This is a genomic window from Pandoraea terrigena (assembly GCF_902459705.1).
Classification (GTDB): domain Bacteria; phylum Pseudomonadota; class Gammaproteobacteria; order Burkholderiales; family Burkholderiaceae; genus Pandoraea; species Pandoraea terrigena.
Window position 1 is genome coordinate 284571 of the sequence record NZ_CABPRU010000004.1, and the last position, 57671, is coordinate 342241.

General features: G+C 63.2%; 48 protein-coding genes, 1 tRNA gene and 2 pseudogenes (1 of these 51 only partly in view). 23 read left to right on the forward strand and 28 right to left on the reverse strand.

What is annotated here, in order from left to right; translation table 11 throughout:
* From glpK to PTE31013_RS11410, 4 genes are all read right to left on the reverse strand, one after another.
* Nucleotides 1-1388: the 5' portion of a glycerol kinase GlpK gene (gene glpK, locus PTE31013_RS11395; protein WP_150612906.1), read on the reverse strand. The gene continues 124 nt to the left of window position 1, outside the view; the window shows 1388 of its 1512 coding nt (coding positions 1-1388); its start codon is at nucleotides 1386-1388; its stop codon lies off the left edge, out of view.
* A gap of 29 nt (nucleotides 1389-1417) precedes the next feature.
* Entirely contained in the window at nucleotides 1418-2956 is a 1539-nt protein-coding gene (gene glpD, locus PTE31013_RS11400) for a glycerol-3-phosphate dehydrogenase (protein WP_150612907.1), read from the reverse strand.
* A gap of 179 nt (nucleotides 2957-3135) precedes the next feature.
* The gene (locus PTE31013_RS11405; protein ID WP_150612908.1) at nucleotides 3136-3960 is read right to left on the reverse strand and encodes a DeoR/GlpR family DNA-binding transcription regulator; all 825 of its coding nucleotides are present in this window, start codon (nucleotides 3958-3960) and stop codon (nucleotides 3136-3138) included.
* A 130-nt stretch (nucleotides 3961-4090) separates the two neighbouring features.
* Nucleotides 4091-4594: a hypothetical protein gene (locus PTE31013_RS11410; protein ID WP_150612909.1), complete on the reverse strand. Its 504-nt coding sequence runs from the start codon at nucleotides 4592-4594 to the stop codon at nucleotides 4091-4093.
* Nucleotides 4595-5118: 524 nt separating this feature from the next.
* Between PTE31013_RS11410 and PTE31013_RS11415 the strand changes: the two genes are divergently transcribed.
* Nucleotides 5119-6270, forward strand: a complete 1152-nt coding sequence (locus PTE31013_RS11415; protein ID WP_150612910.1) for a glycerate kinase — start codon at nucleotides 5119-5121, stop codon at nucleotides 6268-6270.
* Between the two features lie 114 nt (nucleotides 6271-6384).
* Here PTE31013_RS11415 and PTE31013_RS11420 read toward each other — a convergent pair whose 3' ends face one another.
* The 5 genes from PTE31013_RS11420 to prpB all read right to left on the reverse strand — a co-directional run bounded on the left by PTE31013_RS11420 (nucleotide 6385) and on the right by prpB (nucleotide 14028).
* A complete protein-coding gene (locus PTE31013_RS11420; protein WP_150612911.1) occupies nucleotides 6385-7833 on the reverse strand; it encodes a bifunctional 2-methylcitrate dehydratase/aconitate hydratase in 1449 nt (482 codons plus the stop codon).
* Between the two features lie 164 nt (nucleotides 7834-7997).
* Nucleotides 7998-9188 carry a 2-methylaconitate cis-trans isomerase PrpF gene (gene prpF / locus PTE31013_RS11425; RefSeq protein ID WP_150612912.1) on the reverse strand — a complete coding sequence of 397 codons (1191 nt, stop codon included), beginning with the start codon at nucleotides 9186-9188 and terminating at the stop codon, nucleotides 7998-8000.
* A 20-nt stretch (nucleotides 9189-9208) separates the two neighbouring features.
* Nucleotides 9209-11806, reverse strand: coding sequence for a Fe/S-dependent 2-methylisocitrate dehydratase AcnD (gene acnD, locus PTE31013_RS11430; RefSeq protein ID WP_150613052.1), 2598 nt, complete (start codon nucleotides 11804-11806; stop codon nucleotides 9209-9211).
* A gap of 151 nt (nucleotides 11807-11957) precedes the next feature.
* A complete protein-coding gene (prpC, locus tag PTE31013_RS11435) occupies nucleotides 11958-13109 on the reverse strand; it encodes a bifunctional 2-methylcitrate synthase/citrate synthase (RefSeq protein WP_150612913.1) in 1152 nt (383 codons plus the stop codon).
* 28 nt (nucleotides 13110-13137) lie between these two features.
* The gene (gene prpB, locus PTE31013_RS11440) at nucleotides 13138-14028 is read right to left on the reverse strand and encodes a methylisocitrate lyase (protein ID WP_150612914.1); all 891 of its coding nucleotides are present in this window, start codon (nucleotides 14026-14028) and stop codon (nucleotides 13138-13140) included.
* A gap of 369 nt (nucleotides 14029-14397) precedes the next feature.
* Between prpB and prpR the strand changes: the two genes are divergently transcribed.
* Nucleotides 14398-16527 carry a propionate catabolism operon regulatory protein PrpR gene (gene prpR, locus PTE31013_RS11445; RefSeq protein ID WP_246174291.1) on the forward strand — a complete coding sequence of 710 codons (2130 nt, stop codon included), beginning with the start codon at nucleotides 14398-14400 and terminating at the stop codon, nucleotides 16525-16527.
* 29 nt (nucleotides 16528-16556) lie between these two features.
* Here the strand turns inward: prpR and PTE31013_RS24805 are convergent, their stop codons facing one another.
* The 5 genes from PTE31013_RS24805 to PTE31013_RS11470 all read right to left on the reverse strand — a co-directional run bounded on the left by PTE31013_RS24805 (nucleotide 16557) and on the right by PTE31013_RS11470 (nucleotide 22081).
* Nucleotides 16557-16718 (reverse strand): hypothetical protein, encoded by a 162-nt coding sequence (locus PTE31013_RS24805; RefSeq protein ID WP_174978523.1) that lies wholly within the window; start codon nucleotides 16716-16718, stop codon nucleotides 16557-16559.
* 176 nt (nucleotides 16719-16894) lie between these two features.
* Nucleotides 16895-17704 carry a MetQ/NlpA family ABC transporter substrate-binding protein gene (locus PTE31013_RS11450; RefSeq protein ID WP_150612915.1) on the reverse strand — a complete coding sequence of 270 codons (810 nt, stop codon included), beginning with the start codon at nucleotides 17702-17704 and terminating at the stop codon, nucleotides 16895-16897.
* Between the two features lie 419 nt (nucleotides 17705-18123).
* On the reverse strand, nucleotides 18124-18687 hold the full coding sequence (locus PTE31013_RS25000; RefSeq protein ID WP_217426226.1) for a hypothetical protein: 564 nt from the start codon (nucleotides 18685-18687) through the stop codon (nucleotides 18124-18126).
* Between the two features lie 571 nt (nucleotides 18688-19258).
* Nucleotides 19259-20863, reverse strand: coding sequence for an ABC transporter substrate-binding protein (locus PTE31013_RS11465; protein WP_150612917.1), 1605 nt, complete (start codon nucleotides 20861-20863; stop codon nucleotides 19259-19261).
* A gap of 294 nt (nucleotides 20864-21157) precedes the next feature.
* Nucleotides 21158-22081 (reverse strand): IclR family transcriptional regulator, encoded by a 924-nt coding sequence (locus tag PTE31013_RS11470; protein ID WP_246174292.1) that lies wholly within the window; start codon nucleotides 22079-22081, stop codon nucleotides 21158-21160.
* 229 nt (nucleotides 22082-22310) lie between these two features.
* Between PTE31013_RS11470 and PTE31013_RS11475 the strand changes: the two genes are divergently transcribed.
* Nucleotides 22311-24671 carry a cytochrome P450/oxidoreductase gene (locus tag PTE31013_RS11475; protein WP_174978524.1) on the forward strand — a complete coding sequence of 787 codons (2361 nt, stop codon included), beginning with the start codon at nucleotides 22311-22313 and terminating at the stop codon, nucleotides 24669-24671.
* Nucleotides 24672-24696: 25 nt separating this feature from the next.
* On the opposite strand, the gene PTE31013_RS11480 is transcribed toward PTE31013_RS11475, so the two are convergent.
* From PTE31013_RS11480 to PTE31013_RS11490, 3 genes are all read right to left on the reverse strand, one after another.
* Nucleotides 24697-25911: a multidrug effflux MFS transporter gene (locus PTE31013_RS11480; protein WP_174978525.1), complete on the reverse strand. Its 1215-nt coding sequence runs from the start codon at nucleotides 25909-25911 to the stop codon at nucleotides 24697-24699.
* Nucleotides 25912-26148: 237 nt separating this feature from the next.
* Complete coding sequence (locus PTE31013_RS11485) at nucleotides 26149-27504, reverse strand: MFS transporter (protein ID WP_150612919.1); 1356 nt, start codon at nucleotides 27502-27504, stop codon at nucleotides 26149-26151.
* Between the two features lie 711 nt (nucleotides 27505-28215).
* Nucleotides 28216-28479 carry a hypothetical protein gene (locus tag PTE31013_RS11490; RefSeq protein WP_150612920.1) on the reverse strand — a complete coding sequence of 88 codons (264 nt, stop codon included), beginning with the start codon at nucleotides 28477-28479 and terminating at the stop codon, nucleotides 28216-28218.
* Between the two features lie 350 nt (nucleotides 28480-28829).
* Here PTE31013_RS11490 and PTE31013_RS11495 point away from each other — a divergent pair, with 350 nt between their 5' ends.
* Nucleotides 28830-29243 (forward strand): hypothetical protein, encoded by a 414-nt coding sequence (locus tag PTE31013_RS11495; protein ID WP_150612921.1) that lies wholly within the window; start codon nucleotides 28830-28832, stop codon nucleotides 29241-29243.
* 36 nt (nucleotides 29244-29279) lie between these two features.
* Here the strand turns inward: PTE31013_RS11495 and PTE31013_RS11500 are convergent, their stop codons facing one another.
* A complete protein-coding gene (locus PTE31013_RS11500) occupies nucleotides 29280-30197 on the reverse strand; it encodes a LysR substrate-binding domain-containing protein (protein ID WP_150612922.1) in 918 nt (305 codons plus the stop codon).
* Between the two features lie 199 nt (nucleotides 30198-30396).
* Between PTE31013_RS11500 and scpC the strand changes: the two genes are divergently transcribed.
* Nucleotides 30397-31893 carry a succinyl-CoA:acetate CoA-transferase ScpC gene (scpC, locus tag PTE31013_RS11505; RefSeq protein ID WP_150612923.1) on the forward strand — a complete coding sequence of 499 codons (1497 nt, stop codon included), beginning with the start codon at nucleotides 30397-30399 and terminating at the stop codon, nucleotides 31891-31893.
* 314 nt (nucleotides 31894-32207) lie between these two features.
* Here scpC and PTE31013_RS11510 read toward each other — a convergent pair whose 3' ends face one another.
* The 3 genes from PTE31013_RS11510 to PTE31013_RS24810 all read right to left on the reverse strand — a co-directional run bounded on the left by PTE31013_RS11510 (nucleotide 32208) and on the right by PTE31013_RS24810 (nucleotide 34841).
* Nucleotides 32208-32912 carry a GntR family transcriptional regulator gene (locus PTE31013_RS11510; RefSeq protein WP_150612924.1) on the reverse strand — a complete coding sequence of 235 codons (705 nt, stop codon included), beginning with the start codon at nucleotides 32910-32912 and terminating at the stop codon, nucleotides 32208-32210.
* Nucleotides 32913-32939: 27 nt separating this feature from the next.
* Complete coding sequence (locus tag PTE31013_RS11515; protein ID WP_150612925.1) at nucleotides 32940-33950, reverse strand: asparaginase; 1011 nt, start codon at nucleotides 33948-33950, stop codon at nucleotides 32940-32942.
* Nucleotides 33951-34691: 741 nt separating this feature from the next.
* Nucleotides 34692-34841, reverse strand: a complete 150-nt coding sequence (locus PTE31013_RS24810) for a hypothetical protein (protein WP_174978526.1) — start codon at nucleotides 34839-34841, stop codon at nucleotides 34692-34694.
* A gap of 375 nt (nucleotides 34842-35216) precedes the next feature.
* Between PTE31013_RS24810 and PTE31013_RS11525 the strand changes: the two genes are divergently transcribed.
* From PTE31013_RS11525 to PTE31013_RS11540, 4 genes are all read left to right on the forward strand, one after another.
* A complete protein-coding gene (locus PTE31013_RS11525; RefSeq protein ID WP_017231945.1) occupies nucleotides 35217-35420 on the forward strand; it encodes a cold-shock protein in 204 nt (67 codons plus the stop codon).
* Between the two features lie 196 nt (nucleotides 35421-35616).
* Complete coding sequence (locus tag PTE31013_RS11530) at nucleotides 35617-35847, forward strand: hypothetical protein (RefSeq protein WP_150612926.1); 231 nt, start codon at nucleotides 35617-35619, stop codon at nucleotides 35845-35847.
* Between the two features lie 729 nt (nucleotides 35848-36576).
* Nucleotides 36577-36813 carry a hypothetical protein gene (locus PTE31013_RS11535; protein WP_150612927.1) on the forward strand — a complete coding sequence of 79 codons (237 nt, stop codon included), beginning with the start codon at nucleotides 36577-36579 and terminating at the stop codon, nucleotides 36811-36813.
* A 184-nt stretch (nucleotides 36814-36997) separates the two neighbouring features.
* The gene (locus PTE31013_RS11540) at nucleotides 36998-37213 is read left to right on the forward strand and encodes a hypothetical protein (protein WP_150612928.1); all 216 of its coding nucleotides are present in this window, start codon (nucleotides 36998-37000) and stop codon (nucleotides 37211-37213) included.
* 902 nt (nucleotides 37214-38115) lie between these two features.
* Here PTE31013_RS11540 and PTE31013_RS11550 read toward each other — a convergent pair.
* Nucleotides 38116-39300 (reverse strand): thiolase family protein, encoded by a 1185-nt coding sequence (locus tag PTE31013_RS11550; protein WP_150612929.1) that lies wholly within the window; start codon nucleotides 39298-39300, stop codon nucleotides 38116-38118.
* A 302-nt stretch (nucleotides 39301-39602) separates the two neighbouring features.
* Between PTE31013_RS11550 and PTE31013_RS11555 the strand changes: the two genes are divergently transcribed.
* The 8 genes and pseudogenes from PTE31013_RS11555 (at nucleotide 39603) to PTE31013_RS11595 (ending at nucleotide 45549) form a co-directional block, all read left to right on the forward strand.
* Nucleotides 39603-39893: a hypothetical protein gene (locus PTE31013_RS11555; RefSeq protein WP_150612930.1), complete on the forward strand. Its 291-nt coding sequence runs from the start codon at nucleotides 39603-39605 to the stop codon at nucleotides 39891-39893.
* A gap of 165 nt (nucleotides 39894-40058) precedes the next feature.
* Nucleotides 40059-40382, forward strand: coding sequence for an ArsR/SmtB family transcription factor (locus tag PTE31013_RS11560; RefSeq protein WP_150612931.1), 324 nt, complete (start codon nucleotides 40059-40061; stop codon nucleotides 40380-40382).
* 12 nt (nucleotides 40383-40394) lie between these two features.
* A complete protein-coding gene (locus PTE31013_RS11565) occupies nucleotides 40395-40871 on the forward strand; it encodes an ArsI/CadI family heavy metal resistance metalloenzyme (protein WP_150612932.1) in 477 nt (158 codons plus the stop codon).
* Nucleotides 40872-40880: 9 nt separating this feature from the next.
* Nucleotides 40881-41375, forward strand: a complete 495-nt coding sequence (locus tag PTE31013_RS11570) for an arsenate reductase ArsC (protein ID WP_150612933.1) — start codon at nucleotides 40881-40883, stop codon at nucleotides 41373-41375.
* 13 nt (nucleotides 41376-41388) lie between these two features.
* Nucleotides 41389-41667: pseudogene (locus tag PTE31013_RS11575) on the forward strand (arsenate reductase/protein-tyrosine-phosphatase family protein); the annotation flags it as partial.
* Between the two features lie 104 nt (nucleotides 41668-41771).
* The gene (arsD, locus tag PTE31013_RS25300; RefSeq protein ID WP_150612934.1) at nucleotides 41772-42617 is read left to right on the forward strand and encodes an arsenite efflux transporter metallochaperone ArsD; all 846 of its coding nucleotides are present in this window, start codon (nucleotides 41772-41774) and stop codon (nucleotides 42615-42617) included.
* A 9-nt stretch (nucleotides 42618-42626) separates the two neighbouring features.
* Nucleotides 42627-44390: an arsenical pump-driving ATPase gene (gene arsA, locus PTE31013_RS11590; RefSeq protein WP_150612935.1), complete on the forward strand. Its 1764-nt coding sequence runs from the start codon at nucleotides 42627-42629 to the stop codon at nucleotides 44388-44390.
* Nucleotides 44391-44466: 76 nt separating this feature from the next.
* A complete protein-coding gene (locus PTE31013_RS11595) occupies nucleotides 44467-45549 on the forward strand; it encodes an ArsO family NAD(P)H-dependent flavin-containing monooxygenase (RefSeq protein ID WP_150612936.1) in 1083 nt (360 codons plus the stop codon).
* Between the two features lie 785 nt (nucleotides 45550-46334).
* Here PTE31013_RS11595 and PTE31013_RS11600 read toward each other — a convergent pair.
* Complete coding sequence (locus tag PTE31013_RS11600; RefSeq protein WP_150612937.1) at nucleotides 46335-47063, reverse strand: SDR family oxidoreductase; 729 nt, start codon at nucleotides 47061-47063, stop codon at nucleotides 46335-46337.
* Between the two features lie 88 nt (nucleotides 47064-47151).
* Between PTE31013_RS11600 and PTE31013_RS11605 the strand changes: the two genes are divergently transcribed.
* Entirely contained in the window at nucleotides 47152-48111 is a 960-nt protein-coding gene (locus tag PTE31013_RS11605; protein ID WP_150612938.1) for a LysR family transcriptional regulator, read from the forward strand.
* A gap of 541 nt (nucleotides 48112-48652) precedes the next feature.
* On the opposite strand, the gene PTE31013_RS11615 is transcribed toward PTE31013_RS11605, so the two are convergent.
* Entirely contained in the window at nucleotides 48653-49285 is a 633-nt protein-coding gene (locus PTE31013_RS11615; protein WP_150612939.1) for a TetR/AcrR family transcriptional regulator, read from the reverse strand.
* Between the two features lie 144 nt (nucleotides 49286-49429).
* Between PTE31013_RS11615 and PTE31013_RS11620 the strand changes: the two genes are divergently transcribed.
* Nucleotides 49430-50323: an NAD(P)/FAD-dependent oxidoreductase gene (locus tag PTE31013_RS11620; RefSeq protein WP_150612940.1), complete on the forward strand. Its 894-nt coding sequence runs from the start codon at nucleotides 49430-49432 to the stop codon at nucleotides 50321-50323.
* A 96-nt stretch (nucleotides 50324-50419) separates the two neighbouring features.
* On the forward strand, nucleotides 50420-51283 hold the full coding sequence (locus PTE31013_RS11630) for a class I SAM-dependent methyltransferase (RefSeq protein ID WP_150612941.1): 864 nt from the start codon (nucleotides 50420-50422) through the stop codon (nucleotides 51281-51283).
* A 157-nt stretch (nucleotides 51284-51440) separates the two neighbouring features.
* Here the strand turns inward: PTE31013_RS11630 and PTE31013_RS11635 are convergent.
* A pseudogene (locus tag PTE31013_RS11635) lies at nucleotides 51441-51836 on the reverse strand (DDE-type integrase/transposase/recombinase); the annotation flags it as partial.
* On the opposite strand from PTE31013_RS11635, the gene PTE31013_RS11640 reads away from it, so the two are divergent.
* Complete coding sequence (locus tag PTE31013_RS11640; RefSeq protein ID WP_150612942.1) at nucleotides 51787-52149, forward strand: hypothetical protein; 363 nt, start codon at nucleotides 51787-51789, stop codon at nucleotides 52147-52149. The pseudogene PTE31013_RS11635 and the gene PTE31013_RS11640 overlap by 50 nt on opposite strands.
* A 102-nt stretch (nucleotides 52150-52251) precedes the next feature.
* Nucleotides 52252-52902 (forward strand): tyrosine-type recombinase/integrase, encoded by a 651-nt coding sequence (locus tag PTE31013_RS11645; RefSeq protein WP_150612943.1) that lies wholly within the window; start codon nucleotides 52252-52254, stop codon nucleotides 52900-52902.
* Between the two features lie 60 nt (nucleotides 52903-52962).
* On the opposite strand, the gene PTE31013_RS11650 is transcribed toward PTE31013_RS11645, so the two are convergent.
* Both PTE31013_RS11650 and rpoD read right to left on the reverse strand, forming a co-directional pair.
* Nucleotides 52963-53038: transfer RNA gene (locus PTE31013_RS11650), tRNA-Ile, on the reverse strand.
* 28 nt (nucleotides 53039-53066) lie between these two features.
* Complete coding sequence (gene rpoD, locus PTE31013_RS11655) at nucleotides 53067-55163, reverse strand: RNA polymerase sigma factor RpoD (RefSeq protein ID WP_150612944.1); 2097 nt, start codon at nucleotides 55161-55163, stop codon at nucleotides 53067-53069.
* Nucleotides 55164-55242: 79 nt separating this feature from the next.
* Here rpoD and PTE31013_RS11660 point away from each other — a divergent pair, with 79 nt between their 5' ends.
* Nucleotides 55243-55740 (forward strand): hypothetical protein, encoded by a 498-nt coding sequence (locus tag PTE31013_RS11660; RefSeq protein WP_150612945.1) that lies wholly within the window; start codon nucleotides 55243-55245, stop codon nucleotides 55738-55740.
* A gap of 14 nt (nucleotides 55741-55754) precedes the next feature.
* Here PTE31013_RS11660 and dnaG read toward each other — a convergent pair whose 3' ends face one another.
* Nucleotides 55755-57638, reverse strand: coding sequence for a DNA primase (gene dnaG / locus PTE31013_RS11665; protein ID WP_150612946.1), 1884 nt, complete (start codon nucleotides 57636-57638; stop codon nucleotides 55755-55757).
* Nucleotides 57639-57671 lie beyond the last annotated feature (33 nt).

The following is a 57671-nucleotide window of genomic DNA, read 5'->3' on the forward strand; positions in this document are numbered from 1 at the left end:
TGGCGCGCCAACGTGTCGATGTTCGGCCAGAAGCCGACGGCCAGACCCGCGAGATAGGCGGCGCCGGCCGCCGTCGTCTCGATGACCTTCGGGCGCACCACATCCGCGCCCAGCAAATCCGCTTGCCATTGCATCAACAGATCGTTGGCCGCGGCGCCGCCGTCGACACGCAACTCCGACACCCGTAGCCCCGCGTCGGCCTCCATGGCACGCAGCACATCGAGCGTCTGGAACCCGATGCTGTCGAGCGCGGCGCGGGCCACGTGCGCTGCCGTCGTGCCACGCGTCACGCCGAACAGCGTGCCGCGCGCACGCGGTTGCCAGTGCGGTGCGCCCAGCCCGGCGAACGCGGGAACGAGCACGACGCCGTCGGCGTCGGGTACGCGGGTCGCGAGCGCCTCGATGTCACGTGAATGGCGAATGATGCCGAGCCCGTCGCGCAACCACTGCACGACCGCACCGCCGATGAAGATGCTGCCCTCGAGCGCATAGTCGACCCGGTCGCCGATCTTCCAGGCCACGGTCGTGAGCAGGTTGTGACGCGACGCCTGCGGCTTGTCACCGGTGTTCATCACCATGAAACACCCCGTGCCGTACGTGTTCTTCACCATGCCCGGGGAGAGGCACATCTGCCCGAAGAGCGCCGCCTGCTGATCGCCCGCGATGCCGGCAATCGGCACGGGCATCGAGAAGAGCGACGTGGTCGTGTGGCCGTACACCTCGCTCGACGAGCGCACTTCCGGCAGCAGGCTGCGCGGCACATCGAGCAGCGCGAGCAGTTCGTCGTCCCAGTCGAGCGTGTGGATGTTGAACAGCATCGTGCGCGACGCGTTCGAGACATCGGTCACATGCAATTGGCCGCCGCTCAGATGCCACACGAGCCAGCTATCCACCGTACCGAAGGCCAGGTGCCCGGCGTTGGCGGCGTCGCGCGCACCGGCCACGTTATCGAGAATCCAGCGAATCTTGCTCCCCGAAAAGTAGGCGTCGAGCCGAAGCCCGGTGCGGCTTGCGACAAGATCTTCATAGCCTTGTGCGCGCAACCCGTCGCAGAAGTCCGCCGTGCGGCGGTCCTGCCAGACGATGGCGTTGTACACCGGCTCACCCGTGCGACGATCCCATACGAGGGTCGTCTCACGCTGGTTGGTGATGCCAATGGCCGCGATGTCGCGTCCCTCGACACCGGCATGCGTGAGCGCCTCTGCGGCGACCCCCGCCTGCGTCGCCCAGATATCGCGCGGATCGTGTTCGACCCACCCCGGATGCGGATAGATCTGACGGAATTCCTTCTGCGCGGTCGCCACGACACGGCCGTCGCGGTCGAACAGCAACGCTCGCGAGCTGGTCGTGCCCTGATCGAACGCGAGGATGTACGCGCCCCCTGCCATCGCCGTTGTCTCCTGTTTTCCAGCGGATCTCAGGCCGCCGTCACCGTGTGCTGGGCGAACCACTGTTGCACGCTGGCCTCGCCGTCCTTGCCGAGATGCAGACCGAGTTTGGTCCGGCGCCACAGCACGTCTTGCGCCGTGCGCGCCCATTCGTACTGCGCAAGATAGCGCAGCTCGGCCTCGTAGAGATCGCCACAGATGCGCCGGCCCAGTCCGTCGAGCGAATTCGCGCCGCCGAGCAGCACATGCGTGCGCGTGCCATACGTGCGTGCATACCGATGCGCCAGCGCTGGCGGCAGCCACGGTGTCTGCGCACGCAGCGACGTCTCGAACGCGCCGGCATCCGGCTCGGCCATGTCCCCGCCTGGCAGCGGAGCGCCCGCCGTCCAATCACCGTGCGTGAAGCCCAGCGGGTCGCGCAAATGCGACATCGCCTCTTCCGCGAGACGACGATACGTCGTGATCTTGCCGCCGAACACCGACAGCAGCGGTGCGCACGTGCCGGGCGCATCCAGTTCCAGCGTGTAATCGCGCGTGACCGCCGACGGGTTCGAGACCTCCTCTTCCATCAGCGGACGCACGCCCGCGTATGTCCAGACGACATCGGCAGGCACGATCTGCCTCGTGAAATACTCGCTGGCAGACTTGCAGAGATAGGCGATCTCGTCGTCGTTGATCGCGACGGTCGCGGGATCGCCGTGATACTCGATGTCGGTCGTGCCGATCAGCGTGAAGTCGCGTTCGTAGGGAATCGCGAAGATGATGCGCTTGTCCGGGTTCTGGAAGATGTAGGCGTGATCGTGGTCGAACAGCTTGCGCGTGACGATGTGACTGCCTTTGACCATGCGCACGCGATGCGTCGCATGCTGTCGCAGCACGTCGCCAAGCAATTGGCCGACCCACGGCCCGGCCGCGTTGACGATGGCACGTGCGCGCACCGTCTGGTGCTCGCCTTCGGAAGTCTCAAGCTGGGCCGTCCAAAGGCGCTCGCCGCGCTCGGCACCGGTGAGCCGCGTGCGCGTGAGAATCGTCGCGCCGCGCTCGGCCGCGTCCTGCGCATTGAGCACGACCAGACGCGCATCCTGCACCCAGCCGTCCGAATAGACGAAGCCGCGCGTCAAGTCGCGGCGCAGCGGCACGCCGGCGGGATGCCGGCGCAAATCGATACCGCGCGAGCCAGGCAGGATTTCACGCCGCGCGAGGTGGTCGTAGAGAAACAGCCCCGCGCGAATCATCCACGCCGGGCGCAGGTTCGGCATATGCGGCATCACGAAGCGCAGCGGCCACATGATGTGCGGCGCGGCGCGCAGCAGCACCTCGCGCTCCTGCAACGCCTTGCGCACCAGACCGAACTCGTAATACTCCAGGTAGCGCAGCCCCCCGTGGATCAGCTTGGTACTGGCGGACGACGTGTGCGACGCCAGATCGTCCTGCTCGACGAGCAATACGCGCAAGCCGCGACCCGCAGCGTCGCGCGCAATGCCGGTTCCGTTGATCCCGCCCCCTACGACCAGCAGGTCGTAAGGCGGCAGCAGGTAGTCCGATGGCGATGGGGCCGGTGTCTGCACGTCGTCACTCCCGGGGGATGTGCGTCAAATCAGGGAAAAGTTCGAAAATGTTCGTTTATGACTTTCGTTTACGAACATTCAGAGTCGAATTCTAACAGATTCGTGCAAACTATCTTCGAATTCGCACATTCGTTCCCAAAGATGTGCGAATTCGCGCCTTCCGGGGGCAATGGCTCGCGTCAGTCCGCGACGTGCACCCGCGTACCGGCCTCTGCGATCACGTCGGTCATGCCCGCGGGCACCGGGCGATCGGTAAACAGCGCATCGACCTGTGACAGGTGCCCCAGGCGGACGAGCGCCGGGCGCCCAAACTTGCTGTGATCGGCAGCCAGGAAGACGGTACGGGAGTGCGCGATGATCGCCTCGGCCACGCGCACTTCGCGGTAGTCGAAGTCGCGCAACGTGCCGTCGGTGTCGATGGCGGAAATTCCGACGATGCCGAAATCGACTTTGAACTGACGGATGAAATCGAGCGTTGCTTCGCCCGTCACCCCTTGGTCGCGTGCGCGCACGACGCCGCCGGCAACGATGACCTCGGCGTCGGCATAGCCACTCATCATGGCCGCGACATGCAGGTTGTTGGTGATGACGCGCAACCCCCGGTGACGCGACAGCGCCCGGGCCACGGCTTCGGTCGTGGTGCCCAGATTGATGAAGAGCGACGCGTGATCGGGAATTTGTTCGGCAAGGCGCACCGCGATGCGGCGCTTTTCGTCCGCCAACTGTGTCTGGCGGGCATCGTAGGCGTCGTTCTCAGCCCCGCCCGGCAGACCGACCCCGCCGTGGTAGCGACGCACCCACTTGCGTTCGGCCAGGAAGTTGATGTCGCGCCGGATCGTCTGCGGCGTCACCTCGAAGCGCGCGGCAAGCTCATCGACCGTGAGAAAGCCATCGCGACGAACGGCGTCGAAAAGCGCCTGTTGGCGCGGATTCAGCGAGGCCTGCCCGGCATCGCCGGCAGTCGTTTGCCCCTCGGAGACGTCGACGGATTCGGTATGGGACATCGGCACGTACGCAGTAAAAGCCTTCGCGCGGCCCAACCGGCCACACGTTCGCCGTCATGATACCCCGACGGGGTATGACGTTACCGTGACCGCCGCATGAACGCCCGCCTTGACGCCCGACGCCGTCCCATCAGAGACACCGGCGCACGGCGTCGGCGAGCGATTGGGGGCCGGTCGCGCCGAGATACAGCGAGCCTTCGCTGCCCGGCTTGTGCGGCACCAGATCGAGAATGGCAAGAACGCCGTCGTCCTTTGAGGACAGTTCAAGCGTCTGGCCCGCGCCCGCCTTCAAGCGCTGGAGGCTCGCGTGGGGCAGTTGCCGCTTCCACAGACGTGCCGTGCAGGCGCTCACGCGGGCAAAGGGCTTCTTCGACGTTCCTTGCCAGACCGCGCCGCTCTCCCGCGCGTCGGCGACCGTGTCGCGATAGGCAGGAAACGTCTCGACCTTGACGTTTTCCGGTGCAACATCGGCCACGGCGCCCACCGGCGGATCGTCATGCGCGACGACCGGCGACATCTGCGCGCACCCGGCCAGCAACACGGCGAGCGCCAAGCCCGCCGCGGCCACTGCGCCCGCCCCACGGCGCCGCGACACGCGCGACGTGCCCGAATTCCTGTCTTTGCCCCGGTTCATGCCCCCGCTCCACGCTCGCAAATGTGTCGCACACGCAACGTCATTCTTCTGCCGCAGCAAGCCGGGCATCGTCGTGGCGACAACTTGGTATCTGGTCCAGGCGCTCGACGGCAATGGGTCACGCGACGACATCGTCCCTGCGTGTCGCGCCACCGCTCGCGTCGTGATATTCGTTGGTTCTGCACCTGTCATGCCGGCACGCGCCCAGGCAGGCTCCGCATCGGCTCAGGCCGTGCGGCTTTCCGGGCGACGCACCGTCAGTTGGCGCTCATCTTACTCGCGTTATTCATAGCATGGCAATTCGCGCAATGCGCGCTGGCCCGAATCGCGTATATTGCTGGTTTCTGTCACACTGCGTCGCATCGTCTCGCGCCCAACCCTGTTGCGAGTCGACGTGCCACCCCGTCTACCGGGCCCAGGATAAACCGTCCGGCCGGTACGCCATAAGCGAAAACAAACAGCGGGTATGACGCGCACGTGAACCCTGCCAACCCGTATCCCTTTTTGCGACTGTCCCGATTTCCATGTCCAGCAATGCGCAAGCCCCGATCATCGTCATCGCCCCCGATTCGTTCAAAGGTTCGCTGAGTGCCCCGGAAGTGGCCCGCGCCATTGCTTCCGGCATCGCACGCGTACTGCCGCAGGCCGACCTGCGGTTGCGTCCGATGGCGGACGGCGGCGAAGGCACGCTCGACGCCCTGCTCTCCGCAGGCGGACGTCGTGTCCCGCTCTCCGTGCGTGGCGCCGGTCACGCATCGGTGATGGCCGAGTATGGCGTCATGCCCGACGGCACAGGTGTGCTGGAAAGCGCCAACGTGGTGAGCATCACCGATCCGGTCGGGATGCAGACCCCGGTGGCCGAGCGCTCGACGGTCGGCCTGGGCGAACTGCTGCGCGCACTGCTCGACACCGGCGCACGCCGGGTGCTCATCGGCCTGGGCGGCAGCAGCACGAACGACGGCGGGGCAGGCCTGCTCGTCGGCCTCGGCGCGCGCTTGCTCGACGCATCGGGCGAAGCGGTGCCGCCGGTGCCCGCCGCGCTGCATCGCGTGACGTCGATCGATCTGAACGGACTGGACGCCCGCCTGAAGGACTGCGAACTGATCGCCATGTCCGACGTGAACAATCCGCTCAACGGCCCGCAAGGCGCCACGGCGATCTTCGGGCCGCAAAAGGGGGTGAGCAGCGCGCAGATCGAACCGCTCGACCGCGCCATCGGACATTTCGCCGAACATGCGCATCGCGCGTTCAACGCCAACCAAGCCGCCAGCCGTGCAGGCGCGGGGGCGGCAGGCGGCCTGGGTTTTGCCCTTCACCTGCTGGGCGCGAAGTTCCGTTCCGGCGCGGAAGTGGTAGCGGAGCGCGTCGGGCTGCCGCAAGCGGTGGAAGGGGCCGACTGGCTCATCACTGGCGAAGGCCGCAGCGACGGGCAGACGCTTTCCGGCAAGACCCCGATGATCGCCGCACAGATCGCCATCAAGGCCGGGGCGACGGCCTCGCTACTCTCGGGCGCCATCGATCGCAGCGCGCTCGATAGCCTGTCGCGGGTGTTCTCGGGATGTTTCTCGCTGACGTTCGGCCCCACCACGCTGGAAAAGGCGATTGCCGATGCGGCAGGGCTGCTGGCTGACAGCGCGGAACAGATGACCCGCCTGCGTTACACGCACAAGGGCTGACGCCGCACGCCTGCGACGGCCCGACCGCCGTCGGGCCGGTTGCGCGGGCATCGATCGGTCGCCGACCATTCGACCATTCCCAGCGCCGTCGCCCACCGGGCCGCTATCCAGCCCTCACACCATCAAATCGATGAATTGATGCACCGGCATCGCTTCGAGTCGTTGCCGATCGAGCGCGACGTCGAGAATGCGGGCCTGCGCACGCGCCGCGAAGCGCCGCGCCAGGTTCGTCTTGAATTTCTCCACGAGCAGCGGAATCCCCTCGTCGCGACGACGCTTGTGGCCGAGCGGATATTCGACGAGCACTTCGTCGAGCATCGTCCCGTCGCTCAGGATGACGGTCAGCCCGTTGGCGATCGATCGCTTGTCGGGATCGTGATAGTCGCGGGTGAACTGCGGATCTTCCTCGCAGACGATCTTCGCCCGTAGCGCATCGATACGAGGATCCAGCGCAACCGCCTCTTCATAGTCACCCGCCGTCAGTCGCCCGAACAGCAACGGCACTGCCACCATGTACTGGATGCAGTGATCGCGGTCCGCCGGATTGGCAAGCGGCCCCTGCTTGTCGATGATGCGAATCGCGGCCGCATGCGTGCGAATCTTCACCGACCGGATGTCCTGCGCATCGCGTCCCATCGCCGCCAACCGGCGGTGCAACGTCATGGCCGCTTCTGCCGCCGTCTGCGCGTGAAACTCCGCCGGGAATGAAATCTTGAACAGCACGTTTTCCATCACATACTCGCCATAAGGCCGCTGGAACACGAATGGCTTGCCTTTGAACAGCACGTCGTAGAAGCCCCACGTCGCGGCGGTGAGCACCGACGGGTAGCCCATCTCGCCCGTGCGCGCCATGAGCGCGAGCCGCACGGCCCGGCTGGTGGCGTCACCCGCCGCCCATGATTTGCGGCTGCCGGTGTTGGGCGCGTGACGATAGGTGCGCAGGCTCTGCCCGTCGACGAACGCGAGCGAAAGCGCGTTGATCAACTCGTCACGCGAAAGCCCGAGCAGTTCGCCAACGACCGCCGTCGACGCGACCTTCACCAGCACCACATGGTCGAGTCCGACCTGATTGAATGAATTCTCCAGTGCCAGGCAGCCCTGGATCTCGTGCGCCTTGATCATCGCGGCGAGCACATGACGCATCGTCAGCGGCGGCTGTCCTTGCGCCACTGCCGTGCGCGAGAGCCAGTCGGCCGTCATGAGAATGCCGCCGAGATTGTCCGACGGATGCCCCCACTCCGCCGCGAGCCAAGTGTCGTTGAAGTCCAGCCAGCGAATCATCGCGCCCAGATTGAACGCGGCCTGCACCGGGTCGAGTTGATACGACGTGCCGGGAACCTTCGCGCCGTTCGGCACGACCGTGCCCGGCACGATGGGGCCGAGCAGCTTGGTGCACGCAGGATAGGACAGCGCCTCGAAGCCGCACCCAAGGGTGTCGATCAGACAGTGGCGAGCGGTGTCGAAGGCGAGATCGCTGCGGATCTCATAGGTGAGGACGTAGTCGACAATGTCGGTCAGAACCTTGTCGGGCGCGGGACGCACGTTCGAGATGCCTGCGGACATGGGCGGCCTCCTGTGACGTTGACGAAAGCCGGCTTCCAGCCAATGCGCCAGCGACGTTCCGAGAACTCCCATGATAAGCGGCCGGAGAGCGTAATGCTCGCCGGCCGCCAAATCGACCCGCCGCCCCGTCGCTACACCATCGTCGCGGGGCCGATGTCACAACGTCAGAACGCGTCGCCGGGAATGCGCACCCATCCCTCCATCAACACCCGGGCGCTGCGGCTCATGATGGCCTTGGTGACCGTCCACTCGCCGCCATCCTGTTTCGCCTCCGCTCCCACGCGCAAAGTACCCGACGGATGCCCGAAGCGCACCGCGTTACGCGCGCCGCCGCCGGCGGCCAGATTGACCAGCGTGCCCGGAATCGACGCCGCAGCGCCAATGCAGACCGCCGCCGTGCCCATCATCGCGTGATGCAGCTTGCCCATCGACAGGGCACGTACCAGCAGATCGATGTCGCCCGGATTCACGGCCTTGCCGCTCGACGCCGTGTAACCGGCCGGCTTCGCCACGAACGCCACCTTCGGCGTGTGCTGACGCGTCGCAGCTTCCGACACGTCCTTGATCAACCCCATGCGGATCGCGCCGTGCGCGCGAATCGTCTCGAACATGGCGAGCGCCTTCGGGTCGCTGTTGATCGCGTCCTGCAACTCCGTGCCCCGATACCCGACGTCTTCGGCATTGAGGAAGATGGTGGGAATGCCGGCGTTGATCATCGTCGCCTTGAAGGTGCCCACGCCGGGCACTTCCAGATCGTCGACGAGATTGCCGGTCGGGAACATGGCCCCGCCCTCACCGTCTTCCTCGGCGGCCGGATCGAGGAATTCGAGCTGGACCTCGGCGGCCGGGAACGTCACGCCATCGAGTTCGAAATCCCCCGTCTCCTGTACAGCACCGTCGGTCATCGGCACGTGCGCGATGATCGTCTTGCCGATATTGGCCTGCCAGATACGCACGACGGCCACGCCATCGCGCGGCACCCGCGCCGGGTCCACCAACCCGGCGCTGATCGCGAACGGGCCGACGGCCGCCGACAGATTGCCGCAGTTGCCGCTCCAGTCGACGAACGGCTGGTCGATCGACACCTGTCCGAACAGGTAGTCCACATCGTGCCCCGGCCGCTGGCTCCTGGCGAGGATGACCGTCTTGCTGGTGCTCGACGTGGCCCCGCCCATGCCATCGATCTGCTTGCCGTACGGGTCGGGGCTGCCGATTACGCGCATGAGCAGCGCGTCGCGCGCCGTGCCCGGCACCTGCGCCGCGGCGGGCAGGTCCTGCAGGCAAAAGAACACGCCCTTGCTGGTGCCGCCACGCATATACGTGGCGGGAATACGGATTTGTGGCTGATGCGCCATCACGTCTCTCCTCAGGCAGGTCAGGCTGCCGCCTGCGACGATTCCAGAAAGTCCTGCGCGAAGCGCTGCAGCACCCCGCCCGCCTCATAGATCGACACTTCTTCGGCCGTGTCGAGACGGCAGGTCACCGGCACTTCCACGCGCTCGCCATGGCGACGATGGATGACCAGCGTGAGATCGGCGCGCGGCGTGCGCTCCCCGATCACGTCGAAGGTCTCGCTGCCGTCGATGCCGAGCGTCTTGCGGTTCGTGCCTGGCTTGAATTCGAGCGGCAGCACGCCCATGCCGACCAGGTTGGTGCGGTGAATGCGCTCGAAACCTTCGGCGACGATCGCCTCGGTGCCCGCCAGTCGCACGCCCTTGGCCGCCCAGTCGCGCGACGAGCCCTGGCCGTAATCGGCCCCGGCGATGACGATGAGCGGTTGCTTGCGCGCCATGTAGGTCTCGATCGCTTCCCACATGCGGGTGATCTTGCCTTCCGGCTCGATCCGCGCGAGCGAGCCGGCCTTGACCTGCCCGTCGACCACGACCATCTCGTTCTTGAGCGTCGGGTTGGCGAACGTGGCGCGCTGCGCCGTCAGGTGATCGCCGCGGTGCGTGGCGTACGAATTGAAGTCCTCTTCCGGCAGCCCCATTTTCGCGAGGTACTCACCTGCCGCGCTGTCAGCCATGATTGCATTCGACGGCGAGAGGTGATCGGTCGTGATGTTGTCGCCCAGCACCGCCAGCGCGCGCATGCCGCGCAACGCGCGCGCCCCCGCGAGCGCCCCTTCCCAATACGGCGGACGACGGATGTACGTGCTCATCTCGCGCCAGTCGTACAGCGGATCGGCATGCTCACCCGCGTCGACCGAGGCGGCAAACATCGGCTCGTACACGCGACGGAATTGCTCCGGCTTGACGCTGCGCTCGATGATCGCGTCGATCTCCTCGTCGTTCGGCCACAAGTCGGCCAACCTCACCGGCTGGCCATTGGCATCGCGCCCCAGCACATCCTTCTCGATGTCGAAACGAATCGTCCCGGCGATGGCGTAGGCCACCACCAGCGGCGGCGAGGCGAGAAACGCCTGCTTCGCATACGGGTGGATCCGTCCGTCGAAGTTTCGGTTGCCCGAAAGCACAGCCGTGGCATAGAGGTCACGGTCGATGATTTCCTGCTGGATCACCGGGTCGAGCGCGCCCGACATGCCGTTGCACGACGTGCACGCGTAAGCCACCACGCCGAAGCCGAGTGCCTCCAGGTCCGGCAGCAACCCGGCGGCTTCGAGGTACAGCGTGACCGCCTTCGACCCCGGTGCGAGCGAACTCTTCACCCACGGCTTGCGTGTGAGGCCCGCGCGATTGGCGTTGCGCGCAAACAGACCCGCCGCAATCATGTTGCGCGGATTGTTGGTATTCGTGCAGCTCGTGATCGCCGCGATGATGACCGCGCCGTCGGGCATGCGGCCCGGTTCGTTCTCAACCTTGCCACTGATGCCACGCGCGGCCAGCTCGCTCGTCGGCACACGCTTGTGCGGATTCGAAGGGCCGGCAATGTTGCGCACCACGCTTGACAGGTCGAACGTCAGCACACGTTCGTACTGCGCGTGCTCCAGCGTGTCGGCCCAGAGACCGGTCTGCTTCGCATAGGTCTCGACCAGCGCGACCTGTGCATCCTCGCGACCAGTGAGCTTCAGATACTTGATCGTTTGGGCGTCGATGTAGAACATCGCCGCCGTGGCGCCGAACTCGGGCGCCATGTTCGAGATCGTGGCGCGGTCGCCCAATGTGAGGTTCGCGGCCCCGTCGCCATAAAACTCGAGATAGGCGGAGACGACCTTCTCCTTGCGCAGGAATTCGGTCAGCGCCAGCACGATATCGGTCGCCGTGATGCCCGCCTGCGGCTTGCCCGTCAGTGCCACGCCGACGATATCCGGCAGACGCATCCACGACGCGCGCCCGAGCATCACGCTCTCGGCTTCCAGACCGCCCACACCGACCGCGATCACGCCCAGCGCATCGACCATCGGCGTATGCGAGTCGGTGCCTACGAGCGTATCCGGGTAGGCTACCCCGTCCGAGACCTGGATCACCGGACTCATGCGCTCCAGATTGATCTGGTGCAGGATGCCGTTGCCCGGCGGAATCACGTCGACGTTGCGGAACGCTTTCTTCGTCCAATTGATGAAGTCGAAGCGGTCTTCATTGCGGCGGTCCTCGATGGCGCGGTTCTTGGCAAACGCGTCGGGATCGAAGCCGCCGCACTCGACGGCGAGCGAGTGATCGACGACGAGTTGCGTCGGCACGACCGGATTGACGAGCGCGGGGTCGCCGCCTTGCGCCGCGATGGCGTCGCGCAGACCGGCGAGGTCGACAAGCGCGGTCTGGCCCAGAATGTCATGGCACACCACGCGGGCAGGAAACCAGGGGAAATCGAGATCGCGGCGTCGCTCGATCAGTTGCTTGAGGGAATCGGTCAGCGCCGCCGGATCGCAGCGGCGCACGAGGTTCTCGGCCAGCACGCGCGACGTATAGGGCAGCGCGTCGTAGGCGCCCGGCGCAATCGCCTCGACAGCGGCGCGCGCGTCGAAGTAATCGAGCGATGTCCCGGGCAGGGATTTGCGGTATTCGGTATTCATCATGTGAGGACGGTATCAGCCCGGTGGATGGCAGCGTGAAGCCTGTGCAGACGATGTGCCTGCGTGCCGGACGCCTGCGCGGGGCAGCGGCGACGATGCCGCCGACGCCGCCCCGGGCCTTCCGGGCGAGGAATGCCTGACGCAGGCAGGCTCAACGCTTGTCGATCGGCACGAACTGCTGATCTTCCGGACCGGTGTAATTGGCGCTCGGACGAATGATCTTGTTGTCGATGCGTTGCTCGATGACGTGGGCGCTCCACCCCGACGTGCGCGCGATCACGAACAGCGGCGTGAACATCGCGGTCGGAACGCCCATCATGTGGTAGCTCACGGCGCTGAACCAGTCCAGGTTCGGGAACATCTTCTTGACGTCCCACATCACCGATTCCAGTCGCTCGGCGATGTCGTACATCTTCGTGTTCTGCTGGTCCTTCGACAATTCGTGCGCAACTTCCTTGATGACCTTGTTGCGCGGATCGCTCACGGTATAGACCGGGTGACCGAAGCCGATGATCACTTCCTTGTTCTCGACACGGCGGCGAATATCGGCCTCGGCATCGTCGGGCGAGTCGTAGCGCTTCTGGATCTCGAACGCCACTTCGTTCGCGCCGCCGTGCTTCGGACCACGCAGGGCGCCGATGGCGCCGGTGATGGCCGAGTGCATGTCCGAGCCCGTGCCCGCGATCACGCGCGCCGTAAACGTGGATGCGTTGAATTCATGTTCCGCGTACAGGATCAGCGAGGTGTGCATGGCGCGCACCCACAAGTCCGACGGTTTTTCGCCGTGCAGCAGGTGCAGGAAGTGGCCGCCGATGCTGTCGTCGTCCGTCTCCACATCGATGCGCACGCCGTTGTGGCTGAAGTGGTACCAGTACAGCAGCATCGAGCCGAAGCTGGCCATCAGGCGGTCGGCGATGTCGCGCGCACCCGGCAGGTTATGGTCGTCCTTCTCCGGCAACACGGTACCGAGCACCGAGGCGCCCGTGCGCATCACGTCCATCGGATGCGCGGCGGCAGGCACGGTCTCAAGCGCGTCCTTGAGCGCGGCCGGCAAGCCGCGCAATGCCTTGAGCTTGGCCTTGTAGCCGCGCAACTCGGCCACGCTCGGCAGCTTGCCGTAGACGAGCAGGTAAGCGATTTCCTCGAACTCCGAGGTCTGGGCCAGATCCAGAATGTCGTAGCCGCGATAGTGCAGGTCGTTGCCCGAACGGCCCACCGTACACAACGCGGTATTGCCGGCGGTCACCCCCGACAGGGCGACGGATTTCTTCGGCTTGAAGCCGGTGGCAGTCGTCTCGCTCATGCTCATTCCTCCAGGATCAGGGATTCGGTTATTTCTGTTGGACGAACAGCGCGTCGAGCTTCTGTTCGTAAGCGTGGTAGCCGATGCTCTCATAGAGTTCGGCGCGGGTTTGCATCGTGTCGAGCACGGCCTTTTGCGTGCCGTCGCGGCGAATCGTCTGGTAGACGTTCTGCGCCGCCTTGTTCATCGCGCGGAAGGCCGAGAGCGGGTACAGCACGAGCCCGACCTGCGCGCTCTTGAGTTCTTCCACCGTGAACAGCGGCGTCGCGCCGAACTCGGTGATGTTCGCGAGCACCGGCACTTTCACGGCGTCGGAGAACTGGCGGTACATCGGCAACTCGGTCATCGCCTCGGGGAAGACCATGTCAGCGCCCGCTTCGACACAGGCGCAAGCGCGGTCGATGGCGGCCTGCAGCCCTTCCACGGCCAATGCATCGGTGCGCGCCATGATCACGAAGTTCTCATCGGTGCGGGCGTCGACCGCCGCCTTGATGCGATCGACCATCTCCTGCTGGCTCACGATCGCCTTGCCCGGACGATGGCCGCAACGCTTCGCGCCGACCTGGTCCTCGATATGCATGGCACCCGCGCCAAATTTGATGAGCGACTGCACCGTCCGCGCGATGTTGAACGCCGACGGCCCAAAGCCGGTATCAACGTCGACGAGCAACGGCAGGTCGCATACGTCAGTGATGCGACGCACGTCGGTGAGCACGTCGTCGAGTGTGGAAATGCCCAGATCGGGCAAGCCGAGCGACCCCGCCGCAACACCGCCGCCGGACAGATAGATCGCCTTGAAACCGGCCGCCTTGGCCAACAAGGCGTGGTTCGCGTTGATGGCGCCGACAACCTGCAACGGTTGCTCGGTCTTGACGGCCTCGCGAAAAGCGGCGCCGGCCGAACGAAGGGTTTGCGTCACGTGAGTGCCTCGGTCGTGTCGTGCGCGACCGGCAGTGGAACGCCGCCAGATCGCACGTGGGTTGAGTGATGGCAAGGTCATTAGCAATTGACGTGCCAGCCCGCTATCCCGGCGCGTGCCAATCGTGGCGCCGCGTCGCTAAGACGTTCATTTCGCAGCGGAAATTCTTCTCGGATGTGACGCGCACGTCAAGTCGATTCACTCGCCTCGGGACGTCAATTCGTCTCATTACGTTTCACTATGAAACGCATTATGAAACATCGCATTGCATTGTGCTACGATTCGAGTCAGTTTCCCGTGGTGACGCCCGTCCGAGCGCCGCGCCCTTACCCGCCTCGCGCCACCCCGCACTTACCGATGAGTCAGGTCATGCCCACTCCCGCCGCCGAATTGCCTCCCCGCTTGCCCACCGGGGCCGCGAGCCCCCTCCGCACAGGGCTTTCGCAACCGGTCACGGCCGTTCGAAAGCCCGTGATCTGGGCCGTGGGCATCAGCAAGCTAGGCGAGCTGTATCGCGACATCGTGCCGGACTACGCCGCACAAGCCGAGGTGCAGATCATCGACAAGGGCTATGAAACCGTCATTGACGCATTGGAGCGCCTGCCCGCCGGCAGCGTCGACGGCATCGTGGCGGCCGGCTCGAACGGCGCCTTCCTGCGCGAGCGCCTCGCCCTGCCCGTCGTGCTCGTGAAGGTGACGGGCTTTGACGTGATGCATGCGCTGGCGCGGGCACGCCGCGCCCTGCCGCCACCCTCGCCCGCGTCGCGTATTGCACTGGTGTCCTATGCCCGCCCCGCGCCCGAATTCGAGCGCTTCAAAAGCGCCTTCCACCTCGATGTCGCACAGCACGCCTATTTCGACCGCCACGATGCCGAAGACCTTGTGCACCGCTTGCGCGACGAAGGCACGGAGGTCATCGTCGGCCCCGGACTGGTGACCGAACTGGCCGAGCGAGCCGGACTCACAGGCGTTTTTCTCTATTCGCAGGATTCGGTGCGCGCCGCGTTCGACACGGCGCTCGAAGTCGCACGCTTTGGGCGCATCGAAGCGCAACGGCGCGAGCGGCTCGATACCGTGCTGCGGCATTTGCACGAAGGGGTTGCGGCCGTCGATCTGAACGGACGCATCGAAGCGATCAACGCGTCGATGGCGGGCATGCTCGGCGTGAGCGTCGCCGATGCGCTCGGCCGACCGCTCGATGCCATCGCCCCGGCGCTCGACATCTCACGCACGCTCGAGCGTGCGAGCGCCGAACTCGAGGCCATCGTCTCGATGGCTGGCAAGACGTGGGTCATCAACCGCATTCCCTTGCTCGACCAGGGCACGCTCACGGGCGCGCTGCTGACCTGCCAGGATTCGCAGTCCTTCGCGCGCGTCGATCGCTCCCTGCGTTCGCGCCATCGCCCGCGCCATCTGGTGGCGCGCTACCGCCTCGACGATCTCATCGGCGATTCGGACGCGATGACGCAGGTGCGGGCATTGGCGCGCCGTTACGCGCGCACCGACGCGACCGTGCTCGTCCACGGCGAGAGCGGCACCGGCAAGGAACTGCTGGCCCAAGGCATCCACAACGCCAGCCGACGGCGCGACTATCCGTTCGTCGCAATCAACTGTGCGGCGTTTCCGGAAACGCTGCTCGAGAGCGAACTGTTCGGCTATGAGGATGGTGCATTCTCGGGCGCGCGGCGCGGCGGCAAGGCAGGGCTGTTCGAGACGGCACACAACGGCACCATTTTCCTCGACGAAATCGGGGAGATGCCGATGCCGCTGCAAACGCGTCTGTTGCGGGTGCTGCAGGAGCGCGAGGTGCTGCGCCTCGGCGCGACCGAACCCGTGCCGTGCGACGTGCGCGTGATTGCCGCCACGCACCGCGATCTTCGGCAGCGCGTTGCCGCCGGGTGGTTCCGCGAAGACCTGTACTACCGGCTCAACATCCTGCGCATGGTGCTGCCGCCACTGCGCGAGCGCATGGACGACCTGCCGCGCCTCACACCACTCTTTCTCGAACGCGCGCTCGCCCGCGCGGGGGCGCGCATGAGCGTCGAGGCGTTACAGGCGTCGCTGCTGCCACTGCTCGCGATGTATCACTGGCCCGGGAATGTTCGTGAACTGGAGAACCTGCTGGAACGGATTGCCGTCGTTTGCGCGGATGTCGTCGACGCGCGCGAAATCAGTCGCGCCCGATTGGTCGAGATTGCCCCGGAGTTGGGGGCCATGACCGATCGAATGGACGGTCCCTTGCCTCCCGATGTTTCAAAAACGAACAACGGACGGGAAATGGATGCGCGCGCGCCCCGCACCGACGGCGTCACCGGTCCGGGCATCGAAGCGACGTTGCCAGCCCCGCTGACAGGCCGTGCCCGTCGCGCAGCCGAGGAACTGGCGCGCATTCACGCCACCCTGGCGGCGTGCAACGGCGACCGCAGCGCCGCCTGCGAGGCACTTGGCATCAGTCGCTCGACGCTCTGGCGCAAACTCCGCGACACAGTCGGCGGCTGACGCATACCGGTCAGTCGCGGCCCACCCCGTCAGTGCTGGTGACGGATGCGGTCCCACATCTCGTGCCAATTCAGGCGCCGGTGCTCGGACGACTCGTCGTGATGCGTCACCCAAAAATGATCGAAGAGCATGCCGATGGCGAAGCCCACAAGCAGCGCCACAAGCATCATCGAGACATTGAGCATGGACATGGCAACCTCCCGTCGGTCCGGATCTCTTCTTTATTCTAGTCAAACGATGTCACGTTTGCGTTGCGATATGTCAGCCCATATCAGTCGTGACGACGTAAAAAAACCGGGGTCGAAACCCCGGTCCGTCGCGTGCTGCGAACGACGCGCGCGGCGCGCATCGCGTACGTTGCCAGCCCTTACCACGTCGGAATCAGCGCGCCCTTGAACTGCGTCTCGATGAATTTCTTCACTTCGTCGGAGTGGTAGGCATCGACCAGCGACTTGACCCACGGCTTGTTCAGGTCTTGCGCGCGCACGGCGATCAGGTTGGCGTAGGGCCCCTTCAGGTCTTCAATGGCGATGGCGTCACGCTTGGGCACCAGGCCGGCTTGCGCGGCGAAGTTGGTGTTGATCGAGGCCGCGTCCAGATCCGGCAGCGCGCGCGGCAGTTGTGCGGCTTCCAGTTCCACGATCTTCAGCTTCTTCGGGTTCTCGGCGATGTCCAGCGGCGTCGCGTTCCTGCCGGCGACACCCGCACCGGCGCGCAACTTGATCAGGCCTTCCTTCTGCAGCAGAAGCAAGGCGCGGTTGCCGTTCGACGGGTCGTTCTGGATGCCCACCTTGGCGCCGTTCGGCAGGTCCTTCAGCGACTTGTATTTCTTCGAGTAGTAGCCCAGTGGCGAGACGTACGTCAGACCGGCACTCACGATCTTGTAACCGCGATCCTTGACCTGGCTGTCGAGGAATGGCTTGTGCTGGAACCCGTTGGCGTCCAGATCGCCGGCGTCGAGCGCCGCGTTCGGCTGTGCGTAGTCACTGAACTCGATGATCTTGATCTCCAGGCCGCGCTGATGGGCGACCTGCTTCACGACTTCGAAGATCTGCGCGTCCGAGCCGGCCATCGTGCCGACCTTCAGGGGCTTGGCGGCCGTCTGGGCCGTGGCGCCGAGAGAGGCCAGCGCGAGCGTGGCGCCGAGGAACGCGTGCACCAGTTGACGGGACAGCATGTGCGATTTCTCCTGTTGCTGATTTGGCGCCTGTTGAGCGCCCGTTCGATGGGAGCGGACTTGATGAGTCCGCAACGGTCGCGCGGGGACGGTAACGCCCTTGCGCGGCCCAGACCCGGGATGCTGCCATAAACGCGGGTTTACGCGAAATACACAATCGGCATGTCGATATCCCCGACGCGAGCTGACAGACCGGTCGTCCCCAAAAAAACGCCCCTTCGATCATCCGAAGGGGCGTGTCGCCGGGAGAACTGCCTGATTACGGGCCGGGGGGGTGGCACGGCTGACAGCGAGGCTGCCAGCCGGTCGTATCAGGAACCGACGATTAACCTGCAAGATTTGCTACCCAATGCCAATGCCGAGGGGCAATGCCCGCCCGCGGGTTGTGCCAAACGCCCACGGGCCCGCCTGCAACTGACTCAGGGACACGTCTCCTCGCCATTCAAGCCGTTCATCGAACATCCACCGCCACCACCGAAACCGCTAGGGCCGCCGAACGCGGCAAGTCCGTTACCACCGGCCGCGCCACCGATGCCGCGGCCACCGGGGCCGGAAGCACCGACGCCGCCGCCAGCACCGCCGCCGCCGCTGCCACCGCTGCCACCGCTGCCACCGCCGTCACCGCCACCACCGCCGCTGCCACCACCGCCGCCGCCACCGCCACCGCCACCGCCACCGCCACCACCGCCACCGCCACCACCGCCACCGCCACCGCCGTGACCACCGCCGTGCCCGCCGCAGCCGCAGCCGCCTACACCGCCAATGCCGGAGCCGCTACCCAGACCGCCAGGCCCTCCAAAAGCCCCTGGCCCGCCAATGCCACCGAAGCCACCAAAGCCAATTCCGCCACCGCCACCAAAGCCCATACCACCGCCGCCTCCGTGCCCGCCCCCACCTCCCGCAGCGTGTAATGCTTCGATCGAAATTCCACACAGCGCAACCGCCACTGCCGCCGATACTAGCGTCGCCTTGAGCCCGTTCATGGTCCCCTCCCCGCGCACATTCACTTCGAAACACGCAACACCATGCCAACCGGGGCTGCGTTACGGCGCGAGCACGTCAGCGAAAAACGCGGGCAATAGCTGGCCATCCCATGCGCGAACGCACAGGAACACCTCGCCAACAGCCTGCTGGAAATTCGGGTTGGCGCTTCGCCATACACGGTTCGTGTACGCGATTTCCGTGCCAACTTAGGTAATCGTTTGATTTAAAAAGAACTAATACCTCAACTTACGAGGCATTGCGAAGCCACATGCTGAAAACGTATCGTTCGTGAAACGCTTACAACACGCCGTATCGCCATGGCGACGCGCAGCGAGGACGACATTGCCACGGATGAGGCATGCCGTCGCATGGCCAGCGCCATCGGCACACAATGGGGCGGGCTCGACGCGTTCGTGAACAACGCGGGTACGAGACACGCTGATGCAGCGTGAACAGACACTTGACGCCGCGCTACGTGCCTTCCCTGGCCCCGATGGTCGCGTGGTGAAGCCGCACGCCGCCCTGCTCTTACGCAACGCGGGGTTGGTCGTGTTGCGCGGCAACCTTGATTTACTCGGCGCGTACCGTTGCAAAATCCTGACGGCCGAACGGGCTGACCTGGTACCCGGTCACGTTCGCACGCATGATGACCGCCGCAATGGGGTGCGCCAGCGGAATCCAGAGCGCATCGTCCTTGATCATCCGCTGCGCGACCTGGTACTTCACGGTACGTGCGGCGAGATCAGGCGTGCGTTTGCCTTCGCTGATCAATTGGTCGAGGTCCTTGTCGCAAAAGCGCGCGAAATTGGTGCCCGATTTCACGGCCGCGCAACTGAACTGCGGCGTCAGGAAGTTGTCTGGGTCGCCGTTGTCGCCCGACCAGCCCATGAAGAGCAAGTCATGCTCGCCCGCCTTGCCGCGGCGGATCAACTCGCCCCACTCCAGCGTCTTGATCTGCGCCCGAACCCCGATCCGGGCCAGATCGCTTTGCAGCATCTCGGCGCTCAGGCGCGGGTTCGGGTTCAACAGACTGCCCGTCGGGCGCGTCCAGATCGTCGTCTCGAACCCGTGCGGGAAGCCAGCGTCGGCGAGCAGCCGCTTCGCTTTGGCAATATCGAGCGGATACGCCGCCACATTCCTCGCGAAGCTCCACGTGTTGGGCGGATAGACGTTGGTGGCTGGCGTCGCGGCCCCTTCGAACACCTGCCTGACGTAGTTCGCGCGATCGAACGCCATGTTCAGCGCCTGACGGACTCGCCTGTCGCCGAACGGCTTGTGCTGGGTGTTGATCGCGACGAACGCGGTCATGAATGCCGGTGTCTCCACCACCTTGAGCGCCTTGTCGCTGCGCGCGGCCTGCACGTCGATCGGCTTGGGTGAAAGCGCGATCTGGCACTCGCCCACCTTGACCTTCTCCGCGCGCACGGCCGCATCCGGCACGATCGTGTAGATGAGACGATCCGAGGCCGGCGCGCCGCCGAAGTATGACTTGTTCGCGTCATACCGGACGACACTGTCCTTCTGATAGCTGCGGAAGACGAACGGCCCCGTGCCGATGGGCCGTGCATTCATCTCGCCGGGCTTGTTGATCGCGATGAGCTTGCCGGCGTACTCGGCCGAATAGATCGACGCGAAGCCCATCGACAGCATCGACAGGAACACCGCATCGGGCTCGGACAACGTGAAGCGAACCGTGTGCTCGTCGACCTTTCGCACCGATTTGATCAGCTTGCCCAGCGAGAGCGATTGCGCATGCGGGAAGCCCGACGGCGTGAGCTTGTGCCACGGGGCATTGTTGTTGAGCATGCGCTCGAACGTGAAGACGACGTCATCGGCATTGAACGCGCGCGTCGGCCTGAACAGCGCGTTGCTGTGGAAGCTCACGTCCGGGCGCAACGTGAACGTGTAGGTCAGGCCGTCGGGGCTGACGCTCCATTGGGTCGCCAGGCTCGGCACAACCTTCGCTTGCGAGGCGTCGAAGTCGACCAGGCGATTGAACACCGGATCGGCCGACGCGTTGGTCGTCGTCAGCGAGTTGTAGCGCACGACATCGAAACCTTCGGGGCTGGCTTCGGTGCACACGGTGAGCGCCTTGGCATGAGCGACGAGCGGTACCATCGGCAGGGAAAGAACCGTCAGAACGGCAGCGAAAATACGACGCGAGCGACGACGCATGGGCTTCTCCTCCAGGAAGTCGATGACGGTGAAAAGCAGCGGGTCAGAATAGCGCAAATTCAGGGCGATAGCCGTTGCGTTACGGCGTAGGCCGGCATCCGCTGTCCCGAATCCCAAAATCAAAAGTCAGTTTTGCTAACGGGACGTCCGCATCCGGTGGTCGATACCGTCGTACGCGGGCACTGCCAGACGTGAACGCACGCCCGTCGCGTGGTCAATGGCCGGACACGTCGCGAGCAGGAGAAATGTGTGGGCAGCCGCGTGCGAGACAGCAACGCCCGCGGCGCTGGCCAGTCACGCGCTGGCCGGCAGCGGCGGACGATAGCCCAGTGCGTGGCTGGCGGACAGGGCTTCGCGGCGCACCGCCTCGCCGATCGGGCCGTCCATACGCGCGTCGAACCCGCCCGTGGCACCGAGCGCCGTGACGACCCCCACGAGGCGGCCGTCGTAGTTGAAAACTGGCGCGGCCAGCGCGCTGATGCCGGTCAGGTTGGTGTCGCGAACGCTCGCCCCCTGGGCGGCACGCACCTCGGCACGCAGTGCGCCGATGGGGTCCGACGCATCGAGTTGTGCGCGTTGTTCCGGCGACGCATGGGCCAGCTCGGCTTCGGCCATCGCCAACACATGCGGGTCATCCAGGCATCCAAGGAAAACGCGGCCGGCAGCCGACCAGAGCATCGACATCACTGACCCGATGCGCACGTTGATCGTCACGGGCAGGCCAGGCTCCTCGAAACGCACGATGGTCGGCCCCTTGTTGCCCATCACCGCAATGAAGCAGGTGACATCGAAAGCCTCGCGCAGACGCACGAGCGCAGGCTCGGCTGCACGCACGGGATCGGCCTGCCGCATGGCCGCCACGCCGATGAGCATCGCTTCGAGTCCGAGATGGTAATGCTGAGAGTCGGTGTCCTGCGCGACGAGTCCCTCTTCGACGAGACTCATCAGATACCGGTGGACTTTGGCGGGACTTTGCTGCACATGCTGGGCCAGCGCAGTAAGGCTCGCACGGCCACCCAGCCGGGCCAGCCCCTTGAGCACGACCATGCCGGTTTCGGCGGACTGCACACGCTGACGGCGGCCGCGCTCGCGGGGCACGTCGATGACATCGCCGACATGGGGGGCATCGGTGGCGGATGGCGCGAGGCCTTGCAGCGCGCGCGAAGGCGCAGTGGCGCTGCGCGGAAGGCCTGCCTTGGGTCGTTTGCTTGTCGTCATCGCCGAGATTTTATGATGCAAAGCGACATTGTCCGGCATCGGCAGCGCTAGAGGTTAACCCCAGTCCACCTTATTACGCAATGCGTATTATATTTACGCTTAACAAATCCAAGCATGAGAGGCGCGTCGCCCAATCGCGTGATCGCTCCTCTACACTTGTTCTATATTGCGCGTGTCGTCGCGAGCCCAACGCGGCTGTCGTCGCACCCGACCCAGAGAGCGTGAACGGATGAGCCAACCGATTGCCCCCACCCCCGACACGGCCACGGCCAGCGCCGGCGGCTGCCCCTTTCATCAGGCGTCTGCCGCGACGGCCCCCAACGGGTGCCCGGTGAGTGCGCGTGCCGCGACCTTCGACCCGTTCGAGGACGGCTACCAGCAAGACCCGCCCGAGTATGTGCGCTGGGCGCGCGAGCAGGAGCCGGTGTTCTACAGCCCCAAGCTCGGCTACTGGGTTGTCACGCGCTATGACGACATCAAGGCGATCTTCCGCGACAACCTCACGTTCAGCCCGTCGATTGCCCTGGAAAAGATCACGCCGACCGGACCGGAAGCGAATGCCGTGCTCGCCTCCTACGGCTTCGCGCTCAACCGCACGCTCGTCAATGAAGACGAACCCGCGCACATGCCGCGCCGTCGCGTGCTGATGGAGCCCTTCACGCCCGAGCATCTCAAGCATCACGAGCCGCTGGTGCGCCAGCTCGCCCGCGAGTATGTGGACCGCTTCATCGACGACGGCCGCGCCGATCTCGTGGACCAGATGCTGTGGGAAGTGCCGCTCACTGTGGCGCTACACTTCCTCGGGGTGCCGGAAGACGACATGGACAAGCTGCGCGAGTACTCCATCGCGCACACGGTCAACACCTGGGGACGCCCCAAGCCCGAAGAACAGGTCGCGGTCGCCCATGCCGTAGGCAACTTCTGGCAACTGGCCGGCAAGATTCTCGACAAGATGCGCCAGCACCCCGAGGGGTCGGGCTGGATGCAGTACGGTATTCGCAAACAGAAGGAGCACCCGGACGTCGTCACCGATTCGTACCTGCATTCGATGATGATGGCCGGCATCGTGGCCGCGCACGAGACGACCGCCAACGCCACCGCGAACGCCATGAAGCTGCTGCTCCAGCATCCGGACGTCTGGCGCGAGATCTGCGAGGACCCGTCGCTGATTCCCAACGCCGTGGAAGAGTGCCTGCGTCACAACGGCTCGGTCGCCGCCTGGCGCCGGCTGGTCACCCGCGACGTGAACATCGGTGGCATTGACATTGCCGCCGGCGCGAAACTGCTGATCGTGACGTCGTCCGCCAATCATGACGAAGCGCACTTCACCGACGCCGACCTGTTCGACATCCGCCGCGAAAACGCCAGCGATCAATTGACGTTCGGCTACGGCTCGCACCAATGCATGGGCAAGAACCTCGCCCGCATGGAGATGCAGATATTCCTAGAAGAATTCACGCGCCGGCTGCCCCACATGCGGCTCGCGTCGCAGACCTTCACCTATGTCCCGAATACGTCGTTCCGCGGCCCGGAGCATGTCTGGGTCGAGTGGGATCCGGCACAGAACCCCGAGCGCCGCGACCCGGCCGTGCTGACGCGCCACTCTCCCGTGCGCATCGGTGAGCCGTCGGGGCACAGCGTGACGCGTCCGGTCGTGGTCGCGTCCGTCGTGCCGGTGGCCGAAGGCATCGTCAAGCTGCGCCTCGTCGCGCCGGACGGCCGCGCCATGCCGCGCTGGGCACCGGGCTCGCATATCGACATCGAATGCGGCGACACCGGGCTGTCGCGGCAGTATTCTCTGTGCGGCGATCCGTCGGACGCCGGCGCGCTGGAAATCGCCGTGCTGCACGAACCGCAAGGCCGTGGTGGATCGCACTGGGTTCACACGCAAGTCAAAGCGGGCGACCGGCTGCGCATTCGTGGCCCGCGCAACCACTTCCGGCTCGATGAAACGACGCGTCGCGCAATCTTCGTCGCGGGCGGCATCGGCGTGACGCCGATTGCGGCCATGGCACGCCGCGCGAAGGGGCTCGGCATCGACTACGAGATTCATTACAGCGGCCGCAGCCGCCGCACGATGGCGCTGATAGACGAACTCCAGGCGCTGCACGGCAAGCGTCTGCATCTGTGGGTGAAGGACGAAGGCCAGCGCGTCGACTACGCCCGTTTGCTCGCCACACCGCAGGACGGCACGCAGGTGTATGCCTGCGGCCCGTTACGGATGCTCGACGCGCTCGCGCAATGCTGTGCGCACTGGCCGGACGACACGCTGCGTGTCGAACACTTCCAGTCGCAACTGGGCACGCTCGATCCCGCAAGGGAGCATGCGTTCGACGTTACGCTCAAGGATTCCGGCATCACGGTGACGGTGCCGGCCGACCAGACGCTGCTCACGGCGCTGCGCGCGGCGAACATCGACGTCCAGAGCGACTGCGAGGAAGGGCTGTGCGGCTCCTGCGAAGTGCAAGTGCTGGAGGGCGACGTGGATCACCGCGACGTGGTGCTCACGCGCGCCGAGCGCGACGCGAACAAGAAAATGATGTCATGCTGCTCGCGCGCCTGCGGCAAAACGCTGGTGCTGGCGTTGTAGGTCGGCGCGTCGGAACCCGACGCGCTCAATGGGCGTGCCGCGGCTTGCGCAGCGTCGTCAGCAGCGCAACGAGCGCCAGCAATGCGAAGCCGCACATGACGGTCGCGAGCGGGCGCGGCGAGCCGTCGTTGAGCACGCCGAGCAGCCCGCCCGCCGCGAAGCCGAAACCATACTGCACGCTGCCCACGAGCGCCGCCGCCGCCCCGGCGCGCGTGGGATGATTGGCCAGCGCCCCCGCCACCGCATTCGCGGTGATGATGCCGCGCAGGGACATGAACAGGAACAGCAGCGCCACTATCAGCGGCAGCCGCGCGACACCCAGCCACACGCTCGCGCACAACACGATCGTGACGATCGCACAACCGAAGATGCCGGCACGCATCAGGCGATACGACCCCAACTGCCCCACGCGACGCGAATTGAACATCGTCATCGACGCCATGCCGACGATGTTGATGCCAAACAGCACCCCGAAGAACTGCGGCGACACATGGAAATACTCCATGTACACCAGCGGCGTGCCGGTAATGTAGGTAAACGACGCGCCAAAGACCGCTCCGCCCGCCAGCATGTAGCCGACGAATTGCGCATCGCGCAATAGTTGCCAGTAAGACGCCACGATGCTACGTGGGCCGCCCGACTGACGCGCGTGCACCGCCCCTGTCTCCGGCAGGCGCCACAGGGCAAGCATGGCCACCACGCCGAACACCGCCAGGATGCCGAAGATCGCGCGCCAGGTCGTGAAGCGCAGCATCTGCCCGCCCACGAGCGGCGCCACGATCGGCGCGACACTCATCACCAGCAGCATGATCGAAAAGGCGCGCGCACTGTTGCGCGGCCCGTAGACGTCGCGCACGATCGCTTGCGCAATCACCGGCATGGCGCATCCGCCAAGCGCCTGCACGAAGCGCCACACCATCATGTGATCGATCGTGTCGGCGAACGCACAGCCGATGCTGCCAAAAATGTACAGCGCGATCCCCGCCGCCATGGGCCGACGACGCCCGAAGCGGTCCGCGAGCGGCCCCCACAGAAGTTGTCCGAAGGCAAAACCGAGAAAGAAGTACGAGAGCGTGAGCTGCGTGGCCGCGACGCTCGCGCCCAGCGCGTGGCGCATCGTCACGAGCCCCGGCAGATACATGTCCGTGGACGCCGGCGCGATCATCATGAACAGGCCGAGAATGCCCAGCAACACACGCTCGGAAGGCAACGCAGGAGAGAGTTCGGACGTCGATGTCATTATTGTTGTGATGAGTCGGCACGAAGCCTGTCGCGCCGCAGAAGGCACCGCAAACAAAGCGACGCCCGCCATGATAACGCCGGCGGGCGTCGCACTTTCATACTCGATGGTTATCGGACCCCTAACCATTGCTTATCGTGGCTTGTCGCGGCTTGTTGCCGCTCGTTCCGGCTTATCGCCCCCTGCCGCAACGTACCGTGGTGTGACGCAGCACCGAGGTCCCTCGCATCGCGTCCCTCAGCCGGCCGTTGCCGCGCGCAGGGTGCCGCCGTCGCCGCGCTGCGTGCGGGCAATCGCCAGCACGCCGACCAGCGACACGCATGCAGGCACCGCCGCCGCCAGGAACAGCGACGACGACGACCATTGCAGATGCATGAGCGCACCGCCAAGCACCGGTCCGAGCACCGAGCCGATGCGGCCGATGCCGAGGCTCCAGCCGATGCCGGTGGAGCGCAGCGAGGTCGGGTAATAGGTGGCGGCCAGCGCGTTGAGCGCCGGTTGCCCGCCGATGATCGAGAAGCCCGCGAAGAAGATCGCCACGAACACCGCGACCATCGACACCATCACCATTGGGTTGCCGATCGCCGCAGTCGCCGCCATCGCGATCAGGAACGTCACGGCGAGCACGCTCGTGAATCCGACACGGTCGATCAGACGGCCAAGCATCAGCGTGCCGATCACTCCCCCCGCCCACAGCGCGGTGCCCGCCATCACGGCGACTTGCGTCGAATAGCCCGCGTCGCGAATCACGGTCGGCAACCAGTTCGACAGGAAGTACATGTCGAGCAGGTTCGCGAAGTTCACGACCCAGAGCAGCAGCGTCACGCGCGCACGGCCGTCCTTGAACAGCTCGATGAACGGCACGCCCTTCGCCTTTTGCTCGTCGAGCACGAAACGAGCGTCGACCGGCACGCTGGCACCCGGCACCACGCGCAACAATTGCTTGCGAATGTGTGCGCTGTCGCGCTTGCCGAACATCAGGAACTGGATCGACTCGGGCAGCGAGATCCACATCAGCACGCCGAGCACCAACGGAATGGCGCCACCGATGTAGAACACCGCGCGCCAGCCCAGACTCGGAATGATCGCTGCCGTGATGAGGCCACCGACCACGCCACCCAGCGTGAATCCGCACGACACGATCATCATGAGCGACACGCGAATGCGACGCGGGCTGTACTCGCCGGCAAGCGCCATCGCGTTCGGCATGATGCAGCCCAGGCCCAGCCCGGCCGCAAAGCGCCAGACGACCAGTTCCGTAATCGTGTTGGCGAAACCCGTGACGATCATGCACGCCGAGAAGCACAAGGTCGCGCCAACGAGCACCGGGCGTCGGCCCAGCTTGTCGGCCAGCGCCGAAAAGGTGAGCGAACCCACCAGCATGCCGAACAGCCCCGCCCCGAATACCGGCGAGAGCATCTCCTTGGCGATGCCCCATTCGCGAATCACCACCGGGGCGACATAGCCCATCGCCTGGACGTCGAAGCCGTCCACCACCAGGCACATCGCGCACAACGCGATCACCCACCACTGATAGGCACCCAGACGGCTCTCGTCGATCAGTGCGCCCACATTCACTTCTGCTGCTTTCATCTTGTCTCCCAACGTTCTCGCATCTTCGTGGCCTTGCGTTCCAGTCGAGGCAACGGCTACCGCCTGCTTGCATCGCTGCCTCGAACCGGGCACCCCGCCACCCGAGTTGGGCGAACAGGGCATTTCATGCCTCGGGCCGGGCGGCGGATACACCATATTCCCCGAACATGAAATTACGCTTTGCGGAAGTTTATATCGCCAAACGTAAATCAATGCTCGGTGTTAACACTTAGATTTTCATGCGATGCAAACGGCATGGACGTGGGAATCCGAGCGAGATCGGTGGGATCTCGGCCCGCGGTCGTGACACTCGGCTTTGTGGTTTTTCTCCATCGGAACGATGGGATGCCGCCCCGGCGATGTGCCAGCAGGCTATACAGGTAGGGCTGTTGAGCGATTGACGCGACGAAAAGCGACGAATTGTCGCAGTTGACGTTTTTCTACAAAATTTTCTGCAAAGGTTAACCCGTCTAGGGATTTCCCTGATATAGTTGCACCTGTCTCCTCCACCTCCTCCTGGTGGATTTCACGGCCAGCAACTTGCTGGCCGTTTTTTTTGCTCGCCGCCGATCCCGAGACGCCTTGCGTTCGTGAACTGGAAAGGTGTGTAGTGCGCGTATGCGCGCCGCGAAGCACAATCGTCATCCGCAGCAAGCGCTTGCGCCGGGCGCGCACATCATGCCGCCCGCGGCGCGGCCGTCAATGAGGGCTTCAGTGCGAGGACGCGCTCTCTTGCGCAACGCGATCCTCAATGCGCCGCTCGATACGCTTTCGGACCTGCGCCGCGGCCTCGGACGCGTCATGGGCGTCGATACTCGAGAATTCGCAGCGGCCGATGTAGCGTCCTTCACAGTAGGCATCGACGGCACCATCGAAGCGCTCGTCTGTACGCGGGGTGACGGCCCCCTCGAAATCGAACGGGCGTCCCGGCGGCGTGTGGCTGACGTAGTGCCAGGAAAAGCGAAAAGATTGCATCACATGTCCCCTTCATTCAAGCGGCAGCGACGACGCTGCCGGCCGATGCTGTTTTTCGGGAAATCCTAACATGTTCAGGAATCGCGACAAACGGTCGGAAAAAAAAGCGGCCCGCCTGATCGGCGGGCCGGATAGTCCGTGGAGGTCGGGGGCACATCTAAACCACGGCAATTCCACTTTAGTCCCGAATCACTGTCGCTATTCTCGGTAATTTTCCCGATTCGGCATAAGCAGTTTGTCGGCTGCCGGCCATTCGGCGATGCGGCAGGCCACTACCGCGAAAGGGGGGACGAAATGGGGTCGGCGCTCGGGTAATGTTGCATGCTCCGCCTCCCTCCTCCGACCTCGCCATGGCACTCAAATTTCGCAATCCGGCGGACGGGGATGTCGTCGAGATCACGCGTCTGTCGTGCGTCGCGGCTTTCTTCCTCGGTCCGCTTTACCTGTTGGCCTACGGATTCGCTTGGCATGCGCTCGCGTGGACCGTCCTCGCCATCGGCCCCGCGTTGATCTGGAAGGATTCGGCGCTTGCATTCTCGCTGCCGGCCACCTGCCTGCTCTACTCGCTGATGATTCACCCGCTGCTCATCGCCAAGTTGCGCGCCAACGGCTGGCTGCCCGCGCGCGACGCCGCCGTGCCCAGCCCGCGCCATCGTGGTTACGACGCCTATGGCGACGCCCCGGTCGCCCAACGTACTGGCGTGGGCCGTCCCCTCCCCCCGACGCCCCGATCTGCCGCCAACGACAGCGAGTCGTCGGCGTGACACCCGGGAAGCCCAGCCCTGACTACGCCGAGACGATCAACCGGGCGGCGGTGCGCTATCGCCAACATCCGGCACCCGTGACGGCGACATTGCGATGAACCTGTCGAGCGCCGCCGAGGCGTGTTCTGCGCGATAGGCGAGACTGATCGGTGCATGCGGCACGTCGCCCTCGATCGACCAGAATCCCATGCCAGGCGTACGAATCTGACTCACCGACGCGGGCACCAGCGACACCCCGAACCCGGCCGCCACCATCGGCACAATCGACGTGATCTGCGGCGCTTCCTGCCCGAGCTTCGGATGAAATCCCGCTAACTCGCAGGCCGCAATCGTGCGGTCGTAAAGCGCGGGACTGATCTCGCGCGGCAGCAAGATGAACTCGTCATGGGCAAGCGCGGCCAGCGGCACGCGCTCCCGCGCGCACATCGCGTGGCCGAGGGGCAACACCAGCACCATCGGCTCGTCGACGACCGGCACCGTGACAATTCCCGGCGGCACCTCGAACGGCGTGCGAACAAACGCCACGTCGACCGCTTCGTCGACCAGCGCCGTCAGCAGGCTGGCCGTGTTGCTCTGTTGCGGGTGCAGTTGCACATCGGGATAGCGTGCGCGGAAGTCGCGGATCCACGCTGGAATACTAGGTTCGAAGTATGTCGCGCCCGCAAAGCCGATACGGATATGCCCCGCTTCGCCGCGTGAGATCTGTTGCATTCGGCGCTTGACGCGCGCCACCCGCTCCAACACCTGCCGTGCCTCCGGCAGAAACGCCTCACCCAGCTCAGTCAGTACGACATCGCGCGGCAGACGCACGAACAACGGCCCGCCCAGTTCCGCCTCGAGTTGCCGGATCTGCAAGCTCAAGGGAGGCTGCTGAATCCCGACACGCGCTGCCGCCCGAGTGAAATGACGCTCTTCGGCGACCGCAATGAAATATTGCAAATGCCGCAATTCCATGACCGCTCCTCTGTCAGCCCAGCGCCGCCGGGGTTTCCGTGTTTAATACATACAAAGTATCGAATTCCACAGTTCAATATATTGGAAATGTAGCCAACGGGTCAATACACTGCGAATCAGGCGCGGACAGGCTTGCCCTTGGCTGCCACGCCGAAAGATCAAGGGATTCGTATAAGAGAGAGAGACGAGGAGCCTGAAGATGTTTGAAGACCGCATCCGCCTGGCGTCGCTGCGCGACCGGGTGATGAGTGCCGATGACGCGGCAACGTTGGTGGACGATGGCATGGTGGTGGGCATGAGCGGATTCACCCGTGCCGGCGACGCCAAGGACATGCCCATTGCGCTGGCCAAGCGGGCCAAGGCCCACCCGATGAAGATCACGCTGATCACGGGGGCCTCGCTCGGGCACGATTCCGACAAGACGCTGACGGAAGCCGGCGTGCTGGCGAAGCGTCTGCCGTTCCAGGTCGACACGACGCTGCGCGGCGCGATCAATCGCGGCGACGTGATGTTCGTCGATCAGCATTTGTCGGAGACGGTCGAATTCCTGCGCACCGGCCAGTTCGGCGCGCTTGACGTGGCCGTGATCGAAGCCGTTGCCATCACGGAAGACGGTGGGCTCGTGCCGAGTTCGTCCGTCGGCAATTCGGCGAGCTTTGCGATTCTTGCGGAGAAGGTGATTGTCGAGATCAACCTCGCGCAGCCGCTTGCCTTCGAAGGCATGCACGACATCTGGATTCCGGGTCAGCGTCCACATCGCACGCCGCTGCCCATCGTCGACGTGCGCGATCGCATCGGCACGAACGTGGTAAAGATCGCGCCGGAGAAGATCGCCGCCATCGTCATCACCGACACGCCGGACAGCGCATCCAATGCGCTGCCGCCGGATGCGGACACGCAAAGCATCGCCGGCCATCTCATCGAATTCTTCCAGCATGAAGTCTCGCGCGGCCGCCTGCCGCGCACGCTGCCCGCACTTCAGTCGGGCATCGGCACCATTGCCAATGCGGTGCTCACGGGCTTCATCGACTCGCCGTTCGAGAACCTCACGATGTATTCGGAGGTGCTTCAGGACTCAACGTTCGAACTGATGGATGCGGGCAAGATGGTGTTCGCGTCGGGGTCGTCGATCACGGTGTCGCAAGCCGTGCAGGATCGTGTTTTCAATCATCTCGAGCGTTATCGCAACAAGCTTGTCCTGCGTCCGCAAGAGGTCAGCAACCATCCTGAAGTCATTCGACGGCTGGGGTTGATTGCGCTCAATACCGCGCTCGAAGCGGACATTTACGGCAACGTGAATTCCACGCACGTAGGCGGTACGCACATGATGAACGGCATCGGCGGTTCGGGCGACTTCGCTCGCAACGCCCGCATAGCGATCTTCGCAACCAAGTCGATTGCCAAGGACGGAAAGATATCTAGCATCGTGCCGATGGTGCCGCACGTCGACCACAACGAGCACGACGTGGACATCCTTGTAACGGAGCAGGGCCTGGCCGATCTGCGCACGCTCGCCCCGCGCGAGCGCGTGAACCTGGTGATCGATCATTGCGCGCATCCGAGCTACCGCGAGGTATTGCGCGACTACTATCGCGACGCCCTGCGCTACGGCGGGCAGACGCCGCACGCCTTGGAGCACGCGTTCGACATGCACGTCAACTTGCGCGAGCGCGGCTCGATGCTGGCGGGCAGATGATATCGCTGGCGGCCGCCAACGCCAACGGGCAAGCACCCGTTGCGACGGCGGCAACGGCTCCGACGGCCACCGTCGAGGCTGGGAAGAACATGGGGCGCATGCGGTCCTGTGGGCCGAACGCCGCTACGTGCGTTCAGGCATTCGCGGCTCGCCGGCGTGCGCGGGCGAGCCGCATTTTTATGTGCACGTGAGCGACCTGGTTATCGAAACGATAAGCATCGGCCGCTCCTGCGCCGCTATCGAGCGGTGCTGACAATGCTTCGCGACTCACCCGCCCGCGTCACATGAAGGCGCCACCGGCGAACCGGCAAACGTCACGCGTTCGCTGCCGCCTCGGTCTGTTCGATCGCCTTGACGATGATGCGCAGCGTGGCGTCGAGGTGCTCTTGCGTGTGCCGCCGGGCGGCGGCCACGTCGCGTGCGCGGTACTCATCGAGCATCGTCTGATGTTCCCGATTGCTCACGTCGATGTGCACGGGACGCATGTGGAGCGACAGCGCGATGTAGGGACCCGACGCGTCGCGCAGCGTCTTGATCAGGTGCGCCAGCCGGGAGTTGTCCTGCGACGCCCATAGCGCGGCGTGAAACGCCTGGTTCAGTTCGGTCCATTGGGCGACGTCCGACGTCGCGAGCATTTCCGCGTGCAACGCCTGTGCGTTGACGATGTCCCCCTCGCGAAGCGTAGCCATCGCCTGCTCGGCCATCATCGGTTCGAGGGTTTTGCGCAGGCGGTACAGCTCGTTGACGTCGTCGATCGTGAGACCGCGCACCACAGCACCGCGGTGCACGTCGAAAAACACCAGCCCCTCGGATACCAGCGTGCGCAGCGCTTCGCGCACGGGCGTTGTCGACATCTCCAGACGGCGAGCGAGATCGTCCTGCCGAAGCCGGTCGCCCGCCTTCAACTTGCCTTGCAGAATCTCGGTACGCAGCGTCTCGATGGCATATTGGTATGCCGTAAGCCGGCGACGACCCGAGGCGCCGGATACGCTCGCTACGCCGGCGGATACGGAAGACATGCTTTTCAAAGGGGTGCCATGCGTGGATTATTGACGCGTGAGTCTACTCCAATTCGCCACCGCATCCCCAACCGCTCCGGGCGCGACACCCGACGCGAGAAGCGCCGCGACCAACAGGCGCGCCTTGAGTGCAGAGAGCCAGCCGGTCATGCGCGCGCCACGTTGGGCCAGGTCGATTTCGGCGCCCACATACCCGTAAGTTTGAAACGCCGTCGAGCCGCCCGCCGCGCGACTGGCGATCACCACCGGCACTTGTTCGGCCAGCACGCCGATACGCTGTGCGAATGCAAACGAGACGTGGCCGGCGCCCTGCCCGGCGATCACGACGGCCTCATAGCCGCCCTTCACCGCCATCTCCGCCAGTTCGCCATCATCGCCCAGCACGGCCGTCACCAGCGCGACCTTCGGCCAGGCGCGTACGGGCCGCGTCAGTGGCCCCGGACGCGCCTGACGTGCATGGAAGAACGCAGGGGCTCCCTCGACGAGACGCGCGGCGACGCCACCGTCACGCGACACAAACGCCTGCACCGCAAGCGAATCGCCCTTGCTGACCCAGCGTGCGTAGTGCGCCACGTCGTTCATCACGACGAGCACGCCGCGCCCGACGCTCTCGGAATGGAGCGCCACCCTGACGGCCGCCAGCAGATTCGCGGGGCCGTCTGCGCCTGCGGCCTGCGGCGCCCGCATCGCCCCCGTGAGGATGAGCGGCGCGGGCAGTGTCCAGAACAGGTCCAGCAGGAAGGCCGTCTCCTCGAGCGTGTCGGTGCCCTGCGTGAGCACAACGCCGCGCGCCCCGGCCGCGACTTGCTGCTCGGCCCAGACGAGCGCCTCCATCAGGTCGTCATAGCGCAACGAAGCACTCGGCAGTTGGCGAAGCGATGACGTTGTAATCGTCGCCACGTCGGACAAGCCGGGCACCGAGCGGGCCAGTTGTGCGGCGTCAAGCGTCGGGACGACGCCGGCGGCGGCGTCTGACGAGGTCATGCTGATCGTGCCGCCAAGCGAGGCGATGGCGACCACGGGAAGCGAATGGGACATGGTGGATCGGTTCTTGATATCAGTTGATGCGAATTATGCATTATATATAATCGATAATGTTTTCCGAAGGGCACCGGGCACTTCGCTGAGAACCCCACGTCTGGGAGACGTCATGCAAGCAGGCACTGTAGGCTGGGTGGACGCCGGGGCGACGCGATACCAGTTTGCGGTATTCGGCGGGGCGGCCCTGATCGGGTTCGCGACGACCCGCGGGCCGTTCGGGTTTGCCGACAGATCGGTCACTCCATCATCAACAAGACGATTTCCGCTTAGGCGTCGCCACTTCATGCTGTTGACGTGGACGCCGAAATATCTCGCCGACAGTTTTGTTTCACGCTGTCGTTGCTGCGGTAAATCGGCTTGATTGCGTGGACGGGCGCGTGTGTGACCGTGCGGCTCGCAGGACACATTTCCGACTGGCTGCATCTCAAGAGGGGCAAGCGGGTGGTGGCGCGTCGCTGGTTAGCCGCGGCAGCGCTCACGTGCGCGACGCCATGCTTCCTGTTGGTCTCGCTGGCGCAGAGCGTTTGGACGCTGCTCGCGCTGACATTGGCGGGCATCCTCTCCGCCCAGTACAGTTACTCGTCGATGTTTGTCGCGGCGGCGGTGGGCGTGTTTGCGATGCTGCGGGCTCGGCTGGGGATGGGGCCGGAGGTGGGACGGGGCGATACCGGGACGGCGTCGGCCGGATTCGGTGCGAAGCGCCCGCCCACCGATGCGTACGCGGGCGCATCACGCCGTTTAGCAGTTGCCCTTTTTCGCCTGCCCCGGCGGACAGAAGCCATTCCCCGGGCCACCGCGTCCGCCGTAACCACCCTCGTCGGGAAGATAGACAGCGCAACTGGCCAACAGGACCGTGGTGGCAAGGAGCAGAAAAGAGAGTTTGCGCATTTGGGGTATCTCCGAGTGATATGGCGACACACGATAGCAGAATCGCGAAGCGTGTCACCACACGTCCGATCCTTGTCGGCGCCGGCGGCGGGACCGAATGCACATAGCGCTGCCAGTGTGCTGCCAGTGAATACCCACCTCATTTCTAGCGCACGCCTCCACAAAAGAGCGCGTTGCACCAAAGCGGGATCAATTAACGATATGCATTGACATCCCGAACTTGTCCCTGTATCTTTAGCCCAGAAATATTCAAGAAGCTCGATTGCTGATCACCATTTTCCGCCTCGTCTGCGCGGTACTCGTTGTCCTCTCCTCTTCCTTGAAGTTTTTGTTGCTCCTCAATGGAGCTGTGTTTTTTCGTTTCAAGGAATCAATATGGATACCGGTACTGTTAAGTGGTTCAACGATAGCAAGGGTTTCGGCTTCATTACCCCTGATGCTGGCGGCGACGATCTCTTCGCTCACTTCTCGGAAGTTCGCGGCGATGGGTTCAAGACGCTTGCTGAGAATCAGAAGGTGAGTTACGAGACAAAGCGTGGCCCGAAGGGCATGCAAGCCTCGAATATCACCCCGCTGTAATGTAGTTAAAGGGCCGGTCTACCGGCCCTTCGTTTGTCTGCTTCACCCGCTTCCTCGCGCAGCGATGCGCTGCCTTTCCGATCGTCTCGCGTCAATGTGCGCGTCATTTGTCTTTACGACACGATCCGTCTCGCCCCACCTTCAATTTGTCTTGCTTGTCCGGCATGGTTGTCGTGCAGGTGCTCGACAATCGTCAATGCAAAATACCCAACATCGCCACCAATACAACGGTTATTCAATCTCCCCGTCCGCGCACCGACTACCGGACGGCTGGTTTGCTGCCAACCTCCTTCTCGTGAGGACCGGTGCGCTTGACACAGCGCCGGTTGCCTACAATTTCTACGCGCTCGACTATTTCGACAACGAAACGCAAGCCCTGGGACACGCCACCACGTGGGCACGCGACTGGGTCGACAATCGAGGTTAGTCGGCATTCCGATGTCGTCGGCTTGCCGCGACCGTGCGCGTAACCTTGCCATCGGATTCGAGCATTACAACGAGCCACCGACGACGCAGGCGCCTGGCGGACAGAATGATTGGTTGTAGTCCTAACAAATTTTCCCGCCGATCTCGCATTTCCCTATGGTCAAGCAAGACTCGATTGCAATTGCTCTGTCGCTAAAGTAAACGCCGCCCCCCCGGCCTAAATGAATGAAAATCCTCGAAATTCGCGTTAGGCTCTCGAAATAAGCCAACATATGAGTATGTCGTAACCCCAACATCGTCAAGGCATGTTTCGAGATTAATCCATATCTCGAAACCATTAAAACTTCTCTCGACTATTTCCCACATGCCCGCACCTCCGATCGTCTAGCGACAGCTGGCGCAAAGAAGAGGTACGTGTGCTTAACAGAACACATCCGTATATCAATTTTTCGCGAATGCTTACGAGTAGTTCTGTAAACTTTTTCATTCTACGCCCATTTTCCTGGCGCCGATTTTATCGAAGCATCACGTCAACACGCGCTCGATCAGAAGCCGATAGATCTTCCGCATTTTGCAGCCTCGCGCGGCAATCCCGGCAAAAAAACAGCGGGGATAAGAAGTAGAATTTTCTCGTTGAGAAACTTCTTAGGAATGAAGAGGCGCGCGGCTCAACAAATGGTTACGCGGAATTTTTCCGCGTGCGCCCCCCCCCTCGAGGTTGGAGTTGGTAATGGAAAGGATGATTGCGTATCGCGGCTTCGATATCCACATTATGCTTAAGTCGACCACAGAGGACATGTTCGACGCGTGGTTTCGCGTGGATGGCCGAATAAAGCCGGTAGGCGTCAAGGCTTTAGGCGCGTTTATAAAGGTTCGCAATGGACCGTTCTCGCGTCGATGGGCCTATCTGATCGCTGAGATTTCCGGTCAGGCCGCGATAGACGTCATACTCGGCCCTCCCGAGTAGGCGCTGCCCGGCTTGGTATAGCGTCACGCGGGTATTCCTTAGGCCCCACTGCCGTAGACAGGCGTAGTCTGACCTGACGTCCCCCCCGCGAAGCCGATTAGAGCCTGTGCATTTCGGCGGACTTCTTTTTGCCATGCCGGGTATGGGCTCGTGTAAAGATTCATCCAAACAGGCGGAGACCGATATGGCAAGATGCGCCGCATGTGAGCAACTCATGGGCACGATGCCCCGCGGAGAGGCGCACCAGGACCTCGTGCAGACTGGGACGGCTCGCAGGAAGCATTTTGCGCAGGCAGCTGGAGATCTGGTGTTCTACCGCTGTCATGCCTGCGGGCAGCAGTGGGAGCATGCGTCCGGCAATGGCGATCTCCATCTCGGCTGGTCGCTCGTGACGAAGTAGCTCGACAAGCGTTATCCGAATCGCTTCACTCGCTCCGCTCACAAGCGCGGGCCTTCCCCCCGAGAATCTCGTGATTTGCTTCGGCCGTGGCAGTCGGAGCTTGCCCCATCACTTTCTTCTTCGACACATGTTTGTGTCTGCACGGGTATTCCTTAGTTTTTCGGCGAGCGCGTACGCGTAGACTTTACTGACCGTGACGCAATGTCGTGCCCCTCGCTCCACGGATTCATGGCCCATCCATCGCGATGGGCTTTTTTCAGCTTGGCCGGAGGGCGTTACGCTTGCCAGACGCACCAACCGACGCCAGAGATCAAGCTAACTTCAACGGACGGTGACGATTTCTGATGATCACATTCCGGTCTTCAATGCGATTCGCACGATCCAGCCGGGCATTGGATTCGAGTATCCGTCCACAAGGCGCAGCAGACGATCCAGCTCGTCGCTGTCCAGACGTCGTGGCCATCCCGAACCGGGCGACGGGCGGCCTTCCAGGTACCAAATAACAAAAATCCCTTGACGTCACCATCAAGAGATTCTTAGTACTACTTGGCAGGCCGTGCTGGGTTCGAACCAGCGGCCAAGGGATTATGCGTTTGCGGCTAACTGTGGATGCCCAGGAAAATCAAGGGCAGGCGGCCGTAAGCAGAAACACCGAAAAGTATTTACGTGACAATAGGTCAGCGTAATCTTGAGGACGGCGACAAACGTTATGGGTGTACCGGAGTTGTACTGAAATTTTTTAATCGCATGGCCGACAAAAAGGGGATTGCCACTGTCGCCCATTCCGGCCAGCCCCTCCGCCTCTTCTGTGCCGGCTTCGCCGCAACCCACTACGGCCGTTTGCGACTGTGGATTCACCGCCTTGACGAGTCATGGCTTGCGGGCGCAACCCCTACAGGCGTTCACAGAAGTTCGAGTGCCAACGCGATGCCCTGTCCTCCGCCAATGCAAAGCGTCACGATCCCGCGCCGACCGCCGCCACGCTGCATCTGATGCAACAGCCGCGTAGTCAGCACCGCGCCGCTCGCACCGATCGGATGTCCATGAGCAATCGCGCCACCCTCTGCATTTACAACGTCTTCCGCAAAGCCCAGCTCGCGCAGACACGCCAGTGCGATGGCCGCGAACGCCTCGTTGATTTCTACGCGATCCACGTCCGATATAGACCAGCCGGCGCGTGCAATAGCCTGTCGCACCGCGGGGATCGGGCCCAGGCCGAAGAAACCCGGCTCCACGGCTCCCACGCCATAACTGACCAGCCGGGCCATTGGTGTCAGGCCATTGCGTTCGGCCCAGCCCCGCTCGGCGACGACCATCGCAGCCGCGCCGCTGTTCAGGCCGGGCGCGTTGCCTGCGGTAATCGTCCCGTCCTTGCGAAAGGCCGGTTTGAGCCTGGCAAGCGATTCGGCGCTGGTATCCGGCCGATTGTGCTCGTCGCGGACGAACACCGTTGACCCTTTGCGACCTGGCACCTCCAGCGGCACGATTTCGGCATCGAAGCGTCCAGCCGCCTGAGCCTGTGCGAAGCGTTGCTGTGAACGTAGCGCCCAACGATCCTGGTCCTCGCGAGAGATGCCGCACTTCGCCACAAGGTCTTCAGTGTGCCAGCCTGAGTGCTGGCCGCTAAAGGCATCGTTGAGCCCATCGAGCAGCATGCTGTCGAACAACGTCACGTCGCCCATCCTGGCGCCCCAGCGTCCTTGCGGCAGCAGGTAGGGACTGCGATCCATGTTTTCCATGCCACCGGCGATCGCGCATTCGATCATGCCGGCCCATATTTCGGTGGCCGCACTGACGATGGCCTGCGCTCCCGACCCACAGACGCGGTTGACCGTAAGCGCCGGAACGTCGACCGGCAATCCCCCGGCGATGCCCGCCTGCCGCCCCGGATTCATTTTTACGCCGGCCTGAATCACATTGCCCATGACCAGCGAATGGACCTTGTCGGCGGCCAATCCAGCGCGCCTGAGGCTTTCGCGGATAACGGCAGCGCCAAGCGTTGGCGCTGGCACGTCCTTGAGTGTCCCGGCGTAGGTGCCGATCGCCGTACGCACTGGGCTGCATAGGACCACTTCAACGTTGCTCATGACCTTGCTCCTCAAAGGAATGACGCGGAATCAGGTAATACGGAAGATCGTGCCGGCCAATGCAGCCCCGGTGCGAGGGTGTTAAGGACCGTCCCGCCTTTCTTCAGGTTCAGATGAGGCTACAGGTTTGTACGAAGCCTAGGCACCCGTGCGGTTCTGTTTCCGCCTTGACGGCCTTCCATGATGGCAGAGGCAGTCGCGACCTTCTTGACGTATGTCAAGACAGGTACCGTCGCCACTCTGCAAGTTGAGACACAACGACGATTGACCCATATGGGCTGTGCCGGAACGGAGAAGCTGCCGTGAAAGATATCGAACGGGAAATCGACAAACTCTGGAAACGGATTAACCGCATGCAGGCTCAGGTGGACGCGATGGCAACCGTGGTGCACGCAGCACTGCCGCTTCTGCAAGACTCATCAACGTTTGCAGCAGTACTTCGCGATACACTCGATGCGCGGATGTCTAATCGACTATGCGGGGGCGTCGACGAAGATTTTGTCGCCGAGTACGTATCCTGCCTCAGAACGATCTTGCCGAAACAACTTTCAGCGACCCTGACGCAGGCGGGACAGATGCATAGCCAGATCTAGAAGTCCCGCCGCTCCTCACCGAACACCATCCGCAGCCGATTCACGACCGGCTCCGATCGCCCAGCGCGGCTACTGATGGCGTCGCTTTCATGCCGCGGCTGTTTGGCAGGACCATCGAAGAGATAGATTGTTGCGGGTTATGATTATTTCGATTATATTGGAATAATGGAAATGAAAGACATTGTCCGCGCCCTCTCCGCGCTGGCTCATGAACTGCGCCTGCGCGTATTCCGGATGCTGGTTGTTGCCGGCCCCGCCGGACTGACGCCCGGCGCCATCGCGGGGCAGCTCGACATTCCCAATGCGACACTCTCCTTTCATCTGAAGGAGTTGATGCACGCGGGGCTCGTCACACAGGAGCGTGATGGGCGCAGTCTGATCTATCGAACCGCCTTCGAGCAGATGAACGCGCTGCTCGGCTTTCTGACCGAAAACTGTTGCCAGGGCGAGGCGTGCCTCACGCCCGGCGCCGATTCCTGCAAATCCTGAAGGAGAACGTTCATGAAGCGGTTTCACGTCCACGTCCACGTTGACGATCTTGCAGCCAGTGTCGCTTTCTATACGAAGCTGTTTGCCGCGGAACCCGCGCGGCTCGAAGTGGATTACGCGAAATGGATGCTGGACGATCCCCGCGCGAACTTCGCCATTTCGACGCGCGGCGCGAAGGCCGGTGTGGACCATCTGGGTTTCCAGGTGGAAGAGGCCGATGAACTCGCCGAACTCGCACAGCGCGCCAGGGCTGCGGACATGGTCTTGCTGGACCAGGGCGAAACCGCCTGCTGCTATGCGCGCAGCGAGAAGCACTGGATCGTGGACCCGCAAGGCATCGCCTGGGAGCATTTTCATACCCTGGATAGCGTTCGCGTCTATGGCCAAAGTAGCGAGCAGCTCCTGTCACCGGGAACACCCGGATGCTGCGTCCCGCGCGGAAAACCCATTGACGTTCCCGTGAAACCTGCCGGTTCGGACCGCTGCTGAGAACACCTCATGACTGACAGAATCTACAACGTCCTGTTCATCTGCACGGGCAATTCGGCCCGGTCGATCCTCGGCGAGGGCCTGATGAACCACTATGGGGCGAACCGCTTCAAGGCATATTCAGCGGGGAGTCACCCCACCGGCCTCGTCAATTCCTATGCGCTGCAAGCTTTGAAGGAATTCGGTATTGGAGCAGACGGATTCCGCAGCAAGAACTGGGACGAGTTTTCGCGCGACGGTGCGCCAGAGCTGGATTTTGTGTTTACGGTCTGCGACACGGCTGCGGGCGAAGTCTGTCCGATCTGGCCGGGTCAGCCGGTGACGGCCCATTGGGGTGTAGCTGATCCCATATCGGTCGAAGGCAGTGAAGAGCGCAGGCAGCAGGCGATCTTGGATGCCGCCGTCATATTGAAACGCCGCATCGAACTGTTTCTCTCGTTGCCTCTCGACAAACTGGACGCCGTGGCACTGCGCAGAGCAGTGCATGACATCGGCAAGCAATAAGGCAGCATCCGCGATGGCCACCAATGCACTTATTCTCTGCATCCACAATTCGGCGCGCGGCGTGCTCGCCGAAGGCATGCTGAATCATTGGGCGCAGAAGCTTGGCAAGGACGTGCGCGCCTATAGCGCCGGCAGCGCGCCGAGCGGCCGTATCAACCCGTTTGCGCTGGATGCCCTGTCGAACGCGGGCGTCGACACCCAGGGCTATTGCAGCAAGAACTGGGACGAATTCGCTGCGGACGGTGCGCCTCGTCGCCGCGCTGCACAACGGGTTCGATGCCCCAGTTGCGCGATGATGGGCACGATGCGATAGCTGGACACGATCCGGGCGCGATGCATCACCATCCGACAGACATGTCCGTGATGTCCCGGCAATGACCGTAGAGGAGCGTCGGCATGAGCACACGTGATGACGAAATTCGCCCGGCAGCCGCCACAGACTTCGATGCCATCCGCGCGTTGCTGAACACCTGCGGGCTACCCGCCAGCGACCTCACGGCGCAAAGCCTCGACGGCTTCCACGTCGCCGTGCGCGACGCCGGGATCGTCGGGGTGGCGGGACTGGAACAAGCCGGCGTGGCGGCCCTGTTGCGTTCGGTCGCTGTTCACCCGCGGCTGCGCGCGTCCGGTCTCGGTAGTCGCCTTATCGACGCTTCCATTGCGCTAGCGCAAACGCGATCGCTGCGCGCGCTGTACCTTATTCCGAACGACGAATCCGCCCACACATTCTTTGCGCGGCGCGGGTTCATTCGCATCGAGCGAAACCACATTCCCGAAGCGATCCGCGGTCTGCCCGAATTCACGCATCTCTGCCCGCAGACGCACCCGTGCTTGTGGAAACCGCTGAATCCCGATGGCTCCAAGGTGCCTGCCATGAAGAAACTCGAAGTGTTCGATCCCGCCATGTGTTGCTCGACAGGCGTTTGCGGTGTGGACGTGGACCCCGTGCTGGCGCAATTCGCTGCTGACCTGAAGTGGGTCGAGGCGCACGGCGTCACCGTGGCCCGCTACAACCTCGGCCAGGCGCCGCAAGCGTTCGCTGCCAACGCGGCGGTGGTCAAGGAAATGGAAGCCGGTATGGAACGGCTGCCGATCCTCGTGATCGACGGCCACATCGTATCGACGGGCATGTATCCGTCCCGCCAGCAACTCGCGCAGAAACTCGGCATTGCGCTGACGACGGCGGAAAAGCCGCACATCAAGGCCGGTAACTGCTGCACGCCGGGTTCAGGCTGCTGCTAGGGAGCGCTCATGTCCCTTCCTGAAACGCAGACCCGATACCTGTTCTTCACTGGAAAAGGCGGCGTCGGCAAGACATCGCTTTCCTGTGCCACGGGCCTCGCCCTGGCGGATGCCGGCAAGCGGGTGCTCATCGTCAGCACGGATCCGGCCTCCAATCTCGACGAGGTACTTGGCGTCGGCCTGAGCCAGTTGCCGACGGCGGTGCCCGGCGCCGCGGGCCTGTTCGCGTTGAATATCGACCCCGAGGCCGCCGCGCAGGCTTACCGGGAACGCATGGTCGGGCCGTATCGCGGCGTCTTGCCTGCCGCGGCGATCCGCAACATGGAGGAGCAGTTTTCCGGGGCCTGCACCGTCGAGATAGCGGCCTTCGACGAATTCTCCAAACTGCTCGGCGACCCGGCGGCAACGGTCGATTTCGATCACGTGATTTTCGATACCGCCCCGACGGGCCACACGCTGCGTTTGTTGACGTTGCCTTCGGCGTGGAACAAGTTCATCTCGTCGTCGACTGGGGGCGCCTCGTGCCTCGGGCCACTGGCCGGGCTAGAGAAGCAGAAGGCGCTGTACGCGGCGACTGTCGAACGCCTCTCGAACACCGCAGAGACCACCGTCGTTCTGGTGAGCCGCCCCGAAGTCGCGGCACTGCGCGAAGCGAATCGCACGCGGCACGAACTGGCCGAACTCGGCATTCGCAACCAGGTGCTGGCAATCAATGGGCTCTTTGCGACCGACCGGCGTGACGACGCCATCGCGACCGCCATGGCGCAGCGCGCGCAGCAGGCGCTGGCCGACATGCCGCGAGAACTGGCTGGCTTGCCGCAGACGCGCATTCCGTTTCTGCCGCGCGGCACGGTCGGCCTGGGCGCGCTGCGCGACATGGCGCATCCCGAGCGCGTGCGCATGCCGACCGAGCGCCGGATGCCCGAAACCGCCTTGCCGCCGGGCTTGGGGAGACTCGTCGACGAGTTGGCAACGGCGGGCCACGGCGTAATCATGACAATGGGAAAAGGCGGCGTGGGCAAGACTACAGTAGCGGCTGCTATCGCAGTCGCGCTGGCGGGCCGCGGACACGACGTGATCCTCTCAACCACCGACCCAGCCTCGCATGTAGCCGCCACCGTCGATGGCGTCGTGCCTCGGCTGAGCGTCACGCGCATCGACCCGGCCCGCGAAGTGCAGCAGTACACCGATGAAGTGCTGGGCAAAGCGGCATCGCATCTCGATGCGGGCGGCCGGGCGATGCTCGAAGAAGATCTGCGCTCGCCCTGCACCGAAGAGATCGCCATCTTCAGGGCCTTCGCGCGTACCGTCGATCAAGGCAAGTCCGGCTTTGTGGTTCTGGACACCGCGCCGACCGGGCACACCATCCTACTGCTGGATGCAGCCGAGGCCTATCATCGCGAAGTGATGCGTACACAGGGTGACATGCCGGAGTCGGTCCGTCAGTTGCTGCCGCGCCTGCGCGACCCAGACTACAGCCGAATCCTCATCGTCACGTTGCCGGAAGCGACACCGGTTCACGAAGCGGAGCGCCTGCGCGCGGACCTCGCGCGCGCCGGGGTCTCGCCGTACGCGTGGGTCATCAACCAGTCGTTGCTGGCGAGCGGCACGACCGATCCGATGCTATGTCAGCGAGGGACTTGCGAGGTGCCGTTCGTGCGCCGCGTGGCGGACAACCTGGCGCAGCGCACCGCATTGATTCCGTGGCTTGCCGAGGCACCGGTCGGGGCAGCCGGCCTCAATCATGTGATCACGTCGCGGGCGGCCACGTAGTGCCCCGACCATCGCCTTGAAGCGCAATGGGCTGCGACACCGCTGAAATTCGAATCAGGAGACGGGACGAAAGCGCATGCCTACAGACATTGACGTCGTAGTAATCGGAGGTGGCCAGGCCGGGCTTGCCACCTCCTACTTCCTGCGTCGTGCGGGACTCGGCCATATCGTGCTGGATGACCAGAACGCCCCCGGAGGCGCCTGGCGACATACCTGGGACTCGCTGCACCTGTTTTCGCCGGCGCAATGGAGTTCGCTGCCAGGCTGGCAGATGCCTGTATCACAAGACACGTACCCGACGCGCAACGAGGTCATCGACTATCTGGCGAGATACGAGGATCGTTATCACTTTCCAGTGCGGCGTCCGATTCATGTCGAATCCGTTTCCCGCATCCAGAACGGCTTGCTGGTCACCACTGATCGTGGGGAATGGCTGGCTAAGGCAGTCGTGAGCGCGACCGGCACCTGGAGCGCACCCTATATCCCAGACTACCCCGGACGCGAGATCTTTCGGGGTCGCCAGATTCATTCGGCGCAGTATCGCAACCCGGACAATCTGCGCGGACAAAACGTGCTGGTGGTGGGCGGCGGCAACTCGGGCGCGCAAATCCTGGCGGAGGTATCGACAGTCTGCGACGCTATGTGGGTGACGTTGCAGGAACCCGTTTTTCTTCCAGATGACGTGGATGGCCGGGTCTTGTTCGAACGCGCGACAGCCAAATGGCAGGCGCTTCGCGATGGGCGCACGATGACGGCGCCGGTAGGTGGTTTGGGCGACATCGTCATGGTGCCGCCTGTACGGGACGCGCGTGCGCGCGGCGTTCTGCACTCAATGCGTCCGTTCAGCCACTTCGATGCAGACGGCGTCGCGTGGAGCGACGGCACGCACGCCCGCGTCGATGTCGTGATCTGGTGCACGGGGTTCCGCCCCGCACTCAAACATCTTGACCCGCTACAAATCTGTGACGCCAACGGAATTCCGAGGACAGATGGGACGCACGCCCGAAACGAGGAACGCTTGTGGTTGGTCGGCTACGGCGAGTGGTGCGGGGCTGCGTCGGCCACGCTCATCGGTGTAATGCGTAGCGCTCGCGAGGCGGCGGGGAACATAGCCCAATATCTGCGCACTATACAGTCGCGGAGTACATCGGCGCCGTAGCCGATAGGGGGATCGCAAAAGAGGTGTCGCCCACTTTACCTGCCACGCTACGGCCACTCGGCAGGCGCAGGGGATCGAGAATCTATGCGCCCCTCTCCCGCCAAGCGCCTATCGCGATACTGAGCGACCATATCGGGCGTTACCGGCGCTCTCCAGACATCGAGAAACCGCAGATGCCCACAGAAAAATTCCTACGCAAATCATTGATTAAAAAACAAAAGCCCTTGACGTTACCGTCAAGGGCTTTTCTTTACTACTTGGTAGGCCGTGCTGGGTTCGAACCAGCGACCAAGGGATTATGAGTTTGCAGCTAACTGTCGATGCCCAGGAAAATCAAGGGAAGACGACCGTAAGCAGAAACATCGAAAAGTATTTACGTGACAATAGGTTAGCGTAATTTTTAGGAGGGCGACGAACGTTATGGGTGTACCGGAGTTGTACTGAAATTTTTTTAATCGCATGGCCGACAAAAAGGGGATTGCCACTGGCGCCCATTCCGGCCAGCCCCCCAGATCTTCTGTGCCGGCTTCGCCTCAACCCACTACTGCCGTTTGCGACCCTGAACGGCCGGCCAGATTTCTCGAAAGCGGCCATTCGAGTGGGCGACCAACGTCGTGGTCCGCTCGATTCTGGATCGTTCTTCGAGTGCTAACGCGCGAGCCCCACCACCAGGAAATATCTCTCAACTCCTGGATTCACCCTGATTCGCGTGCCCTCTCGAGTCCTCCAGACCGCTCCGGCGCTACGGTCGCGCGCAGGCGTCAGGCGGACGCGCAAAGGGCCTATCACCAAGGAATCTGATTCTGTTCGAAGTAGAAGCGTCCCGACGGCCCCGCCGGGTCTTGGGTCGCGAGCCAGACGATGCCAGCGGCTGCCTGTTCCACCGTGCGGTAACCCGAATGGTTGTTGAAATCGGTAGCGGTGTAGCCTGGATCGACAGCATCGACCTTGATGCCGACTGACGCGAGCTCTTTTGCAAAAGCCACAGCAACAGCGTTGAGGGCCGACTTGGAACTGTTGTAGCCGAGGATATTCACGCCATAGAACTGGTTAGCCGGATCAGACAGCCAGCCGAGAGATCCGAGCCCGCTGCTCACCATCACGACAGCACCTTGACCAGCAGATTTCAGCAGCGGCACAAACGCCTGAGTCACGCGGATCGGGCCGAAAACGTTTGTCTCGTATACAGCGCGGATGCTGTCGATCCGTTGTTGGCTGGGTGTCGTGTGAGGTCCGCCTGGAATGCCGGCGTTGTTGATCAGCACATCGAGTCGACCGTCTTCGTCCCGCACACGCGCAGCAGCGGCACGTACGCTTTCGTCCTGGCTCACGTCGATAGGCAAAAGCCGAACGTCATGGCCCTCTGACACCAAAGACTTCATTGCTGCCTCGCCGCGTGCGGCATCACGGCAGCCAAACCAGATGCGATATCCCAGCCGACCGAGTTGTCGAGCCGTTTCGTAGCCGATGCCCTTGTTTGCGCCTGTGATCAAAACAGTTTTAATGGTATTCATGTTTTTGTCCTCCAGAATGAGCTTGCGGTCACTCTATTCTGTTCGATACTTTTTGATAATCATGTAAAAGTCGAATAGACTGATCGTCATGCCGAACAATCATGACGTCGACTCCAATCTGGATCTGCTCTCGGTCTTCCTGACTGTGCTGGATACCGGAGGTTTTCGTGCCGCTGCCCAACGGCTGCGCCTGTCTCCTTCGACAGTAAGCGAACGGATCGCACAACTTGAAGCGCAGTTGGGCGTCCCGTTGCTGATCCGCACCACACGCAGCGTCACGCCGACAGAAACGGGGCGCACACTTGCCACCCGTATTGCGCCGCTAATGGCAGAAACGCGTGCCGCGTTGCGTGACGCCGCTAGTTCGCAGAGCGTCGTACGTGGGCTTCTGAAGATCAACGTGACGGGTGCGGTGATGGTCGATATCCTGCCGCCGATCATCGACCGCTTCATGGAAGCGCATCCGCAAGTTCGCGTTGAAATCATGGTGGATGACCGACTCGTCGATATCGTGGCAGCTGGTTGCGACGCTGGAATTCGATACGGCGAGCATTTGGCACAAGACGCCATAGCCGTGCCGATTGGACCGCGTTATCAGCGGATCGCATGGGCCGCTGCGCCCGGGTACCTTGCAGCGCGCGGCGCTCCCAGACACCCGAACGACTTGCTGAATCACGAATGTATCCGGTTGCGTTTTTCGAGCAGCGCGCTCGTCGAGTGGATATTCGAGCGTGGCGAGGAAACAGTCAGGGTCGATCCGCCTGGCCGCCTCATCGTCGGCGTGGATGGTGCTTCGGCAGCAATCGGATTCGCGCGCGACGGACGCGGCGTCATCGGCACTTTCGAAAACTGGCTAACCCCTTATCTGGAAAGCGGTGAGCTACACCCTGTCTTGCATGACTGGTGGCGCACATTCGAAGGGCCTCAACTGTACTTCTCGAGCAGATTTAAGTCCGCTCCACTTAGGGCATTCATCGAACTGGTTAAGGAGGAGCAGAACGCTACCCGAGGTTCGCTTGCGGCAGCGGACTCCGCGAAAATTGCTTAACGCTCGATACAACGTTGTTGAGCATCCTGCCCACGGAAGTGGGTTCAATCCTTTCATGCAACGGCAATGCGAGCCGCCCCGAATCCTGGAGATACTTTTAAGCAAAGCGCATCGTTATTGACATGCCCAAACCCAAGATGTCCACGACGACAATTAGCCAAGCGGTTTGGTTCTCCGCATCGCGCGGATCCGGGATGACCATTATTCGTGCTGAAAACGCCTCGTCAGTTTGCCTTTACGGGGAAGTACAGCGCATGAGTGTTGACGATTCAGTCCGTGTCGTCGAGTGATCGGTTGAATCCGCAGCCGAAAACGGTCACGCGCGAGGGGCAGTTTTCGACCCTTCTCTGTCGTTCCACTCAGGCCGCAGTAGCGACCGCTATCGTGTGTAAAGCGGCCTCTGCCTGCCCGCGCGGGCGGCTTTTGCGCTCATGCAATGAGCCTAGCCCATCAGTCTCGTCCACGCATCATCCATAGGTTGCTCGGGGCGAACAGCGTATGCAATTGCTGCATGCTCTTCATCGGCCGCGATAGCGCACCTTCAGATGCCACCGTGCGCGGCGATAAACATGGCGACGGCCGACCGGCAATAGGATTCGATTTCGTTGTCGTCCTCTGCTCTCGCCTCATCGAAGCGTGCGATCAGCAGGAGATCGGCCCCTTTGAAAAGCGCGGCAAACAAGCGTGCGGACAGCAGAGCATCGGGTACGTTCAGCATCCCTTTCTCGTGCAACTGACGCAACACGGCCTCGATGTGGGCGATGACATGGGCAGGCCCGGCCTCGTAATGGAGCTTGCTTAACGCCTTTTGATTCGTCTTGTCGGCCAAAACCATGGCTTCGACACTGCGGACGTCCGGGCTCAACAGCGTGCGAAGCAGGGATGATCCCACCGCCACGAGCTGATCTTCGGCTGAACCGTCGACGCCTTCAGAAAGGGCCTGCGGTGCAAATTGATCGCAGCGGGCCACCATGGCCGCGCTGAACAGCGCCTCCTTGTTCTCGAAGTGCCGATAGATGCTGAGCTTGGATATCTTCGCCCGCTGCGCGACCTTGTCCATGGTCGTCGTTTGAAAACCCAATTCCACAAAGAGTTCGCAGGCGACGTCGACGATCGTTTGGCGAAGCGCTTCGTTGGCGGGCCGGCCGCGCCGGCCCTGGCTATTTTCGGTCACGACAATTCCAGTACTTGACAGTATTAAAATTCGTTAATACGATACCACGCAGTATCGCAATGTGCAAGCCAAGGGCAGGTTTCAACCGGGTGTCCAGATCAGGTGCCCGGCCCACCCCTCATCCACAACACGGAGCCCATCACCATGAATGACGTCATCATCATCGGCGGCAGCTTTGCCGGCCTCGCCGCCGCCCTGCAGCTTGGCCGTGCCCGCCGCAAGGTCACCGTTCTCGATACCGGCCGGCCGCGCAACCGCTTTGCCGGCCACTCACATGGCCTGCTCGGCCACGATCACAAGCCGCCGCTGGACATCCTGGTCGAGGCGCGGCAGCAGCTTGCGCGCTACCCAACGATCAGCCTCGTCAATGCCCGGGCCGAGAGCGTGTCTGGCGCCATCGACGATTTCTGTGTCGTCACTGACGATCACGAAAGCCTGAGGGCGCGCCGCCTGATCCTGAGCTATGGCGTCGCCGACCAGATGCCTGATGTTCCGGGCTTTGCCGAAAGCTGGGGCACGTCCATCGTGCCCTGCCCCTATTGCGATGGCTTTGAAGTCGCCGGCCAGCATTGGGGCCTCGTCTGGTCCAGCCCGCAGTCGTACCAGTCTGCCAGGCTGTTCCGCGATTGGACCGACAAGTTGACTGTCTTCGCCGATGGTCATGACATTGCGCCCGATATCCAGGCCGATCTGGCGCGCCGCAACATACCTCTCGTCGATGGCCGGATCGTCGAGATCGCCCACCAGAAAGGCCATATCACCACCGTCAATCTCGATACCGGTCGCAACGCCGCGGTTGACATCCTGTTCGCCAATCCGTGCAACAAGCCGTCCGCAAGCCTGCATGAATCATTGGGCCTCGCCACAGTGGATACGCCCACCGGCATTGTCCTCAAGGTCGACGAGCGCCGCCAAACCAGCATGCCCGGCATCTACGCCGCTGGCGACCTCGCCACGCCCTTCTTGCCCTCGGTCACCCAGGCATCCTCGCAGGGCGCGATGGCGGGCATCTTCGCCCAGCAGTCGATGGTGGTTTGAGAGCACAGATTCCCTTCTCCCGTTGCGTCGTCGCCTTCGAAAAGGTTGGCGTAGATCGGCGCAGTGAAGGACGGATCGTCGAGTCAAGGAGATGACATGGCAAAGCAAAGTGTTGATCAGGTGGGTGACTGGAATGGTCAAAGCGGTGAGCGCTGGGTCGCCAACCAGGCCCGGCTCGACGCTCTGGTGGCGGTGTTCGGCCAGGCCGCGATAGAAGCCGCGGCGCCCGCGACGGGCGAGCGCGCGCTGGACATCGGCTGCGGCGCGGGCGCATCGAGTCTGGCTCTGGCCGCCCGCGTCGGCGCGGGGGGCCAAGTGCTGGGCGTGGACATATCCGAACCGCTGATCGAGCGAGCGCGCGCGCTTGCGCGACACGATACGCCGGCCCTGTTTCAGGTGGCCGACGCCAGCGGCGCAGAGCTGCCCGAAGGCGCGTTCGACATCCTGTTCTCGCGTTTCGGCGTGATGTTCTTCGACGATCCGACAGCGGCGTTCGCCCACATGCGACGCGCACTCCGGCCTGGCGGGCGGGTCGCTTTTGTCTGCTGGCGCGGCGCGGCCGAGAACGACTGGATGCGCCTGCCGGTGGGCGCGCTCAAGGGCATTCTCCCGCCGAGCGCGCTGCCCGATCCCGAAGCGCCCGGCCCGTTTTCGTTCGGCGACCGAGCGCGCGTGGCGCGCATCCTGACGGCGGCCGGCTTCACCGATATCGCTATCATGCCCTTCGACGCGTCCGTCCCATTCGGCGAGGGCGAAACGCGGGACGCTGCGATCGACGATGCGGTGAAGATGACGCTCGAGGTCGGTCCGCTGTCGCGTGTGCTCGCTGATCAGCCCGACGACATCCGCGCCCGCGCCTCGGCCGCAGTTCGTGCCGCCTTCGCAAGCCTCCCCGGTGAGCGGTCGGTGATGATCAACGGCGCGGCGTGGATCGTCATGGCACGCAATCCCGCAAGCTGACAGGCTACGTCGACCAATCTGTCAGAACCGGCAATTCCTCGTGTCTCGGGGAGGGTCTACCTTGAGCGCCGAACGGCCGGAACGCGGCGCTGATTGGCCGTTGAGGGCGAAAAGAGCAGTGGCTCTTGATGGCCGAATTCGGTCCTACGTGTAGTGGTCAACCGATCCCGGACACTGTGTTAAGTTTTTCTTCTGCGACTGCCGGCGCCATACCGTTATTGAATTGATGTGGTCGAATCCAGTTGTACCGCTGCATCAGGTAATGGCTGATGTCCCGATGGGCTTCTCCAGCACACATGTATCCAGTGCTCGGCACCCACTCCGTTTTCAAGCTTCGGAACAGGCGTTCCATCGGGCTGTTATCCCAACAATTTCCACGCCGACTCATGCTCTGCTTGATTCGATAGCGCCATAGTCTCTGACGGAATTTCCGGCTGACATATTGACCGCCCTGGTCGCTGTGGAACATTAAGTCAGTAGGCCGACCGCGTTGCTCGAACGCCATGTCTAATGGCTTCACCACCAGGTCGGCATCGGGGCTCGCGGCTGACGCGGTACGTCAGCACGGCGAGAAGGCCGGTGCCTTCCTGTCGGGCGAGCTTGAGAAGGCATCCGCCGGCGGGAAGAAGAAAGTCACTGCCGGATCGATCAAGGGCAAGTCCTACTCACGCAAGGCCGTGACGACGTACGTCGAGCGCATCGGCACATTCGTCTCCGCCCTGCCCGACGCGGAACGAGAGGCAATCGCCAACAGCGAAACTGACTTTCCCGTGACGGTCAGCGCAAAAGCACTTCGCGAGTTGCTCGCAGCCCATTCCGATATCAGCGCCGCCAGCGCGCCCACCACGCCTGCCCCCGGAGCTTGATATGCGAATCTGGATGCCGAAGATTGTCGCGCGAGCCATCATCGCTTACGCCCAGCGAACGCCCTACTTCGACCTTCGCGGCCAGCCGACGTGCAGCAGTACATGGAAGCTCGAGGTGCGACCGCGAAAGTACGGGCCAACCGGGAAAAAGCGCTTCTCTCCCACGTTTGGAATTTTGCTCGAGCGAAGGGCTACACGACGCTACCGAACCCATGCGCCGGCATCAAGAACCACCGTGAGCGCGGGCGCGACAAGTACGTGAGCGACGGCGAATACAAAGCCGTCTGGCAGAAAGCCGACCAGGCGCTACGCGATGCGATGGATCTGGCCTACCTGACCGGACAGCGCCCCTCAGACGTGCTCAAGCTCTCCATGACCGACATTCAGGACGGCACGCTGGCAATCAAGCAGGCAAAGACTGGGACGAAGCTGCGCATCCTGATAGAGGGGGAACTTGCCGCCCTGATCGACCGGATCAAGGGTCGAGAGCAGAAGACCAAGGGTCTACGCCTGGTGCAGGACGAAAACGGCCATCACCTGACCTATTGGCAGTTGGCGAGCCGCTTCGAGGAAGCACGCGCAGCAGCGAAAGTGATGTTCCAGTTTCGCGACATTCGCGCGAAAGCGGCAACCGATGTGGGGGGATTGGATTCAGCGCAGCAGCTACTAGGGCATGCCAGTCGGGCGATGTCAGAGCACTACGTGAAGAAGGTCGCGGGCACCAAAGTAAAGCCGGTGAACCGGAAAATCTGAACCGAATTGTAGAACAATGTAGAAGTGGTTAGCAGGCGCTAACCTGCTAACCGTTACTACTGGTAGGCCGTGCTGGGTTCGAACCAGCGACCAAGGGATTATGAGTCCCCTGCTCTAACCACTGAGCTAACGGCCCTCAACTACCGGCGCTCGCTCAGCCGCAATCAATTGCCTTCGAGGAACGATTTAAGCTTGTCGGAACGGCTCGGGTGACGCAGCTTGCGCAACGCCTTGGCTTCGATCTGACGAATACGCTCGCGCGTCACGTCAAACTGTTTGCCCACTTCCTCGAGCGTGTGGTCCGTGCTCATCTCGATACCAAAACGCATGCGCAACACCTTGGCCTCGCGCGGCGTCAGCGAATCGAGCACATCCTTCACGACGTCGCGCATACTACCATGCAACGCGGCGTCCGCAGGCGCTACCGTGCCCGTATCTTCGATGAAATCGCCCAGATGCGAATCGTCGTCGTCACCGATCGGCGTTTCCATGGAGATCGGCTCCTTCGCAATCTTCATGATCTTGCGGATCTTGTCCTCCGGCATTTCCATCTTCTCGGCCAGCGTCGCCGGATCCGGCTCCATACCGGTCTCCTGCAGAATCTGACGCGAAATCCGGTTCATCTTGTTGATCGTCTCGATCATGTGCACCGGAATACGGATGGTACGTGCCTGATCCGCGATCGAACGCGTAATGGCCTGACGAATCCACCACGTTGCGTACGTCGAGAACTTGTAACCACGACGGTATTCGAACTTGTCCACCGCCTTCATCAGGCCGATGTTGCCTTCCTGAATCAGATCCAGAAACTGCAGGCCGCGGTTCGTGTATTTCTTCGCAATCGAAATCACCAGGCGCAAGTTCGCTTCGGTCATCTCACGCTTGGCCTTGCGGGCACGACGCTCGCCTTCCGACATCTTGCGATTGACGTCCTTCAACTCCGTAAGCGGCAACACCACACGCGCCTGCAAGTCGATCAGCTTCTGTTGCAACTCGCGCACCGCCGGGACGTTACGCTCAACCACCGAGCTGTACGCCTTGTTGTCCGCCACGACCGTGTAGATCCAGTCGAGATTGGTTTCGTTGCCCGGGAACCGCGACACGAAATCCGCACGCGGCATGCCGCACTTGTCGACCACGATGTGCAGGATCGCACGCTCGATGTTGCGTACTTCGTCGACCTGCGAGCGCAGCGTGTCGCACAGACGCTCAACCGTGCGCGCCGTGAAACGGATCGTCATCAGTTCCGCCTGGATCGACTCACCGGCCTTCACATACGCCTTCGACTGGTAGCCTTCCTTCTCGAACGCACGACGCATCTTGCCGAACCACTCGGCAATCTCGGCGAACTTGGCCAGCGAGTCGCGTTTGAGCTGCTCGACCTGTGCGGCCGAAGCCCCACCGCCGCTACTGCTGTCATCGTCCTCGTCGGCCGCCTCTTCCTCTTCTTCCGCTTCCTCTTCCGCACCGGCCTCGAAGTCTTCGTCGTCGGCGGCCGCGGCAGCCAACGCTTCGGCGTTCGGATCGATCAGGCCGTCGACCACTTCGTCAATGCGCATTTCTTCACGCTCGACCTTCTCGGCCATCGCCAGAATCTCGGCAATCGTCGTCGGGCAGGCGGAGATGGCCTGCACCATGTGCTTCAGGCCCTCCTCGATCCGCTTGGCGATCTCGATTTCGCCCTCGCGCGTCAGCAACTCAACCGTACCCATTTCGCGCATGTACATACGCACCGGATCGGTCGTGCGGCCGAATTCGGAGTCAACCGTCGACAGGGCCGCTTCCGCTTGCTCCTCGACTTCGTCATCCGTCGCAGCGTTCGGCGCATTGTCGTTGAGCAACAGCGTTTCCGCATCGGGCGCCTGCTCGTACACGGCAACGCCCATGTCGTTAAACGTGGCGATCACGCCTTCCAGCGCGTCGCCCTCCACCACGTCGTCGGGCAGGTGGTCGTTGATCTCTGCAAAGGTCAGGAACCCTCGTTCCTTACCCAGCTTGATCAGTGTCCTCAGCTTGCCGCGACGTTCCTCAAGTTCCTCGGCCGTACCGGGCTGGTGCGAGGAAAATGCGTCCTTGAGCAGTGCTTTCTCTTTTGCCCGGCGATCACGCGCCTTCTGCTTTTCCACTTTGGTCTGATCTTCGTTCACGGGTTGATCACTAGTATCCGCTGCGACGTTCTGCGCCACCGAGGCGGCGGCCTTCGCGGCCTTGCCGCGCGTCTTGGGGACGCGCGACTCACCTGCTGCCGACACGACCTCCACAGCCTCGGGTTTGCTGGAAGCCCCGGTCTTGCGTGGGGCTTGCGTCGCAGGTTTACTGCGGTCCGCCAGGGTCGATGCCTTGGCGGTAGTTGCGCTCTTCGCGCTTTTTTCAGCGGGTTGTCGGGCCTGCGGTTTCCCACCGGCCGTCGCCTTCGCGGTCGTTGCCGCCTTCGTCGCCCTGACGGGCGGCTCGGACTTCACTGTCGGCCTGGCTGCCTTCGCAGCCCCCACCGTGGTGGCGGTCGCACTCTTACGCTTGGTGACATCGGTCACCTTCGCAGCCGTCTTGCCGGTCGTCTTCGTTGCGCCGGCGGCTGCCTTAACTTGCGTCGTACGTTTCGCCGAACTTGCCTGGCTGGCCGTTTTCTTCGTCGCTTGCGCCACCGCTGCGGCTTTCACTGCAACGCCAGCTTTTGGAGAACGAGACGCCCCCCTCCCACCGGATGCCGCCGCCGCGCTGGTCGCGCGCTTTGCCTTCGGTGCAGGGATAACCGTCTTTTTTCCGCTGGTCGTTGTCATCTTTGCCATAGCGATCTCGCTTGCCAGAAAACAGCCCACTGAAAACTTTCCATTATAGCACGCGGGCTTACCTCAACTTCGCGCGCCGCCTGTGCCGGCCGGAGCCAGCAGCCGCTTCAATTCGTCACGTTGCCGCGACAGCGCTTGAGCGTGGCGCAATTCATCGGACGTCAGCGACGTCCGCTTGAAAATGGTTTCCAAGGCCTCGCACAGGCCGTCGTACTGCAAGCGACGGATCGCGCTTTGCAGTTCCGCAAGCCGCAGTGCAATCTGCTCCTCCCGACGCTCGACCTGGGTCTCATCGTCTGGATCGAACAACAACAGGTCACGGGCATTTTCTTCGAATGAGAGAATTTCGCGAATGATGTCGTCGAAACTCGCCCAATTCGGCGACACTCGCAGCCGATCCGACATGAACCGGAAATCGGCCTGTAGCCCCATGTCACGGCAATGCGCCAGCACTTCCGAGAAAATCTCGGCGTGATGACGCCCTTCCTGCAGAATTCTGGCTTCTTCTTCGGTCAATTCATTCCCAAGCACCGGGAACATCAGCAGGTTCTGTAGCGCCCGGTGTTCGGTCCCCACCACACGACGCTTCTCGCGCTTGGCCGGCGCCTTGTCCCACGGGTTCTGGCGACGCGCCGCGCCGATCTGCAACTCGCACAACCCGGCCACTTCCTCGACCGAACTTTCCACCCGCTCGGCGAGCGCATGCAGGATCTGCCCGCGCAACGCATTTGGCGGCATCTGCTGCAACAGCGGCTTCGCCTCGAACAACGCGCGGGCCCGCCCTTCGGGCTGGTGCATCTCCTTGCCTGCCGTGACCTCGCCAATCAGGAACTGCGACAATGGCATGGCACGCGACACCTCGCCCGCAAATGCATCAGCACCGTGCTCACGCACATAGCTGTCCGGATCATGCTCGCTCGGCAAGAACAGGAACTTGAAGCTCCGGTTATCGTCGGCATGCGGCAAACACGCCTCGAGCGCCCGACGCGCCGCCCGCCGGCCCGCCGCGTCGCCGTCGAAACTGAACACCACCGTCTCGGTCTGGCGCAACAGCTTCTGCACGTGCATCGGCGTGCAAGCGGTGCCCAACGTGGCCACCGCCTGCGGAAAGCCGAGTTGCGCCAGCGCCACCACGTCCATATACCCTTCCACCACGAGCACATAGCCCGCGTCGCGAATCCCCGTGCGCGCCTCGAACAGGCCGTACAGCTCGCTGCCCTTGCTGAAAAGCGGCGTCTCGGGCGAGTTCAGGTACTTGGGCTCGCCCGTGTCCAGCACCCGTCCGCCAAAAGCGATCACCTGGCCCTTGGTGTTCCGGATCGGGAACATGATCCGGTCGCGAAAACGGTCATAACGACGTTTCGTGCTGCCCGCCTCGCCCTTCTCGCTCTCGATGACGAGACCGGCATCGAGCAACTGGTCGTCGCGGTAATCCTGGAACGCGGCTTCGAGGTTCTGCCACGCATCCGGGGCATAGCCCAGGCCGAAATGCGCGGCGATTTCGCCCGTCAGGCCCCGTCGCTTCAAATAATCGATGGCGGCCGGCGCACTGCGCAATTGCTTGCGGTAGTAGTCGCAGGCACGCGTCATGACGTCAACCAGGCCAAGGGTTTGCGCACGTTGCGCGGCAGGTGCCGGCGCGCCCGGCAACGGCGCCTCACGCGGCACATCCAGCCCGACATTCCGGGCCAACTCCTCGACAGCCTCGACAAATCCAAGTCCGGCATGCTCCATCAGGAAGCTGATCGCGCTGCCGTGCGCGCCGCACCCGAAGCAGTGATAGAACTGCTTGGTGGGACTTACGGTAAATGAGGGCGACTTCTCATTATGAAAGGGGCATAGCCCCATGAAGTTCGCCCCGCCTTTCTTCAATTGCACGTAGCGGCCCACCACCTCGACGATATCGACGCGGTTGAGCAGGTCTTGCAGGAACGACTGGGGGATCACTGGATCGGTACCATCGCGGCGCGGTGCCGTACC

Coding starts and splice junctions, on each gene's coding strand:
- PTE31013_RS11405 (WP_150612908.1), bottom strand. CDS start 3,960: ATGTCCCATACCGAATCCGTCGACGTCTCCGAGGGGCAAACGACTGCC.
- PTE31013_RS11410 (WP_150612909.1), bottom strand. CDS start 4,594: ATGAACCGGGGCAAAGACAGGAATTCGGGCACGTCGCGCGTGTCGCGG.
- PTE31013_RS11415 (WP_150612910.1), top strand. CDS start 5,119: ATGTCCAGCAATGCGCAAGCCCCGATCATCGTCATCGCCCCCGATTCG.
- PTE31013_RS11420 (WP_150612911.1), bottom strand. CDS start 7,833: ATGTCCGCAGGCATCTCGAACGTGCGTCCCGCGCCCGACAAGGTTCTG.
- prpF (WP_150612912.1), bottom strand. CDS start 9,188: ATGGCGCATCAGCCACAAATCCGTATTCCCGCCACGTATATGCGTGGC.
- acnD (WP_150613052.1), bottom strand. CDS start 11,806: ATGAATACCGAATACCGCAAATCCCTGCCCGGGACATCGCTCGATTAC.
- prpC (WP_150612913.1), bottom strand. CDS start 13,109: ATGAGCGAGACGACTGCCACCGGCTTCAAGCCGAAGAAATCCGTCGCC.
- prpR (WP_246174291.1), top strand. CDS start 14,398: ATGCCCACTCCCGCCGCCGAATTGCCTCCCCGCTTGCCCACCGGGGCC.
- PTE31013_RS24805 (WP_174978523.1), bottom strand. CDS start 16,718: ATGTCCATGCTCAATGTCTCGATGATGCTTGTGGCGCTGCTTGTGGGC.
- PTE31013_RS11450 (WP_150612915.1), bottom strand. CDS start 17,704: ATGCTGTCCCGTCAACTGGTGCACGCGTTCCTCGGCGCCACGCTCGCG.
- PTE31013_RS25000 (WP_217426226.1), bottom strand. CDS start 18,687: ATGAACGGGCTCAAGGCGACGCTAGTATCGGCGGCAGTGGCGGTTGCG.
- PTE31013_RS11465 (WP_150612917.1), bottom strand. CDS start 20,863: ATGCGTCGTCGCTCGCGTCGTATTTTCGCTGCCGTTCTGACGGTTCTT.
- PTE31013_RS11470 (WP_246174292.1), bottom strand. CDS start 22,081: ATGACGACAAGCAAACGACCCAAGGCAGGCCTTCCGCGCAGCGCCACT.
- PTE31013_RS11475 (WP_174978524.1), top strand. CDS start 22,311: ATGAGCCAACCGATTGCCCCCACCCCCGACACGGCCACGGCCAGCGCC.
- PTE31013_RS11480 (WP_174978525.1), bottom strand. CDS start 25,911: ATGACATCGACGTCCGAACTCTCTCCTGCGTTGCCTTCCGAGCGTGTG.
- PTE31013_RS11485 (WP_150612919.1), bottom strand. CDS start 27,504: ATGAAAGCAGCAGAAGTGAATGTGGGCGCACTGATCGACGAGAGCCGT.
- PTE31013_RS11490 (WP_150612920.1), bottom strand. CDS start 28,479: ATGCAATCTTTTCGCTTTTCCTGGCACTACGTCAGCCACACGCCGCCG.
- PTE31013_RS11495 (WP_150612921.1), top strand. CDS start 28,830: ATGGCACTCAAATTTCGCAATCCGGCGGACGGGGATGTCGTCGAGATC.
- PTE31013_RS11500 (WP_150612922.1), bottom strand. CDS start 30,197: ATGGAATTGCGGCATTTGCAATATTTCATTGCGGTCGCCGAAGAGCGT.
- scpC (WP_150612923.1), top strand. CDS start 30,397: ATGTTTGAAGACCGCATCCGCCTGGCGTCGCTGCGCGACCGGGTGATG.
- PTE31013_RS11510 (WP_150612924.1), bottom strand. CDS start 32,912: ATGTCTTCCGTATCCGCCGGCGTAGCGAGCGTATCCGGCGCCTCGGGT.
- PTE31013_RS11515 (WP_150612925.1), bottom strand. CDS start 33,950: ATGTCCCATTCGCTTCCCGTGGTCGCCATCGCCTCGCTTGGCGGCACG.
- PTE31013_RS24810 (WP_174978526.1), bottom strand. CDS start 34,841: ATGCGCAAACTCTCTTTTCTGCTCCTTGCCACCACGGTCCTGTTGGCC.
- PTE31013_RS11525 (WP_017231945.1), top strand. CDS start 35,217: ATGGATACCGGTACTGTTAAGTGGTTCAACGATAGCAAGGGTTTCGGC.
- PTE31013_RS11530 (WP_150612926.1), top strand. CDS start 35,617: ATGCAAAATACCCAACATCGCCACCAATACAACGGTTATTCAATCTCC.
- PTE31013_RS11535 (WP_150612927.1), top strand. CDS start 36,577: ATGGAAAGGATGATTGCGTATCGCGGCTTCGATATCCACATTATGCTT.
- PTE31013_RS11540 (WP_150612928.1), top strand. CDS start 36,998: ATGGCAAGATGCGCCGCATGTGAGCAACTCATGGGCACGATGCCCCGC.
- PTE31013_RS11550 (WP_150612929.1), bottom strand. CDS start 39,300: ATGAGCAACGTTGAAGTGGTCCTATGCAGCCCAGTGCGTACGGCGATC.
- PTE31013_RS11560 (WP_150612931.1), top strand. CDS start 40,059: ATGGAAATGAAAGACATTGTCCGCGCCCTCTCCGCGCTGGCTCATGAA.
- PTE31013_RS11565 (WP_150612932.1), top strand. CDS start 40,395: ATGAAGCGGTTTCACGTCCACGTCCACGTTGACGATCTTGCAGCCAGT.
- PTE31013_RS11570 (WP_150612933.1), top strand. CDS start 40,881: ATGACTGACAGAATCTACAACGTCCTGTTCATCTGCACGGGCAATTCG.
- arsD (WP_150612934.1), top strand. CDS start 41,772: ATGAGCACACGTGATGACGAAATTCGCCCGGCAGCCGCCACAGACTTC.
- arsA (WP_150612935.1), top strand. CDS start 42,627: ATGTCCCTTCCTGAAACGCAGACCCGATACCTGTTCTTCACTGGAAAA.
- PTE31013_RS11595 (WP_150612936.1), top strand. CDS start 44,467: ATGCCTACAGACATTGACGTCGTAGTAATCGGAGGTGGCCAGGCCGGG.
- PTE31013_RS11600 (WP_150612937.1), bottom strand. CDS start 47,063: ATGAATACCATTAAAACTGTTTTGATCACAGGCGCAAACAAGGGCATC.
- PTE31013_RS11605 (WP_150612938.1), top strand. CDS start 47,152: ATGCCGAACAATCATGACGTCGACTCCAATCTGGATCTGCTCTCGGTC.
- PTE31013_RS11620 (WP_150612940.1), top strand. CDS start 49,430: ATGAATGACGTCATCATCATCGGCGGCAGCTTTGCCGGCCTCGCCGCC.
- PTE31013_RS11630 (WP_150612941.1), top strand. CDS start 50,420: ATGGCAAAGCAAAGTGTTGATCAGGTGGGTGACTGGAATGGTCAAAGC.
- PTE31013_RS11640 (WP_150612942.1), top strand. CDS start 51,787: ATGTCTAATGGCTTCACCACCAGGTCGGCATCGGGGCTCGCGGCTGAC.
- PTE31013_RS11645 (WP_150612943.1), top strand. CDS start 52,252: ATGGAAGCTCGAGGTGCGACCGCGAAAGTACGGGCCAACCGGGAAAAA.